This window comes from Serratia sp. CY44782 (assembly GCF_052168715.1).
Lineage (GTDB): Bacteria > Pseudomonadota > Gammaproteobacteria > Enterobacterales > Enterobacteriaceae > Serratia > Serratia nevei.
This window is the reverse complement of sequence record NZ_JBJNME010000016.1, coordinates 1-41,911: the sequence shown is the minus strand read 5'-3', so window position 1 is coordinate 41,911 and position 41,911 is coordinate 1. Positions and strand designations below refer to the sequence as shown.

Below are 41,911 nucleotides of genomic sequence, written 5' to 3'. Positions count from 1 at the left end.
GCAACCATTGCAGCAGCGGCGCGTCCACCCATGCCGCCAGCTGCGCGACGTAATCTTCCAGCGCCTCGCGGAACACCGGATCCGCCGCGTACAGCGCGGCGCCGGCGCCGGACTGCAGCACCCCCTGACCGGTAAACAGCCAGGCATCCTGGCGTGCGCGCGCCTTGCCTGACGGCTGGTCGTAGGATTCCAGCACCACGTGCGCATTGGTGCCGCCATAACCAAATGAAGAAACCCCCACCCGGACGGCCTCCTTCCGATCGTGGCTACCGATACGGGTAGGTTTGACCGGCACCACCGCCGCAAAACCGCTCAAATTAATTTTTGGATTAAGGGTTTGGAAATGAAGGTTCGCCGGCGCTTCACGATGGCGCAAGACCTCCAGAGCCTTAATCAACCCAGTAATGCCGGCCGCGCCTTCCAGATGACCGATATTGGTCTTCACCGATCCCAGCACCACAGGTTTTTTGCGATCGACGGCCAACACATTCTTCAACGCTTCTATCTCGATCGGATCGCCCAACGGCGTGCCGGTGCCGTGGCACTCGACATAGTCCAAGTCGGCACCCTGCCATCCCGCCTCCTGCAATGCCTGTCGGATCACGGCCTCTTGCGCCAGGCCGTTAGGCGCAGTAAGTGAAGCGCTGCGCCCATCCTGATTCACGGCACAACCTTTGATAACGCCCAGGATCGGATCGCCGTCGGCTTCCGCATCGCACAAACGTTTCAGTACCACCGCGCCGACGCCTTCGCCGCGGGCAATGCCGTTGGCCTGAGCATCGAAAGTTGCACACCGTCCGTCGACGCTCAGCATCTTCGCCTGACAGGTAAAAACGTAAGGTTCTGGCGAAAGGATTAAGTTGACGCCGCCGGCGATCGCCATCCTGCAGGCGCCGCTGCGCAACTTGGCCACCGCAGCGTCGACCGCCACCAACGAGGACGAACAGGCTGAATCAATGGTCATGCTGGGGCCGGCCAGATCGAGCAGGTAAGAGATGCGGTTAGAGGTGATGGACGGTGCGGCGCCGGTTCCCGCGTACTCTTTCGTATGACCGAAATCCATCATCCAGTCGTAGTTCATCTGGCCGATGAGCACACCCGTTGAAGAGCCTGAAAGTTTTTCCCTGTCATAACCTGCCGCCAGACACGCCTCGTAGGCCACCTCCAGCATAATGCGCTGTTGAGGATCCATCGTTCTTGCCTCCGCCTGAGGCAAGTCAAACCAGGCATAGTCGAAGCTCTCGGCGCGTTCGATGAAAGCGCCGCGACGGGTATAGGCCGCTCCTAGTGTGTCGGGATTCGTGTCATAGATTGGGCTGATATCAAAACGAGAAGCGGGGATGTCGGACATGCAATCGGTAGCGGACGACAGCATATGCCAGAATTCATCGGGAGAGCCGACATTGCCGGGCAGACGGCATGCTCGCGCGATAATCGCAATCGGCTCTGCATGATAATTGGGTGTCGGACGCGTTGCCGCCGACGCGGTACCATGCGGGTTGCTCAGTTGGCCCCGATGGAATGCCGCCAGCTTCACCGCGCTCGGGTAATTAAAGATCAGGGTATAAGAGAGAGGCGTATTCCAGGCTTTTTTCAACATGTTAATCAGTTGAACCGCATACAGTGAGGTCAGCCCCTGTTCGATTAAGCTGCGGCTCGCCGAAAGCGTGCCAACCGGCACATCCAGTACCTGTGCGGCGAGTTGCAGCACCAGAGCGGCCTCGCTGGACGTTTCCACGCCGGTGTCGCTTTCCTCCCCCTCCGCCGGCAAGGTTTGCGCGATGCTGCGCAACTTTTTCATATCCACTTTATTGTTAGCCGTTAACGGGATCGCATCCAACACAATCCACACCTGGGGTGCCATATAATCAGGCAACAGCTGTTCAACATGGATACGGAGTTTTTCCTCCAGGCCCGTCTTCGCCTCATCGGCATTAGCGGTCGCAAAGCCGACCACGCGGGCACCGGCACCAGGAATATGTACCGCAACAGCGCGTTGAACTTCGCTGAGTTGCTGCGCGCAATTTTCGATTTCCGCCAACTCGACACGGTGCCCGCCCACTTTCACCTGCGAATCTTTGCGCCCGACAATCTCTATTTCTCCATTCGGCAGATATCGGCCAAGATCGCCGGTTTCATACAGCCGCCCATAGCGTTCGGTGTGAACAAATTTCTCGCCGGTTAATGTCGGATCGCGGAAGTACCCTTCCGCCACCCCTTTGCCACCGATGTAAATATCGCCGACCACTCCCGTCGGTCGATATTGCAGATCCGCATCCAGTACGTGCATCGTTTGATTGGATAAAGGCCGCCCGTACGGTACCAGCTCCGTGCCAAGCAAGTGAGAATCGGCCGTCACGACATGATAGTTCGACCATATCGACGCTTCGGTCGCGCCGCCGAGAGCAATAATTTGAAGCTGTGGATAACGTGCCATCGCATTGTCAACCATGGCCATACTGATGGCATCGCCGCTGAGCATCACCCTTTTCAGCGGCATGACATACTCCGGTTGGCTGGCCGCAATCAGCATTTCGAAGGACGTAGGCACGGTATTCCAGACCGTCACATGATGTTGTTGGATCTGCTGCCACCAGTAGTCCGGATCGCGCGTGCCATCCGGCTTGCAAACAACCAGCGTACCGCCGGTGGCTAATGTGCCGAAGATATCCCATACGGATAGATCGAAACTGAGGGAGGAAATGCCAAACGTCACCGTCTCCTGGCCAAGAGCAAAGCGTTGGTTAATGTCCAGGCAAGTATTCAACGCCGCATGGTGCGCAATCTCAACCCCTTTGGGCACGCCGGTCGAACCGGAAGTAAAGATGATATAGGCCAATGAATGAGGATCGATGGCAACCGACGCTGCTTCTCTATTTTCAATCTCTCGGGCCAAATCGACATGCACGTTGATTGTCGTCGGTGATTGCCCGTCGCCGCCGACATACCAATCACGCTCCGGCGACAATGTCCTGTCATGGACTAAAGCGACCTGGCAACCTGCCAGCTGCATGATGCTGCGGAGGCGATCGTCGGGATTGCTGGGGTTTAAAGGCAGGTAACAGGCCCCCGTCATTAATATCCCTAACGTCCCCGCGACTTGCTCCCATCCTTTCTCGAGCACGACTGCAACAGAATGCCCAGGCCCGATGCCGATATCCTGGAGTTTTACCGCTATTGCATTCGCCACGGAAATTAATGAACGATAAGTGAGGCTCACCGACTGATCGATAACGGCGATTTTATCCGGAAAAGCTTTCGCCGCCTTTATTACCGGTTGATGCAGTAACCCCTTCTCCAATTCATCAAATTCGCAACCCGTGTCATTCATTTCTTCACGTAATTGCATGAGCTCCGGCGGTAATACCACAGATTGCGACTGGTTAAGCGCGACATTCTCCAATACACAATGGAAACACCGGAGCATTTCAGCGATCTGTTCGCCCTGATGCACTCGTCCATCGTAGTCCCAATTAATCTGCAGGCCGTTATCCGTTTCGTAAACCTGATGGTCCAAAGAAATTTGCGGCGTTTGTGTCTGCTGATAATTAAGTTTCGTGTTACAGCCGGTTAATTCTAAACCTGGCTTGATAATGCCGATGAAAGACGTAAATACTATAGGGAAAGTCAGGTGCGGATCATTGTGGTGTTTACGCAACATCCGAATCACATCCAACCCATTAATATCGCTGTGCTCCAGCCCAGCCGACAGCGTCTGGTGGAAGCTTACCGCCTGCTCAACAATGCCCCTGCCGGCGGCCGATGTGACCGGGCACAACAAGACGTTGGTGAACTCGCCGACAACGCCGGAATAATCGTTATTTATCGCAACCGGGCGTTCAGACATCGTCACGGTAATCGTGAATTCAGGGTTTTCAGAATACAGACGCAGCACTTCCGCAAATGCCGATAATAAAATTGAATTAGGCGTAATCTGCAAATGCCCGGCGATACCCTTTATCCTCTCCCAATCATCGCCGTTTAGCGTAGCGGCACATCGATCAAAATTTGCATTCTGACTAACTTCATATTTAACTCGAGGGATCTGCGGCGGGCCGGGAATCGTTTTCACCTTTTCTTCCCAGTATGATAATGACGCCTGTGATACGTCTCCATTAACTCCAGCTCGGCAGTAATCAAAAAATCTTAATGGTGGAAGCTCTTGCGCGGTAAATTCAATGCCATCAATCGACGCGTTATACCTTTCAATCACTCGCTGACATAATATCATTGCGCTGGTCGCATCAATGAACAGCATATCCAGCATAATGTGGATACGAGTCATCTTGGCGCTTATTCGCGTCAATTGGATCCCCCAGAAAACCTCGTCGGTATGCTTCACAGCACTAATGCATTCTGAGCGGCGCAAATCTAAATCGGTGACATTGTCGACAGGAAATGAGAACTCATGACGTTTTGCATAGCGGTCAATTAATTTTTGCTGATTACCATTAACAATAACGGCATGTAACATGGGTTCATCATCAATGACAGACGTTACGGCGCGTTTAAAAGCGTCTACATCAAGACCTTCAACATCAAATTCGCTGTATACCTGGCATGAACAATCTCGTTCGGCTCCCAGAATATAAGATTCCTGCATAGGCGTCAGTGGTGCGATGGAGTCAGAATCGTTGCGCTCTCGGCGCTGGCCAGCAGCGTCGTCATCGGTTGCATAAAAAGATGCGCCAAGTCTTTCAATAACTTGCCCAACAGTCAGACCGTAGAGCTCTTGGTATGAGGGTGCCGGTTTAAGCATGCCGCGCACCCGCGTAGCCGTTAATGAGTCAATGCCAAGCATGCCGAACAGAGTTGATGCCATTTTGACTAATTCAGAAAGGGGGATGTCTAAAACCTGGGCAAGCACGTCGATAGGTGAAATTTTGCTGACTTTTTCCATCGTCTTCATGGGGCTTCCTGGAGGTATGTTAACAATTGAGAGTTACTTATCCTTTTTTATGATTACATTCTGCTAATGTAAATTAAAAGTGAAATCTTATAAAACATTCCAAAACGTAATAAGGGCTGCAAATCTCTGAAACCATCGCCATTCCAGAAAGCAACTGCAGAATCGAACAACACCAAGGCAACATAATGATTTTACTGTGATTTTTACATCAATTGTTTTTTAGGATAATTCTCACTATCACGTAACCGCTTAGTTTAAAAAGGAAAAATCATCACAATGCCTTAACATATGTAGACATACACATTCATATCCCTTATATTGCAATGGGGAAATCTCATAAGCTACATTAATACTATCTAAAGCGATTCAGGATGATGCTTAACTTCAAACAGCGCAGGTTCAAAATCATTCACATTGATATGGACTGTTTCTATGCTCAGGTAGAGATGCGCGACAATCCGGCGCTGAGAGAGCTCCCCATCGCCATCGGCGGCCCAACAAAAACCCAAGGGATCCTTTGCACCAGTAACTATAAAGCCAGAGAGTTTGGCGTTCGGGCCGCTCAGTCAACGTACGAAGCTTTTAAACTCTGCCCTGAACTCGTGTTGATTCATCCAGACTTCGCTAAATATAAGTTGATATCCAATCAGCTCAGCGTTATTTATCGTAAGTATTCAGAGAAAATACAGCTTATTTCGCTTGATGAGGCATATATTGATGTTACCGATAGCCACCTGCATAATGGTTCGGCAACGCTAATTGCACAAAGCATAAAAAATGATATTTTCGAAACATTAAGATTAACGGCCAGTGCCGGTGTGTCGTTTAATAAAATGCTCGCAAAAATAGCCAGTGACTGGAATAAGCCCAACGGACTTTTCGTCATTACGCCGGACATGCGTGATGATTTTATGAAAACCCTGCCGTTGATAAAAATACCCGGCGTGGGGAAAGTCGGTTATGAGAAACTGAAAAAAATTGGATTATCCACTTGCGGCGATGTTGTTGAACGAGACATTACCGAACTCATTAATCTTTTTGGCAAGCGCACCGCATTGAAGCTCTTAGAGGCGTGTCACGGCGTGTCCAATGCCGTCGTTAAGGAAAAAAGCCAGCGAAAATCATTTGGAATAGAAAAGACATTCTACGACCCCATTTACGATAATGAAGAAATCACCAAAGAAATCGATGGATTAGTATCAAACTACAACCTAAGGCTGGCAGAGCTGGATGACTTCCATTTTTGGCAGCGCAGAATATCACATGTATCAGTGAAGATAAGATTTAACGACTTTGAGACCCTTACCCGAGCCATTGGGATCCCCCCCCATGAATCTGACACGCTCATAACCAACAGGCTCATTAACAAAGAAACCGCTGAAATACTCAAAGCGCAACTGCTCTCCATGCATCATGATGTCAAAAAACCGATACGGCTCATCGGCATTGGCATCAAGTTTGAAGAGAGCATTGATAGTCAATTAGAACTTTTTTCGACGCAATAGGCAACATATTAATCAACCGCAAATAGGATTGTTATGATTAGGGAAACGCAACATCATGAGAAAATAAAGCTCTCCTGTGGGATATCTATCAACGTGACATCTTGGGGGGAACAGGAGGCGCCGGCGTGCCTGTTGATCCACGGATTAGATAACAACGCGCGTATTTGGGACAATATAGCAACAGAACTTAGTGAAAAATATCGAGTCTACGCCATCGATATTAGGGGACACGGAGATTCTGATTGGAGCGACAGCAACAGTTACACATTGCAAACCTTCCTCAAGGATATAGAACAAGTTAGAGCTTACTTATCGCTCTCAGACTTTATAATGGTCGGTCACTCTCTGGGGGGAAGAATAGCTACCTATTACACGGCCGAATACCAGCAGCACGTCAAAAAATTAATTATCATAGACATGGCTCCTGAGATTGGGAAAAATATCATTGAAAAACTGCAATCAGACAACAGAGGCCAGCCGGCAAACTTCCCAAGCATCCAAAGTTGTTATGCCTACATGCAGGCCATCTACCCCCTGTCCCATCAAGCGTTACTCTATGATTTCTGCCTGCATAGCTTCTCGCAACAGAATGGCTATTACACCAATAAAACAGATCCCGCATTCAAGCATAAAATGTTTCAGCCATCAGATCGGGATGGATATATCAACCCTTTGCAGGACGAAAAAATATGGGACGCCCTGCCGCAGATCAATATACCGACGCTAATTATTCGCGGTGGATTTTCGGCGGTATTGTCCAGCCAGGTTGCAGACAATATGGCGAAAAAACTGCCAAATGCCAATATAAGCATTATCGAGCGAGCGGGACATGCGGTCATGCTCGATAACCCGCAACAGACTACCAATGCGATCATAAACTTCATCTAATCAATATACCGCAGATCCTGGGGCGAAAAAAAACAGGCGGAGCGTCGCCGCTTCGCCTGTTTGATATGCGCGTACCCTGATCGGGATTATTTCAGCGCTACGCGGATCACGTCGTCCGGCGCGGTGGCTTCTTTCTCGCGGCTGGAGGCCTGCTTGACGCTGACGTACAGCGTCTGGCCGTCCGGCGACAACGCCAGGCTGTTCGGATGGGTCGGCGTCTTGATGGTGTTCAGCACCTTGTAGCTCTTGGCGTCGATTACGCTCACTTCGCCCGCCTGGCGATGGGTGACGTAAACTTCATTGCGCGCCGGGTTGAACAGCACCGCCAGCGATTCCGGCACGTCGATCTTGCTCAGAACGTTGCCGTTGCGGGTATCCACCACCAGCACCTGCGGCTGCTTGGAATCGGTGATGAACGCGCGATGGGTAGCGGTATCCAGGCTGATGTTCAGGAAGAAGTGCTCTTTGGACTCATCCAGCTTCTTGCGCGACAGCACCTTGTTGGATTGGGTGTCGATGGTCACCAGCTCGCCGTCGGCGTTGGTGACGTACAGGCGCTTGGCGGCGGCGTCCAGCGCCAGGCCGGTGCCGTATTTGCCGGTGTCGGTCACGGTGGCGCGCAGGGTCAGATCCTTGCCGTCCACCACCCACACCACGCTGGATTCACCCAGCCCGGTGATGTACAGGGTATCGCTGTCGGCATCCGCCACCAGTTCGCGCGGCGCCAGCGGCTTGACGGTCTCGGAGCGCTTGCGCGCGTCCAGCACCAGGCGGCCTTTCACGTCGCCGGTCTTGGCGTCGATGGCGGTCACCGAGTTATTGACGGTGTTGCCGAAGAACAGCGTGCCGGTCTTGGCGTTAACGGCGGCGCCGAACGGTTTGATGTCGTTATGGATAATTTGGGTCACGTCCAGCGTGGTCGGATCCAGACGGTAAACGATGCCGCCCTTGTCCAGCTTACGGCTCTGCGACGTCGCCAGGTAGAGCGCGTTCTCGCTCGGGCTGTAGGCCATTTCATAGGCGCCCTTGCCAACCGGCTTGCGCAGCACTTCCGGCGCGGTCTGCGCCAGCAGCGTATTGGAGAACAGCAGCGTGGACAGCAGCATCAGCGGGAATGCCGCACGTTTTCCCTTGGTGATCAAAGTATTCATCGAAATCTCCTTATAGAGCCAACGGGGCGGCCGCTCGGCCGCCCTCTCTCGTTATTAAAATCAGGCTTTCTCTTCGGAAAGCAGCGCCCACCAGCTGTCGATGGTCGGGTTGCGCGCCAGCGCGATAAAGTCGATGTCGCCGCGGATCTTGCGCCAGCGGGTCGCCAGCTCCATGATGCGCACCGAATCCAGACCGTAATCGATCAGGTTTTCATCGTTGCCCATGTCTTCGCTATCCTCGTCCAACAGCGGCAGGATCTGCTGACGCAGCGCATCGATGCTGGCGATACCGGCAGCCGGCAACAGAGACGCGGTGGTCACCACCCGGCCGCAACGGCCGGCGGTGTAACGCAGCGCCATCAGGTGTTCGTCGCGCGAGAAGTCCGCCAGGCCGTCGGCCACCATGAACGGCTGGATGTTGCGCATGAAGGCGTCGATGGCGGTGGTCAGGCAGCCGATGTGCGCATACACGCCGCAGATAATCAGCTGATCGCGGCCGGACTCCTGCAGGATCTCCTGCAGCGGCGAGCGGTGGAAGGCGCTGTAGCGCCATTTCACCAGCACCGTGTCGTCTTCGTCCGGCGCCAGCGCGGCGGTCACCGCCTGCTGCTCAGGGTGTTTGTTCAGGCCCGGCCCCCACATGTCGTTCAACAGCGCGCGATCTTCATCGCTCTGCTGGTTCGGCTGCGCGGTATAGAACACCGGAATACCCTGCTGTTTGCAGTAGCGGCGCAGGTTGGCGATGTTCTCCACCACCTGTTTAATCAGCGCGCTGTCTTCGCCCCAGAAATTGAGGAAATACTGCTGCATGTCGTGGATCAGCAGCGCGGCGCGCTGCGGTTCTACCTGCCAGGTGACTTTATTCTGCGGCAGTTCGTCCGCCGTCGGCAGCGCGTAATCATTAAGTTTTGGAATGGCCATCGATTAATCTCCCTGAGCCTGAGTCTGTAGTTGCGCGTCGAGCTGCTGGCGCAGCCGTTTTTTGTCCACTTTGCCGACCGGGGTCAGCGGCAGGCTGTCCACCTGAATAAAGCGATCCGGCAGTTTGAAGTCCGCCACGCCCTGCTCGCGCAGGTGGCGACGCAGCACCACCGGCTTCAGCGGCGCGTTGGCGATGATATAGGCGCAGCTCTTCTCCCCCATCAGCGCGTCCGGCATCGACACCAGCGCGGCGTTGATCACGTCCGGATGACGCAGCAGCAGGTTCTCGATCTCCTCGGCGGCGATCTTCTCTCCGCCGCGGTTGATCTGATCTTTCTGCCGCCCCTGCACGGTGATGTAGCCGTCTTCGCTGATGCTGATCAGATCGCCGGAGCAGTAGAAACCGTCGGCATCGAAGGCGTCGGCGTTGTGCGCCGGGCTCTGGTAGTAACCGCGGAAGGTATAAGGCCCGCGCGTCATCAACCGCCCGACCTCGCCCGCCAGCAACGGATTGCCATCGTCATCCGCCACCCACACTTCGTCGTCCGGCGACATCGGCCGCCCTTGCGTCGTCAGGATGTGGCGTTCGTCGTCGTCCAGCCGGGTGTAGTTCACCAGCCCTTCCGCCATGCCGAACACCTGCTGCAGTTGGCAGCCGATTTCGTTCTGAATGCGCGCCGCCAGCGTCTCGCCCAGCTTGGCGCCGCCCACCTGCAGCAGTTTCAGGCTGGCGAGCTGGGCATTGCCGCCCCACTCTTCGATCGCCTGCAGCCACAGCGTGACCGCCGGCGGTACCAGCGCCGTCACGTTGATTTGGTGCTGTTCGATCAGGCGGAAGCACTGCCCGGCGTCCGGATCGGCGGCGAACACCACCAGCCCGGCGCCATAAAACACGCCCAGTACGCCCGGCGAACTCATCGGGTAGTTGTGCGCCACCGGCAGCGCGCACAGATAACGGGTCTGCGCGTCGAAACGGCAGATCTCCACGCTGCGGCGAATGCTGTAGTAGTAATCATTGTGGGTGCGCGGGATCAGCTTCGGCGTACCGGTGCTGCCGCCGGAAAGCTGGAAGAACGCCACCTGATCGGCCGCGGAAGGCTGCGCGACGAAACCGTCGCTCGCTTCGTCCAGCCAGGCGGCCAGCGCCAGCTCGCCCTCGGGCTGGCTACGCAACGCCACAACCCGCAGCGAAGGATGCGCATCGCGGAAGGCGTTCAGAAATTGATCGTCGGCAAACAGCGCATGCTGGCGATCGGCGATCAGCAGCGCCGGTTTGATCTGCTCGGCATAGGCGTTCAGCTCGCTGCGCTGATGGCTGAACAGCGCGTTGACCGGCGCCACGCCAATTTTCAGCAGCGCGAAGAACACGATATAGAACTCCGCCACGTTGCCCAACTGGACCAACGCGGTGTCGCCGGATTTCACGCCGCGGCGCAGCAGAGCGGCCGCCAGGCGATCGGCGCGCTGCTGCAGCTCGCGGTAGGTCAGGCTGCCCTGGGCGTCGATAATCGCCGGGGCGTCGTTGTTGGCCTGGCGGTCGAGGATCTCGGTCAGCGGCTTGTCAGTCCAGTAGCCGCGTTCGCGATAGCGGCTGGCGAACTCCGCCGGCCAGGGGGTAAAGGCAATGCTCATCTTGTCGTTATCCTTGATTCATACCAAAGGCACGCAGAATGGTGCTGAGTTTGGTGCCTGTTTCATGCCATTCAGATTCGGGTGAAGAGTCTTCCACGATGCCGGCGCCGGCGAACAGCCGCACCCGGTTGCCGTCAACGGTGCCGCAGCGGATAGTCACTACCCACTCGCCGTTACCTTCGTCGTCGCACCAGCCGACGATGCCGCCGAACAGGCCGCGATCGAACGGCTCCAGCTTGCCGATCAGGGCGTGCGCCTGGGCCGTCGGCATGCCGCACAGTGCCGGCGTCGGGTGCAACAGGCAGGCCAGCGACAGGGCATTTTCGTCGGGAGATGCCGCCTCGCCATCGATCGGCGTGGAGAGATGCCACAGCGTGGTGGTGGTCAATAATTCAGGGGTGTGCGGCACGTTCAGGTAGCGGCAGCGGCCGGCCAGCACGTCACGCATGCTTTCGGTGACGATGCGATGCTCGTGACGATCCTTCGCCGAGGCCATCAGCCGCTCTCCCACTTCGCGATCGCGCTGCGGGTCGGCCTCGCGCCGGGCGGAACCGGCCAGCGGGTTAGAATAGAAACGGCCGTTGTCTTGGCGCAGCAGCAGCTCTGGGCTGGCGCCCAACAGCGCACCCTGCTCCAGTGGCACATGGAAATGGAAACCGTGCGGGTTCTGGGCAATCACGCGCGCCATCAGCGCATGGCGATCCACCGGCTGGCGCGTTTCGATCTCCAGCAGGCGCGACAAGACCACTTTATCCAGCTCACCGGCCTTCATCGCGTCGACGGCGTCGCTGACCATCTTCATAAACGGCTGCTGCGGCGGCAGCTCCGTCACGCCGGCCAGTTCAGGGCCGTTCGCCGGCGGCCGAACGCCGGCCATAAAGGCGGCGCGATCGAACCAGCGGCTCTGCTGCGGAATAAACAGCGCCGAAGGCTGCCGGGTATCGAACGGGATGGCGCCGCACAGCAGCGGTTTTTTGATACCAGCCTGACGGGCCTCGGCAAACGCCTGCCGCACGCTGCGCTGGAACTCGCCGTTCAGGTCGGCGCCGTCTGCGGCCGGCAGGCGAATGCGGCTGAAACAACCGGTGGTGGTCAAGCTGCGGAAAGGAGAGGTAAAGAAGAAGCCCGACGCCGGAGAAAAATCAGCGGCGAACCGGTGTTCTTCGCGCTCCTGCATTTCCTTTCGATTGATGTCGTTCACGGCAGTATCCATCGCTTCGCCCTCAAGGATTTGAAGTGATAACCAATATAATAATGATTATCATTTGAGTTAATTCCGCGCTAAATTACTCGCCGATATTTGCTATGTCAATAAACGTAAGCACTTCTTTCATTTCGAAATCATGACATAAACGCTGTGGGTTTTACGCATGCCGATGATAAGCATTGCTATTTGATCCCACAGCGTTGTCTTAACGCGTTCGACTACTTTTCTGTGGCGGGCTGCGGCTCCGGTTTGTGCAGCGTCACCTGGCGCAAACCGGTCATGGCGAACAGCAACAGGATGCCGAGCACCGCCGCGCCGAAGCCGAAACCGCTGGCGCTCATCGCCGGCAGCATGAAGGCGCCCATCGCCCCCAGCAGCAGTGCGCCCAGCGCATCGCCCACCACGTTCTGCGCCGTCCACAGGCCGTTGATGCGGCCGAGGAAGTTGTCCGGCGTCAGGCTCTGGATCAGGCCGTATTGCAGCAGCGAGTTCAGCGCGCTCAGGTAGCCGAACGCCACCAGGCACAGCAACGCCAGGCTGTACCACGGCATCAGGCCGAACAGGCCAATGGCGGCGAACGCCGCGATCGCCGTCAGCAGCATCACCCAGCCGGGGCGCGCCACGTGCGCCACGCGCCCGCTGGTGAACGCACCGATGGCCGCGCCGAGCGGCACGGCGGCGTACATATAGCCGAGGTGGGCAGCGTCGATGTGCCAGCTCTCCGCCATCGCCGGGTACAGCACGCGCACCGCGCTGGCCATGGTCAGCAGCGCGCCGATCAGCGCCACCATGCCGATCACCTTGTTCTGGAACAGGAAGGCGAAGCCGCCCGCCAACGCGCGCAGCGGGTGTTCACGCGGCTGCGGCGGCGGCATCAGCTGCGGCAGGCTCAGCAGCGGCAGCAGCGTCAACAGGGTGCCAAACGCCGCCAGGCCGTAGTTCCAGGCAATGCCCATATGGGCAATCACCAGGCCGCCAATCGCCGGGGAAAGAATCGAGCCGAAGCGCACCGTCAGCATGCTGATGGCGCCCGCCTGCACGATGTTTTCGCGGCCCACCAGCGCCGGCGTGGCCGCCAGCAGCGCCGTCACCCCCACCGCGCCGAAGAAGCCGTCCCACACCGCCAGCAGATAAATGGCCGCCAGCGAAGGCGACGGCAACAGGGCGTTGAGGCACAGGCCGACGAAGCCGACGCCGCAGGTGGAGCGTGCGAACAGGATCAGCCGGCGCCGCTCATAGCGATCGGCCAATACGCCTCCCATCAGCAGCCCGGCGAACATGCCGCCGCCGGCCAGCGTCACCGCCAGCCCGACCTGCAGGGTGGAACCGGTCAGCGCCTGGATCTGCACCGGGATGGCGATCGCCATCAGCCCCAGCGCCACAATGGAGATAAAGCGCGCGCAGAATACCGCGCGGAAAGCCCGGTTGGTTTTCAGCAGGCTAAAATCAAGCAGGATGGAGGGTTTGCTACTCATCGGTTGTTCACCACATCTTTAAACGGGGATTCTGCAGTTGCGGGGCGCTATGCTAGCACAGATGGCGAAATCAATAATGATAATAAAACTCATTGATATTCAACTGTGAGCAACCGCAAGAAACGCCGCCACACGCGGGGTAATCCCCGTGCCTGGCGGCGAGATGACCGGCGCGATTACAGCGTGCGCAAGATCCGGTTCAGCAGCGGCCCCAGCACTTTGAACGACGCCGGCGAAACGATATCGACATGCGCGCAGTCCAGCTCGTGCGCCTGCAGCGCATCGACGTACTGCGACCAGGTCTGCTGCACGTCCATCCCTTCCTGCAACGTGCGTTTGGCGACGAACAGCGTCGCCTGGCCGCGGAAGCGGGCGGTACGCGTGTGCGACAGCAACCGCACCGAATCGGCGTAGTTGGCTTCGATGTTGTCGAACATCGCGGTGCGCGTCTCGCCCAGCGCCGGATCGAGCGTATCCTGCGACACCGCCAGGAACTGCTCGCGCTCGCGCTGCACTTCCTTCAACACGTTGTCGTCCAGCATCACGTCCCAGTTTTGGGTCTCCGGCGGATAGGTATCCAGCAGGCCGAGGAACGCCACCTGCTCACCGCGCGCCTGCAGCCGGGCGGCGATGCCCTGCGCCAGCGTGCCGCCCAGCGAGTAGCCGATGAAGTGGTACGGCCCGTGCGGCTGTACCTGCAACACCGTCTGCAGGTGGGCATCCACCACCTGATCCATATCTTCGCTCAGCGCCAGCGGGCCGTCCGGCCGCGGCGACTGGATACCGACCAGCGACCAGTGCTGATCGAGATAGCGCGGCAATACGCTGAACTGCCACGAGAAACCGGACGCCGGGTGCAGACAGAACAGCGTCGGCCCCTCGGTGACGCGCAGCGGCAATACGCTGTCGAAGCCGCTGCGATCGGCCTCTTCCTGCGTGCGATCTTCCGCCAGCAAGGCGGCCAGCTGCTCAACGCGCGACGCCACCATCACCTGGCCGACGGACACCGCCTTGCCCAGATCGCGGCGCAGCTCTGCCGCCAGACGCATCGCCAGCAGCGAATGGCCGCCGAGCGCGAAGAAATCGTCGTCGGCGAACACCTGGTCGCGCTGCAGCAAGCGGGCGAACACCGCCGCGATCTCGCTTTCCAGCCCGGCCTGCGGCGGCCGTCCTGCCTTGCGTTCACCGCCCTGCGGTTGCGGCAAGGCCTTGCGATCCAGCTTGCCGTTGGCGCTCAGCGGCAAATCGCTCATTTCCACCAGCGCCACCGGCACCATGTGCGGCGGCAGACGGTCGGCCAGCGCCGCGCGCAGGGCTTCCGCATCCCAGTTCGCGCCAGGCTGCATCACCAGATAGCCTACCAGCTGGCGCGCATCGCCGCCGGCGTCCACCGGTGTGCCCTGCAGCACCAGCGCGTGCGTCACCGCCTGGCGCACGCCCGGCAGCGACAGCAAGGCGTGGTCGATTTCGCTCAGCTCGATACGCTGCCCGCGGATCTTCAGCTGATCGTCGCTGCGGCCCAAATATTCCACCGCGCCGTCCGGCAGCCAGCGCGCCACGTCGCCGGTGCGGTACATGCGCCCGCCCTCGCCGAACGGATCGGCGACAAAGCGGCTGGCGGTCAGATCCGGCCGGCCAAGGTAGCCGTGCGCCAGCTGCACGCCGGTCAGATACAGATCGCCCGCCACGCCCGGCGGCACCGGCCGCAGGCGCGCGTCAAGAATGCGCAGCCCGGTGTTCCACACCGGCAGGCCGATCGGCACGTTGGCGCCGGTCACCTTCGCCAGCGCGTCGCTGTAGGCCGGATGCCAGGTCACATCCACCGCCGCTTCGGTCGGGCCGTAGAGGTTGTGCAACGGCACCGCCGTGCGGCTTTGCCACAGGCGGCACAGCTCCGCCGGCAGCGCTTCGCCGCTGCAGAACACCTGGCGCAGCGCGGCGCAGCTCGCCACCGCCGCGTCGTCGTCCAGGGCGGCCACGAAAGCCGCCAGCATCGACGGCACGAAGTGCAGCGTGGTAATGCGGTGTTGCGCGATCAGCTGTTGCAGCTGCTGCGGGTCGCGATGCGCCTCCGGCGGCGCCATCACCAGCCGGGCGCCGACCATCAGCGGCCAGAAGAATTCCCACACCGAGACGTCGAAACTGCACGGCGTTTTCTGCAGCACCGCGTCGTCCGCCCCCAGCGGGTACTGGTGTTGCATCCACAGCAAGCGGTTGACGATCGCCTGATGGCCGACCAGCACGCCTTTCGGACGCCCGGTGGAGCCGGAGGTAAAGATGATATAGGCCGCATGGTCCGGCGTCGGGCCCGCGATCGCCACCCCGGCGGCGTGATCGGCCGCCAGCGGCGCGTCATACAGCAAGATTTCGCCCTTGTCGGCGAAACGCGCCTGCTGCGCCGGGTTGGTGATGACCAGCCGCGGCGCGGCGTCTTCCAGCATCATCGCCAGCCGTTCGTCCGGATAACCGGTGTCCAGCGGCAGATAGGCGGCGCCCGCTTCCACGATCGCCATCAACGCCAGCGACAGGAACACCGAACGCGGCAACGCCACTGCCACGATGTCGCCCGGCCGCACGCCCTGCGCCACCAGCTCGCGCGCCAGCGCCGTGACCTGCTCGCGCGTTTCGCGGTAGGTAAAGCTGAAATGCGCATCCGCCAGCGCCGGAGCCTCCGGCGTGGTTTGCGCCTGCTGCGCCAGCAGCTGGCTCAGCGTGGTCGCCGGCACCGGGTGCGCGGTGTCGTTGACCCGCGCCAGCAGCGCGTGATCGTCGGCGGTCAGCATATCGGCTTCGCCGATCGGCAACGTTGCCTGCGCGGCGAACTGCGCCAGCAGCAGCGGCAGCCGCTGCAGGTGCGCCTGCAGTTCCTGGCGGCTGTATCGCTCGGCGTTGGCCAGCAGTTCAACCTTCAGCTGATTGTGCTCGTCGATAAACAGCGCAATCTCCAGATCGCGCACCGGCCCGGAGGCCAGATCGTGGGTGATGCCTTCGATACCGGCGAAGTCCAGCTGGTAATCGAACATTTTGAAGTTGAAGACCGTGCCGTACAGCGGTTCGCCGTCGCCGATGCGCCCCAGATCGCGCTGCACCTGTTCGGCGTCGTAGCGCTGATGGCGGCGCACCGTTTTCAGCTCGCGGCTGATGCGGGCGGCGGCCTCATACAGCGTGGCCTGCGGCTCGAGGTGCATCTCCATCGGCAGCACGTTGATCACCGGGCCGGCGGCGCACAGGGCGGCCGATCCGGTACGGCGCATGAAGATAAAACCGGCGCTGAAGCTCGGTTGGCCGCTCAGGCGCGATACCCACAGCGCCACCAGCGCCACCGCCATATCGGCGGCGTTCAGCTTCTGCTGCGCGCCGCACTGCACCAGTTCGGCGAAGGCCTGCGGATCGCAGCGCTGTTCCAGCCGGTGGATGCGCGGCGTGGGGGTTTGCCCAGCCAGCGGCTGCGGGCAGAGCGTGGCCGGCGGCGGCAGCTGCCGCGCTTTTTCGAGCCAGAAATCGGCGTCGCGTTGCCAGGCCGGCGCCTCCCGGTAAGCCTGGTATTCCGCCACCACGTCGCTGAACGCCGTGAAAGGCGTCGGTTCCAGCGCGTCGCCGCGGCAAAGATGGGTGTAAATCGCCGCCACGCGGCGAGCGATGGCGGTGAAGCTGAAACCGTCCACCAGCAGATGGTGATAGCGCTGATACCAGAACCAGCGGTCATCCGCGAGGCGCATCACCACATGGCGATACAGCGGCGCGCCGCTGCCGGCGCGCAGATCGCTCGCCAGATCGATATCCATCAGCGCGCGCGCGGCGGCTTCGGGGTCCGGCGACGCCGTCAGATCGACGAGTTCCGGCTCGTGCACCGCCAGCGTGTTATCCCACCATTGCACCGGCACGCCGTCGCGTTCCGCAAAACGCAGGCGCAGCATGTCCACCTCGCCCAAGCCCTGGGTAATGGCCTGCAGCAGAGGCTCTACGGCAATGGGGCCGTTGAGTTCGATGGCGTGGGCCACCGCGTAGGCATTGGGATGCGGGGAAATTTGATCGGCGACCCAGATGCCGGGTTGCGCCGCGACCAGCGGCCATTCGCCCGCAAGCGCCGGGCCGCTGAGAGAGTTAGGGGTGTGTGACACTGCTTATTGCTCCCGTGATTACCTGGCGCCGGTCACGCCTCGCGTGCTGCGACCGGCAGAATGTCTTGCCAATGCTGTTCCAGCCATTCGGCGCACTCAGTGCGCGCCGCCGGGCCGAAGACGATCGTCCACTCGGACGGAATGGCGCGGAAATCCGGCCACAAACTGTATTGTTGTTGTACGTTGCGCAGCACCAGGCTGCGCTGCTGTTGATCATCGAACGGATTCAGGCTTTCCATCATGTGTTCCTCGTGCCGTCGCCGATGCCGGATAAGCGGTGGAGAAAGCGGAAGCCCAGACCGCCTGCAGCCCGTCGGTCAGGCCGCTGCGCCAGCACAGCGCATCGTGCCCGCCTTCCACCACCCGGTAGTGCACCCGATGGCCGGCGTCGCTCAGGCGCGCCGCCATTTCGCCGCTGACCCGGTGCACCAGCTTTTCCTGCGAACCGGCTTCCATAAATACCTTCAGCGCGCCGTGGTTGCCCAGGCCGTGCCGTTCCACCTGCTGCATCAGCCAGCAGGCATCGTCGGGAATGCTCGGCAGCTGCAGCATGTCGCGCCGCGGCCACCAGTAGGAACCGGACTGAGTGATCACCGCGCCGAAGCGCTGCGGCCAGCGCAGCCCGGCATACAGGGAAGCCAGGCCGCCAAAGCTTTGCCCCGCCACCACCGTATCGGCCGGTTTGTCGCTGTGCGGCGCCCAGTCGGCCAGCTGCGGCATCAGTTCTTCCTGCACCGCCAGCCAGAAGTCGTCCTTGCAGGTCAGTTCGCGCGACCGATGCGGCAGATCGATGATGTCGATCAGCACATACACCGCTTCCGGCAATGCCCCTTCGCGGGTCAGTTGCATCAGCGGTTCCCAAACCGGCATCTGCTTCGCCCAGAACTGGCCGTCGAGCAGAATAGCCAACGGACGCTCGGCCGGCTTGCTGTCACCGGTGGTGTAGATCCAGACGTCGCGGCTGTTGCCCAGGCGCTCGCTTTGCCAGGTATGGCGCTGCAAACGCGCCGGCAGCGGTGGCGTACAGCGCCCGCTGGCGATCTCGTACTCGTCGAACGAGCGCCATACCGGCTGCGGCGGCGCATCCGGCATGTGCAGGCCGGAGACGCTGTGGCCGCTGGCGCTTTGCCAGGAGCGATACGGGTTGAGCAGATCGGGGGTGGCGCTGGCGAACACCTGGTGCCACCAGTGGCGCAGGTTGTGCATGTTGGCGTGCGCATCGTCGCCGCTGAACGCCGGCGGCCGCTCGTCAAAGCAGGGGATAAAGCAGTAGCTGCCGCGCCAGGCGCCGCTCAGCTCGGTCTGCCAGTACCACACGTCGGTGCCGGCCAAACGCTGCAGGCTTTGCGGCGGATTCGGCTGATGATGGTCGGTCAGGCAGTTGATGTTGATCCACACGCGACGGTAGGCGGAGGTCAATTCGCATCCCTGAGGATCGCGCCAGAAAAAGGTGGTTCGCCACCGGCCGTTACCCGCCGGTTCTACCCATGGCGTACCGCGTCGTGCCACCGTCAACCACCACCCTGGACTGCCCGCATTGCTGCTGGCCAATAATCTGCTGCTTTCTGACTGTAGTTCTGTATTCACAACGCCTACCCATTTTGTAGTTGGCGGCACCGGGAACGTCGACTTTTCCCTATCGCCGGCCACCGCCCGAACGCACTGTACGCCAAATACTATTGATAATAATTTGCATTTGCAATAGTGTGTAAGGCTTGGAGATCGTGCTGGTATTGCGCGCAACGGACAGGGATCGGGGATACATCAATGGCATCCCTTGCCGCAGCCGATTTTCTATTTCCGACTACACAAAAACTACAACCGCCCTTCCCCCCGTTCGGCGAGGGATGGCAGCAAGGTAGGACACTCAGATGAAAAGCAAGCTATCACGTTATTCTTTAGCCACTCTTATCGGCTTGGGATTGGGCGCGTCCGCGTTCGCCAACGCCGCGCAGCAGACCGACACCACCACCACGGAAGAAAACAGCGGCACCACGGATAAAAAGCCGCGCGGCGAAGACACTATCGTCGTGACCGCCGCCCGGCAAAACCTGCAGGCGCCGGGGGTGTCCACCATCACCGCCGACGAGATCAAAAAACGCCCGCCGGCGCGCGACATCAGCGAACTGATCCGCACCATGCCCGGGGTTAACCTGACCGGTAACTCCACCAGCGGCCAGCGCGGCAACAATCGCCAGATCGATATCCGCGGCATGGGCCCGGAAAACACCCTGATTCTGATCGACGGCAAACCGGCCTCCAGCCGCAACTCGGTGCGTCAGGGCTGGCGCGGCGAGCGCGACTCGCGCGGCGATACCGCCTGGGTGCCGCCGGAAATGATCGAACGCATCGAAGTGCTGCGCGGCCCAGCCGCAGCGCGCTACGGCAACGGCGCTGCAGGCGGCGTGGTCAACATCATCACCAAGAAGGCCGGTGATGCCCTGCACGGCTCGCTGAACGGCTACTTCAACGTACCGCAGCACAAGCAGGAGGGCGCCACCAAGCGTACCGACTTCAGCCTGTCCGGCCCGCTGAGCGACACCCTGAGCTTCCGCCTGTTCGGCGGCTACAGCAAAACGCAGGCCGACGCCTGGGACATTAACGAATCACACAAGTCCGAACGCGTAGGCGCCTACGCCAACAGCCTGCCCGCCGGGCGCGAAGGGGTGGTCGATAAAAATATCGACGCCTTGCTGCACTGGGACTTCGCCCATCTGCAGTCATTGGAGTTCGAGTATGCCTATGGCCGTCAGGGCAACCTGTATTCCGGCGATACCCAGAACACCAACACCAATGCCCTGGTGCAGAGCAACTACGGCAAAGAGACCAACCGCATCTACCGTGAAACCTTCGGCCTGACCCACCGCGGCGCCTGGGACAACGGCGTGAGCACCAACAACTACGTGCAGTTCGAGCGCACCCGCAATACCCGCCTGAACGAAGGCCTGGCCGGCGGCACCGAAGGCATCTTCGACACCAAAAATACCGGTTTCGGCACCACCAAGCTGGACGACTTCCTGGCGCACAGCGAAGTCAGCGTGCCGTTTGAGCTGGGCGTTTCACAGACCGCCACCCTGGGTACCGAGTGGACCCAACAGCGGATGAAAGACGGCACCTCCACCAGCCAAACGCTGATGGGCGGCACTATTCCCGGCATAGGCAACGGCACGCGCAGCCCTTACGCTTCCGCGCATATCTTCTCGCTGTTCGCCGAAGACAACATTGAGCTGACCGACACCACCATGCTGACGCCGGGTCTGCGTTACGATCTGCATTCAGAATCCGGCAACAACTGGAGCCCGGCGCTGAACCTGTCGCAGGAACTGGGCGACTACTTCACGCTGAAAATGGGCATCGCCCGTTCTTACAAGGCACCGACCCTGTACCAGACCAACGGCAACTACCTGCTGTACAGCAAAGGCCAAGGGTGTGCGGGCAGCGATGTCAGAAACGGCTGCTACCTGCTGGGTAACGACGATCTGAAGGCGGAGACCAGCGTCAACAAAGAGATCGGGCTGGAGTTCCATAACGAAGGCTGGCTGGCCGGCGTAACCTACTTCCGCAACGATTACCACAACAAGATTGAAGCGGGTAACTCGCGCATCGCCACCAGCAGCACCGGTACGGCGGTCTATCAGTGGGAGAACGTACCGAAAGCGGTGGTGCAGGGGCTGGAAGGCTCGCTGAACGTGCCGGTCAGCGAGACCGTCACCTGGAGCAACAACGCCACCTACATGATCGAGAACAAGAACAAGACCACCGGCGATTACCTGTCGGTGATCCCGAAGTTCACCGTCAACTCGACCCTCAGCTGGCAGGCTACGCAGGATCTGTCGATGCAGTCCACCCTGACCTGGTACGGCCGTCAGAAGCCGAAGAAGTACAACTACCAGGGTAAACCGGCCACCGGCGGCGAAACCCGCGAGGTCAGCCCTTATGCCGTCGTCGGCGCCAGCGCGACCTATGACCTGACCAAAAACGTCAGCGTCACCGCCGGCATCGACAACCTGTTCGACAAACGCCAGTTCCGCGCCGGTAACGCGCAGAACGTGGGCGACCCGATTACCGGCGCGATCAACATCGCCGGCGCGGGCGCGGCCACCTACAACGAACCGGGCCGTACCTACTACATGAGCATCAACACCCACTTCTGATGACATGACCCAACGACAAAGGGCGCCGAGGCGCCCTTTTTTATATTTATATTCAGTTAGTTGGTATGCAGCTGAATGCGCACCACGCTTTCCGGCTTGCCGGCCTTGGTGGAAGCGCCGTCGTTTTTCACCGTCACGAACAGCGCGTCGCCTTTCGGATCCAACGCCAGGCTGTTAGGGTGCGGCGGCAGGTCTACGGTTTGCAGGCGCTTGAGCGTCTTGGCGTCGAACACCGTCAGCGTCCCGGCGCCATGATCCACGCGCACGCCTTTGCGGTTGGCGACATACAGCCGCTGACTGCGCTCGTCGAGCAGCAGGCCGATCGGCACCTCATCCGTCAGCTCGCTGGCCAGCACCTTGCCGCTGTCCGCATCCAGCGCAAACACCCGGTGGCCGCTGCTGCGCTTCACGTAGTCGTGCCCCAGATGATGGTTGCGGTAGTCGTCGCGATCGATGCCCTGATCGACGCCCAACAGGCGATTGCTTGCCGGGTCATACACCAGGTTCAGCAGCTGATCGGCCTGCACTTCATGCGTGGCGGTGATCGCCAGCGTGTCGGCGTTCAAGGTGATCACCTGCCCCTGCATGTTGGAGACGAACACCCGGCGGCCCTTCTCATCCAGCGTGATACCCACCGCGTTGTAGCCGAAGCCCGGGATCACTTTCTCCAGCTTGCCGGCTTTGGTATCGACCACGTACAGCACGCTGTCGACGCCGAAGCCCAGGCCCGGCAGGAACAGGCGGCCGCTTTGCGCGTCATACTTGAGCTCGCGGAGGCGGTACAGGTAGTCCTCGGTGATTTTAAACTTCTTCAGCTCCGCCAACAGGAAATCCAGACGCTTGCCGCTGATGCCCGCCTGCTTGTAAGCCTGCTCCAGCACCGCTTTGTCCAGCAGCTTGATGCTGCCTAGCGCGTGGTTGGTGGTGGTGTCCACCACCCCAACTTCGCCGTTGAAAGCCTGCGTCAGGTACAGGCGATTGCCCGCATCGTTCAGCGCCACGCCGAAGCCTTTCACCTGCAGCGGGATCTCTGCCTTGATCGCCAGGGTGTTGGGATCCAGCCGCAGCACGCGGGAGCGCGCCTCTTCCTTCCAGTCCGGCGCGCTGACGAACAGCGCCTGTTGCGAGGTGCTGTAGGCCATCTCCACCACCGTCGATGACAGCGCCTCGCGCTTGATGTCCTGCGGTTTGATGCCGACATCGTCCGCCTGCGCGGCGCCGGCGACCACCAGAGAGGCCGCCACCAGCAGCGACAGTAACGCGCGCGGGGTTGCTAGGGTTCCAGACATCCTTTTATCTCCTTGAAAATCATGCTTTCGGTTAGAGTGAAACAACGTCATGCCTGCGGCCCGGGCGGCAGCGCCGCCAGAGCGATATCGCCAGCGATGTGCTGCGCAAACTGGGTAAAGACGTGCTGAACGCCGTCGGCGATCAGATTGGCCTGCTCCCGGCTGTAGTGGTCCTGGCGGTAGGTCATCATCACCCGCAGGGATTTCTTCCCGGCCAGATCGTCTTCCATCACCTCAAACTGCAGGCCGAGCAGCGATTCGGCTTTCTCCGGCTCCACCTGACGGTAGGCGATCGCGCTGCCGTCCTGCAGCCGGAACTCGCCGTTCAGCTTGATGCGGCTGTGGATCTGGATAAACACTTCAAACATGTGGTTCTTGCGGTCGGCGTCCACGCCGAACAGCCCTTCCTCCACCAGATCGATCGGAATATCGGTGTACGGCAGCGAGCCATTGATGGTGTTTTTCACCTGGCTGACCAACCCGGCCACCGTCAGCCCCTCGTCGAAGCGCACGCGGTGCACCACTACGGTGGTGAAGTAGCCGACGGTATCGAAGAACTCGGCGTCGTTACGGCCGGAGGTCGAGGTGCCCACCAGCAGATCCGCCGGGCCGCCGAGCAGGCGCAGCGCCGAGGTAATCCCGGCATACACCACGTTGAACAGCGAAGCGTTGTTGCGGCGGGCAAGCTGATACAGGCCTTCCGCCACGGCAGGATCGACCTCGAACTCCAGCCAGCCGCCGTTGACGTCCGCCGGTGCCGGCACCGCCGGATGGGTGGACGGCTCTTGCCGGAAGATCGGCTGGCCGACCGGCGCGCCGCGCAGCGCGTCGAGCCAGTAGTCCAGATGTTGCTGCTGCACCCCGGAGGCCCGCTGCTGCCGGGCGAAAGTGTGGAACTGCGGCGGTTGCCCGCTCCACTGCGGCGCCTGGCCGACGACGCGATGGCGATAGGCGACGCCCAGCTCATCCATCATCAGGTTGAGCGACCATTCATCCAGCACCACATGGTGGAACAGCAGCGACAGCAGCTGTTGGCCGTTGTCCGCATCGCGCAGCAGCGTGACGCGCAGCGGCAGCTCGGCGGCCAGATCGAACCGGTGCTGGCCGGCATCGGCCAACAGGGCGGCGGCGTTGCCCGCCGGCGTCTCGTGGGAGAAGCGGAACCACGAGTAGTCCGCGAGTTCGGCGGCCGGCACCACCACCTGCACCACCTCACCCTGCTGCTCGACGAAGCGTGAACGCAGCACGGTATGGCGAGTCATGACGTCGATAAACGCCTGACGCAGCGCCGTTTCATCCACCGCATCGAAGAAGCGCAGAGAGAACGGCAGATTGAAAATCTCGTCATGGCCGAAGGCTTCATACACCTTCCACAGCGATTCCTGCGCCAGCGACAGCGGCGCCTGCGCGCGATCATGGTCGTCGGCGGTGGCCACCGCGGCATTCGGCTGCGCGACGTTCAGGCGTTTGGCGTAGCCCGCCAACCCGCGCGCCGTCGGGTGACTGAACAGATCGTTAATGTTGATTTCGATCTGATGCAGGCTCAGCAAGCGACCGATCACCCGGGTAGCGACCAGCGAATGGCCGCCGCGATCGAAGAAGTCTTCATCCAGGGTCATTTCCGGCGCCACCAGCGCCTCACGGAACTCCTGCAAAATCAGCGGTGCAACGCTTTCGTCCGCGTCGCCGTTCGCCGCCGGCGCGGCCATCGCCGGAGAAGCGGCCTCAGCCGCCGGCAAGGCGACGGCAATCCGCTGCCCGGCCAGGAACGCGCTGAACTGCTCCAGCAGGAAAGGCGCCACATGGGGAGACAAGCGCGGGTCGGTGACCAGCTCCAGCGTCAGCGTTTCTGCCTCCGGCAAGCCCAGCAGCAGCGCCAGTTCAAACGGCGTATGCAGCGGCGGCAGCAACAGGCGTTCGGCGTAAACGCCTTCCAGCCGCCACTCTGCGGCCAGATCGTCGCGCCAGGCCACCAGCAGCTGCGCCCGTTGCGAGTCCGGCTGTTCAGCCACGGCCTGCGCCAGCAGCCGCTGCCCGACGTCGCCCTCGCCATGCTGCACGGTCAGGCGCATCAGCGGCGCCGCCGTCAGGCCAAGCTCCAGGCCGACGAACTCCGCCGTTTCTGCGGCCGGCACGCACAGCTGCACCGCTTGGCCGCCGGCCTGCGCGGCGGCGAACTCGGCAAACCGTGCCGCCACCGCCGCCAGCAAGGCCCGCGGCGTGTCGTTGGCGGGCAACAGCGAGCGATCAATGCGCGTGACCACGCGCGAGCCCACCGGCGGCAACGCTTCAGCGCGCTGCGCCGGGCTGCGGTAATCCTGCAGCGAGACGGCCTGGCGCACCCACGGCAGCTGCGGCTCCGGGGTTTCCGCCAGCTCGACCGGCGCCACCGCGAAAGGCAGAGGCATCATATCCCCGTTATAACGGGCGGACAGCATCGCCGGCAGGTGGCGCCACGGCAGCGTTTCCGCCAGGATGTCATGCAAGACCACGCCCAAAATCACGTCATCGCCCGGCATGAGCAACAGCAGGCAGCGCAGCGGCGCTTCGTTTTCCAGTTCAAACGGCACCGCCTGCGCCTGCAGCAGGCAACCCATGGCGTGTTGTTCGTCCGCCACCTGACGAAGGCTCACCGGCAACGGCGCCGAGCCGGCGGGGCGTTTCACCAGACCGTTTTCGTCATCAAAAACGTAGCGCACGTCCACGCCAGGCGTTTCCCGCACCAGCGCCTGCAGCGCCGCCGTCAGCCGGGCGATATCCACGTCCCCCGTCAGGCGCCAGGCCAGCGCCCGCTGCCCGCGTGCGTCACCCTGCTGCAGATGGGCGAACCACGCCCGCTCTTCGGCTTCGCTTACCGGCCGTTCGCCGTCCGCCGACGCCGCGCCCAGCGCCTGAAACGCGCTCTCCAGCCGCTGGGCCTCTTCATCGCTCAGAATGCTGTCAAAATCACCGATCACTGCGTTATCTCCTTTGCCCGGCCGTGCCGGGATAGCGCATAAAAAGGGGGACATTCGTCCCCCGTCATCGCGATAGCGTTAGAAATTCAGCTCAACTGCTGCGCCGACCAAGCGGCCTCGCTGAAGAGTCGCCGTGTAGATGTCGTTGCTTCTGACCATCTCGCGGCGGTCTGAATCAAACAGGTTTTTCGCATACAGCGTGGCGCGACCGTAGTCGAAGGTGTAAGCCAGCTGGGCGTTGGCCGTCCAATAGGAGCCGATGCGCCCGCGCGAGTCGTTGTCGTATTGCGAATAGTAGGAGTCGGTAAATGCCACGTTGCTACTCAGCTCCCACCCTTTCAGGAACTGATATTTAGCACCCATGTTGGCGGTGTAAGCCGGTGCGCGCGCCAGCTCATGCCCTTCCACGCCGCTGCCCGAGAACTTCTTGATGTCGGTTTTCAGCAGGCCGAGGTTGCCGAACAGCTCGAAGTCCCAACGCGGCTGCCAGGTGGCACCGATTTCCGCGCCGTAGGTTTCCACCTTGTCGGCGTTACGGATCACACTGGAGTTCTCACCCAACGAATAAGGCAGCTGCATATCCTTGTAATCGTTGTAGAAGATGTTACCCGTCAGCACCACGTTGGCGTCTTTCAGGTGATGGCGGGTGTACAGCTCGTAGTTCCACACATACTCGGAACCATAGGTATAGCTGACCACCGGCGTACCGATCGTGATGCCGCCGCCGCCGGCGTTATAGCCGCGGGCGATCTTGGCGCCGTAGGTTTGGGTATCCGTCGGTTTCCAGGCCACGTCCAGCTTCGGCAAGAACACCGTGTAGGTTTCGTCGAAGTCGATGCGCACCGCCTGGCTGCCGCCGTCGCGGCGACGGTGTTCGCGTTCCAGACGGCTGGCGGCGGTCACGTCCACCTGCGGCGTCAGCGCATAGGTCAGCTCGGCGAACGCCGAATGGGTATCGGTTTTATCTTTGAAGGTCGATCCGCCGAAGATGTTGACGAACTCATCCTGCGTGCCGTGGAAATAACGCAGCCCCGCCAGCCCGTGCAGGCGGCTGTCCGCGCCGCCGAAGCGCACTACCGGTTCTACGTGAACTTCCTGGCCGTCGATCTCGGCGTATTGGATGTTGTAAGCGGTCGGCCGATTGATATTGAAATCGGTATAGATAACGCGGTTTTCAAACGTCAGCGCATCGGAGGCCTCCCAGGCCAGATCCCAGATGGTGCTGTTCATGTTGCTTTTGAACACAGCGCGGCGCGGATCGTGACGCGGATTGGTCGGGTGCGGCTGCGGGTTGAGGCTTTCGTTCTGTGGCGCGGTGCTGCCAAAGTGGTTAAAGGTCAGCTTGGTGGTCAGATCGCGCAGGCCGGCCGGATTGAACAACAGCTTGGCACGGGCAGTGGTGGCTTCCACTTCGCGCGGGTCGCCCACTGGCGCATAGGCCGGCAGATCGGCCTCGCTGCGGCGGCGCTGGCGATCGACGCTGACGCGAAACGCCAGTTGATCTTCCACCAGCGGGCCAGACGCCATGGCCGCCAGCTGTGAAGAGTGCTGGTTACCGGCCCCACCCTTGAAGGCGCTTTCCCACTCGAAGGTCGGATCTTTACTGGCCATGACGATGGCGCCGGCGATGGCGTTGCGCCCCTGGATGTAGCTTTGCGGGCCGAGGAACACTTCGACGCGATCCAGATCCCACAGCGACTGCGGGCCGAACGCCTGTTCGTTATAGGTCAGCGAACGGCCGTCCAACGACAGATTGAGGCGCGGGCGGGTGCCGCTGAGGAAGGCGTTGGCGCCGACGTTCGGGCCGGAGCCGTCGATGCCGCGCACGGTCGGCAGTTCGTTGCCGATGCCCAGATCCACCACGTTGGGGGTCATGCGCAGCAGATCGGGGATCTGCACCGCGTCGGGCATCGAGGCGATGCGGTTGCTGTCGAACACCTGCACGCTGGAACCGGTGTCGAAAATGGAACGTTTGATCTTCTCACCGGTGACCAGCAGCGTTTCCGCGTCCTGGTAGGTTTCGTTGCTCTTGGTTTCCGCCGCGTTGACGTTACCGATCGCCAGTGAACATACCCCTAAAAATACGGAGGAAAACGCCCCAATGGCTTTCAACCCCGCTTTTTCCCCGTTTCCTACGCTTTCATGCCGTTGAGCCGCAAAATGCTTGCCCATAGATGTCTTCTCCTTTCATCCCAGAGGTGCACAAAATTTGATTTTTTTTACACAACCTACATCGACACTCACACAGACCATGACGCTCCGGCCTTCCCGACCTTTCTGTTGCTTATCCCTGCGGCAAACCCATGCCTTGCGCGGCCGAACGGGCGCGGCCCCGTCCACGGCCAAGCCGCCGGCGGAGCGGCCGGCGGCTTGTATAAAAACGTAAAATAATGTTAAGAATGATAATATTTTGCATTTTCTAATGCAAATCATTATCAACAAAGGTGTGAGGAAAGCCGCGATAACAGACAGAAAACCTTATACTTTAGCAGGTAAAACAGGCGCTGCAATAACAAGCAATCATTACAATGCTAAGAATAATATAGATAAATTATTCACACCCAACGATACGCCCGTCCGCCCTCGCTAAAACCCCTTATAGATAGCACCCTCGCGTCAAATGGATTAAATAATAATAATTTTCATTCCTATTAACATTTGGATATATTCTTGCAGTCTCGTTGGCTGAATCAAAATGGATACCCGATGAAAGCTTTGACCACGATGCAGGCCGCCTATTGGGTAGGCCGACAGTCCGCTCCTCCCCTCGGCGGCATGGCCGCCCACCTGTATGCGGAATTCGACGGCGGCGAGCTGGATCTCGCCCGACTGCGCCAGGCCGTCGATGCGCTGTACCTGCGTCATCCGCTGTTACGCCTGCGCATTACCGATGATGGCCGGCAGACGATCGCGCCTCCCGGCCCCCGGCACACCTTGCATCTCGACGACTGGCGGCACGCCGATACAACGACGCTGGCAGCCGCGCTCGCCGCCAAACGCCAGGCAAAAAGTACCCAGCTGCTGCCGCTGGAACAGGGCGTGCCCTGCGATATCAGCCTGAGCCTGTTGCCGGAAGGGCGTAGCCGCCTGCATGTCGATCTCGATATGATCGCCGGCGATGCCATGAGCTTTCGCCTGTTGATGGAAGATCTGACGGCGTTTTATCACCAGTGCCCACCGGTGCCCTCCCATGACGCGCCGCCGGCCTACTTCGATCACCTCGCACAACGCGACGCCGACGAGGCGCTGCGCCAGCGGCGCGAACGCGGCCAGCGTTGGTGGCGTGAGCGCCTGGCGCAGGTGCCACCGGCGCCGCGCCTGCTGCGCACACCGGACCGCTGCCGCAGCGATCGCCTGGCCATACAGCTGGACGCAGAGGAAAGCCGCGCGCTGGAGAACGTCGCCAAACGGCACCACACCTCACTCTCGACGCTGTTTTTAGCGCTGTTCGCCCTGGCCGTCGGCCAGGGTTGGAACATGACGCGCTTTCGGCTCAACGTGCCGCTGTTCCACCGCGAGAGCGAACGGGAGGACGCGCATCGCCTCATCGGCGATTTCTCTAACCTGGTGCTGCTCGGCGTGGAACTCAATCCGACGGAAAATCTGAGCGCCTTCTGCCGGCGCCTGATGACGCAGCTGGCGGAGCTGATCGAGCATGCGGATTACCCCGGCGTGAGCGTGATGCGCGATCTGTCGCGCCTGCACGGCAGCCTGCAGCCTTCGCCGGTGGTGTTTACCGCCGGTTTCGGCATCCGCGGCAAGACGCTGTTTTCCGAACGGGTCACCAACACCTTCGGCCGTCTCGGCTGGGTCATCTCTCAGGGGCCGCAGGTGGCGCTGGATGCGCAGGTCGCCCACGTCGACGACGGCATTCTGATCAACTGGGACGTGCGGCTGGACGCGTTCCCCGAGCAGGTGCTGCCACGCCTGCTGGCCTGTTACCGGGCGCTGCTGCACCTGGCCGCGCGGCAAACGGAGGCGTTCGATCGCCCGCTGTCGCAGCTGCTGGCGCAATGCACGCCCGACGCGCTGGCGCAGCAGGTGCCGGTGCGTCAGGTGCTGCATCGGCTGCTGGCGCGGGTGGCCCCCGAGGCCGGCTTGCGCGACCACGACGATATCCGCCGGTTAGCCTTGCCGGATGCCGGGGTGAACGCGCTGCTGACGGTGCTCAACAAGTATCTGGCGGCGGGGCTGACGGCGCAGGATCTGGCGGCGCATTCCTCCCCTGCGGCGCTGGCGGCGCTGATCTGCCAACGCTCGTCCGAGGCAGGAAGGCATGCGAAAACGCTGCTCGCCGCGCTGGCGCCGCAGCACTGAGATCGGCTTCCGGGCGCATGGTGCCCGGCTCGTTTTAATCGGTTAGCGACTATAGGGAAGTACCATGGAGACAGCTTTAACCGCACTGCAGCAGGCCTATCTTCTGGGCCGCAGCGATCGATGGCCGCTCGGCGGCGTGGCGATGCACGACTTTCGCGAATACCGCGCCCGGCAGCTGGACGTACCGCGCCTTGAAGCGCGCCTGACCGAGCTGGTACAGCATTACCCGGCGTTGCGCACCTGCATCGATGTGCAACGCGGCACGCAGCACGTACGCCCGGAGGTGACGCTGCATCTGGATCGCCACGATTTGCGCTCCCTTGATGGTGAAACGGCGCAGCGCCAGGTTGAACAGCTGCGCGCGCGTTACTCCCACCAGCGCCACGATCCAAGCCAACCGCTGTGGCGCATCGCCGTGATCCAACTAGCCGAACAGCAGGATCCGACGGGATCGCCGTACGATACGCTGATCTTTACCAGCTTCGATGCGTTGATCCTCGACGGCCAGGGGATCTCCACCGTGATCGCGCGCCTGTTTGACGATCGCCCTCTGGCGCCGACCGTCGCTGCGCTGCCGCCCCCCGCCGCGTCGGTGGCGCAGCGCCAGGCCGATGCCGCCTACTGGCGCAACAAGCTGCAGGATGTCACCACCCCGTCAGCGTTACCGTGGCGCGCCCCGCTCGCCAATCTCACCTCATCGCGCTATCGCCGCGCCACCCTGACGCTGCCGCGCGATGCGATAAAACAGCTCGGCCGCCTGGGATCGCCACATGCGCTGCTGCGCAACAGCCTGCTGTCGGCGCTGATCCTCGATACGCTGGCCCACTGGACCACCGACGGCGAGCTGTGCGTCGGCGTGCCGGTGGCATTCCCCGCCGCCGACGGTGCCCTGGGCAACGCCTCCAGCTTCGTGGCGGTGCGCTATTCGCGCCACGGCGAAGATTTTATCCAGCGCGCGCAAGCCCTGCAGGACGACGTGCTCGGCGCGCTCGACCACCTGACGTTTTCCGGCGTCGATCTGGCGCGGCAGTTGCTCGGCCAAAGCCAGGGCGGCCCGGCGCTGCCGGTGATCCTGACCAACTGCCTGGGCTGGGAAACGCTGCCGGCCGAGGCGCCGGTGCGCTTCCACGACGGCCTGACCCAAACGCCGCAGGTCGCCATCGACATTCGCCTGACGCTGGACAGCGAAAAGAACCTGCAGCTGTGCGTGGACTACGCCGAGCAGGCGCTGCACGGCGAACAGGTAGAAGCCATGCTGGCGGCGTTGCAGCGACGCATCCTGCACAGTTGCCAACGGGCCGACCTGGCGATCGCGCCGCGAGACTTCATCGACCTGGCGCATTACCGCCACAACGACAGCGAAGCGAATTACGCACCTTATCCTTATCTGGCGCAGTTGGCCGAGCGGCTGTTCGGCGCGCAAGACGGCGGCAACGCGCTGATCTGCGGCGAACAGACGCTGACCTACCGCGAGCTGGGCCAGCGGATCGCCACGGCGATCGCCAACCTGCAGAACCACGGCGTGCAGCCGGGCAACGTGGTCGCGCTGTATCTGCCGCGCAGCCCGGAACAGATCATCCTCAGCCTCGCCTGCGCCCTGCAGGGCGTGATCTGGGTGCCTGTCGATATCAACTCGCCACCGGAACGCACCGCCTACCTGCTGGAAAACTGCCGGCCAACGCTGGTGGTACACAGCGGCGATCTGGAGACGCCGAACGGCGTGACGCCGGCGACCCTGCTGGCGCCGACGGAACGCGCGCCTGCGCTGCCGGATGAGCAGACGCTGGTTGAACGCAGCGCCAGCCAGGCCGCGAGCTACTACCTGTATACCTCCGGCACCACCGGTAAGCCCAAATGCGTGGTGCTCAATAACCGCGCCACCGCCAACGTCGTCCACCAGACCCAGCAGCGCTGGGCGGTCACCGCCGACGACGTCTTCATTTCCGTCACGCCGCCGCACCATGACATGTCGATGTTCGATCTGTTCGGTTCGCTGTGCGCCGGCGCCACGCTGGTGCTGCCGGCGCCGCATCAGGAAAAGGACGCCATCAGCTGGAACCAACTGGTGGAAAAGCATCGGGTCACCCTGTGGTGTTCAGTGCCCGCCATTCTGGAGATGCTGCTCACCTGCAAAACGGCCGACAGCCTGCGCTCGCTGCGCCTGGTGGCGCAAGGCGGCGACTACATCAAGCCGGCGACGGTACAAACCCTGCGTACCCTGTGCCCGGATCTCGCGCTGTTCTCGCTCGGCGGGCCAACCGAAACCACCATCTGGAGCATCTGGCACCCGATCGCCCCGCTGGAGAACGGCACCGTGCCTTACGGCCGCCCGCTGCCGGCCAACCGCTATTTCATCTGCCATGACGACGGCAGCCACTGCCCAGCCGGCGTGGTCGGCCGCATCCATACCGCCGGGGTCAACCTGGCGTTGGGCTACCTGGAACAGGGGGAGCTGAAGCAGCACGATTTCGTTACCCTCGAAGGGCCGGATGGGCAACCGCTGCGCGCTTTTCGCACCGGCGATCAGGGCTATTACCGGGCGGACGGCAACATTATGTTCGCCACCCGGGTGAACGGCTATGTGAAGATCCGCGGCGTGCGCGTCTCGTTGCCGGAAATCGAAGACGTGCTGCGCCGCCATCCGGCGATCCAGGACATGGTGGTGGTGGATTACCCCAGCGGAGAGAACAACGAGGCGGCGCTCGGTGCCCTGTATCTGACCCGCGACGGCAAACCGCTGCCGCTGTCCGAGATCCGCGCCTTCGCCACCGGCTATCTGCCCTGTACCCATATTCCGACACGCTTTATCCATGCCGAGGCGCTGCCGCTGTCCGCCAACGGTAAAACCGACCGCCATCGCATCCGTGCCGACCTTAGCCACCAGCAAACCGCGCCGGCGCTGAACGCCTGTGCGGCCCCGCCGCCGAACGCGCCTTTGGCGCGCAGCGCAGAGATCCTGACCATTTACTGGCAGGCGATCGGTGTGGCACCGCGCCCGGAATGGGGAGAAGAGACGGCGTTTATCGCCATGGGGCTGAAGCTGCCGCATATCAAACAGGTGGCGGAGCGCCTCAATGACGCTTTCGGCACCCGTCTGGTAAGCAGTTCGCTCCTGCCGTGCAAGAACGCGCGCGAAGTGGCGGCATTACTGGCCAGTTGAAGCCATACCACTCGGGCGGGGACATTCCCCGCCCGCATCTTATCAAGCGGGCAACGCCGTCAGGGCCGCCAGCGGCTGCTCCCAGGCTTCCCGCTGCAGCGCGCGCAACAGGAATTCCTGCAGCGCCTCGCCATAGTCCAGCGCATCCTCCGTCGGGAACTGCTCCAGATAGATATCGATATCCACCTGCAGATCGCGGGCGTCGGTGCGGCCGCGATAAGTCAGGTTAAAACCGTCGCCCGAGCCGCCGGCCAATACGCGGCGAGTGCCGCTACAGCCGGTAAAGCGGGGTGCATCGAAGGGTTGCACGTTGATGAAGGGGGAAATAAAGAAGCGCGAACCTGGCTCCACGCCGCGATCGGCGGCCAGTTGGCGCAGACGGTAGCCGGCGTGGCTGCGCAGCTCGCGCAGCTGCTGCGTCAGAGTGGTGAGAAAGCCCCCCAGCGTCTCCGCTTGCGGCGGTGGCACCAGCAGCGGCAGCGTATTGACCGCCAACGAAGGCACGTTGGTGGCAGCCTGCCCGCGGCGATTCATCGCTGGCATCCACATCGGCAACGCCTCGCCCTGCCGGATGTCGCGGGGCATCACCTGAAACAGCCAGGCCGCCGACAGCGCCACCAGCAAGTCGGGCCAATTGATGCCGCTGCGCTCCGCCAGCTGCGCCAGTCGTTGCGATACCGCCGCCGGTAGCCGGTGGTGGGTGCTCAGACGCCGCACGCCATAGGCCTCACCGCCCTTGCGCACCGTCGGCAGCGCCTGCGACGGCGGCAGATAGCTCTGCCAAAAGCGCCGATCGCGCTCGCATCGCTCAGAGCCCGCGTAAGCCAGCTCAGCCTGTTGAAAGGCGTCGAAGGTGCCCAGAGGCATGCCCGCGCTGCCTTCACCCAGATAGTGTGCATACAACGCGGCGCAGCGGTGTTCAATTAGCGCCATACCGAAACCATCAACCAGAATATGGTGCGCACGTACGTACCAGAGGTAGCGCTCCGGCCCCAGCTTGAGCAGCCAGGCGGCGGCTAACGGCTCGCAGTGCAGCGCCCGGCGCTGCGCGATATCTTCGCGCATCAGGTTTTGCGCCGCCTGCCAGGGATCGCCGTGCGTTTGCAGATCGATGCGTTGCAATGGCGGTATACGCTGTGGATCGTGCCGTAACGGCGGAGGAGAGTCGCCATGCCGCTCGCCAAAGCGCAGGGCAAACGCCTGCGTCTCGGCGAGGGTGGCGGCGATCGCCCGGCAGAGCGTCTCTTCCTCTACCGCGCCGCACAGTTCGGTGCAGTGTGCGACGGTGGACAGGGTCTGCCCGGGGTGCAAGGTGTGTTCTTCCCAGAAATCAAGCTGCGCTGGCGCCAGCGGCAACCATTCAGAGGCCAAAGCGGTGTCCGACATGTTACCTACCTTTGATAAGCCCGAATAAAGACGCCGAACGGGCGTAACCCGCCGTTCAACGGCTTTTGCGTGTCTCCATACATCATCAAATGAAAATGATAATAACATCTATTATCATTTCTATTAATTTGGTAACACTTTAGATTCTGTTAAGCGGGGATGCAAGTCGCGCAGTGGGGACGGAGAAAAGAAAGTGGCGGAGAGAAGACGGCTAAAAACAAAACGCCCCGGCACAGCTGCCCGGGGCGTTTTTAACGTCGGCGACGCTCGGTGATTAGGCCTGATTGGCCGGCTTCACCTTCTGCGCCAGAAACTCCGTTTCGTAGGCCAGCGCCTTCTTGCGATCGAACTGGTGCTCCCACTTGGCAATCACCAGCACCGCCAGTGCGTTACCCACGACATTCAGCGCGGTGCGCGCCATATCCAGGATACGGTCCACGCCGGCGATGAACGCCAGGCCTTCCAACGGAATGCCGACGCTGCCCAGCGTGGCCAGCAGCACCACGAACGAGACGCCCGGCACGCCGGCGATCCCTTTCGAGGTGACCATCAGCGTCAGCACCAGCACGATCTCCTGCCCCAACGACAGCTCGATGCCGTACAGCTGGGCGATAAAGATAGCGGCAATGCTCTGGTACAGCGTCGAGCCATCCAGGTTAAAGGAGTAGCCGGTCGGTACCACGAAGCTGGTGATCGACTTGGGCGCGCCGTAGGCCTCCATCTTTTCGATGATGCGCGGCAGCACCGTTTCCGAGCTGGCGGTGGAATAAGCCAGGATCAGTTCGTCTTTCAGGATACGGATCAACGTCCAGATGCGCAGGTTGCACAGCCGGGCGACCGCCCCCAGCACCACCAGGGCGAAGAACGCGATGGCGAAGTACACCAGCACCACCAGCTTGGCCAGCGGCAGCAGCGAGGCGAAACCGAAGTTGGCTACCGTGACCGCAATCAGGCCAAACACCCCGATCGGCGCATAGCGCATGATCATGTGGGTGACTTTGAACATGCTCTCGGACACCGCCTTGAACACCTTCAGCAGCGGCTCTTTGGTCTCTTTCGGCAACGACGACAGCCCCAGACCGAACAGCACCGAGAAGAAGATAATCGGCAGCATGTCGCCCTTGGCCATCGACGAGAAGACGTTCGACGGGATCAGCGACAGAATGGTCGCCACCAGACTGTGCGAACCGCTTTGCACCTGTTCGGTGGTTTTCTCATACTGCGAAATGTCCACCGTGGTCAGCGTCGACATATCGATGCCGTGGCCGGGTTGGAATACGTTGGCCAGCGTCAACCCCACCACGATGGCAACGGTGGTGATCACTTCGAAGTAAATAATGGTTTTCAATCCGATGCGGCCCAGCTTTTTCGCATCGCCCACGCCGGCAATACCGACGATCAGCGTGGAAATAACGATCGGTACCACAATCATCTTGATCAGGCGAATAAAGATATCACCCGCCGGGCTGAGAATATTGCTGACCAGCCACTCACGAGATTCTGTCTGGTTGTGCAATACCGCGCCAACAATAATACCCAGTACCAACGCGATCAGGATTTGCCAAGCCAGGCTAATTTTTACACTTTTCATACCCAAAAAGTCCTCAAAGACTCTTTTCGCCGTACAAAGTCGCAACACGGAGAAAAGAATACTTAATCATTTATTACAGGCTTATGTTAATTCAGTGGAAGCGTTCACCTGCCCTGGGTGCAACGCAGTATAAATCTGTATCATCCGGGCGGCATGCTCTGCAAGCCTTGATTTGTCAGGGTTGAGCGCTGAATCGAATCACAAAAAATTCGCGTTACTATTTCAAATGGCATAATTGCTTGTTATTAAAAACATAATTTTTCATACAATGAAGCACATAACCGCGCCGACGACGCTTTTTTGAACGCGATTAAAATGCGTTATTTTTCGTCCATTTTGCATATTTAGTCCGCATTAAATGTTTATATTTTGTTACTTAAAAGTCAAAGAAATGAGAATTGACCGAGTGACACCCTTCACCATAAATGCAGCACCGCTTTATATTTAGCTTAAAAATCGAACGATGGCGCAGAATGAATACCCCAGGGTATCACCCGGCCTTTCATCAGGAATTAAAGGTTAATAAAACGTTATTTCACGATATGCCGTCCATCGTTATATCGCGTTAATACCAACTTCGAATATTAATAGCGAAAAATAATCCAAAAAGATTTATAGCGTGAAATAACGCAGGCCTTTCCCACGCGATTAATCACGAGGCAAACAGTCTCGTCTTTTTTTATTCTTTTTTGTTCTTTAGATAAGTGTTTTTGGCTAAAAACGCGGGTTTATGATGAATTAAACGCCAAAGAGATAGATACGTCCTGCAAATGCGACAGAACTATTACAAATCAATATCTTTGTTGCGTGATCTGCCGCGCAAAAAAGAAACAAAGAATCGTAGCAAACTATACTTAACCTTCAGTTGACATATCATTAACAACTTCAAGGAGAAAAGCTATGAGCCAACTGCATAAACACGCTATTCCTTCTGCAATTGCAGAGCGCGCCCTGATTAATCCGGCACAATACCAACAGTATTATCAACAGTCGGTTCAAGACCCAGAGGCTTTCTGGGGTGAGCATGGCAAAATCCTGGACTGGATCAAACCCTATACCAAAGTTAAAAACACGTCGTTCGATCCCGGCCACGTCAGCATTCGTTGGTTTGAAGACGGTACGCTGAACCTGTCTGCCAACTGTCTGGACCGCCATCTGGCTGAGCGTGGCGACCAGACCGCCATTATCTGGGAAGGCGATGACCCGACCCAATCCAAAAAGGTGACTTACAAACAGCTGCACCATGACGTCTGCCAGTTCGCCAACGTGCTGAAAAAGCTCGGCGTGAAAAAAGGCGACGTGGTGGCCATCTATATGCCGATGGTGCCGGAAGCGGCGGTCGCGATGCTGGCCTGCGCGCGTATCGGCGCCGTACATTCGGTGATCTTCGGCGGCTTCTCGCCGGAAGCGGTCGCCGGACGCATTATCGACTCCAATGCCAGGTTAGTGATCACAGCCGATGAAGGCCTGCGCGCCGGCCGCGCCGTGCCGCTGAAAAAGAACGTCGATGATGCGCTGAAAAATCCCGGCGTGGTCAGCGTGGCTAACGTTGTGGTGTTCCAACGCACCGGGAAACCGGGTTACTGGCAGGAAGGGCGCGATCTGTGGTGGCATGAGCTGACCCAGGGCGTCTCCGCCGACTGCCCGCCGGAAGAGGTGAACGCCGAGGACCCGCTGTTTATCCTGTATACCTCCGGCTCGACCGGCAAGCCGAAAGGTGTGCTGCACACCACCGGCGGCTACCTGGTTTACGCTGCGATGACCTTTAAGTATGTGTTCGACTACCACGACGGCGACATTTATTGGTGCACCGCCGACGTGGGCTGGGTCACCGGCCACAGCTATCTGCTGTACGGCCCGCTGGCCTGCGGCGCCACCACGCTGATGTTCGAAGGCGTGCCTAACTATCCGGGCGTCAATCGCCTGTCGCAGGTGATCGACAAGCACCAGGTCAACATTCTGTATACCGCGCCGACCGCCATTCGCGCCCTGATGGCCGAAGGCGACAAGGCTATCGAGGGCACCCGACGCGATTCGCTGCGCATCATGGGCTCGGTCGGCGAGCCGATCAACCCGGAAGCCTGGGAGTGGTATTACAACAAGATAGGCAACGCAAAGTGCCCGATCGTCGATACCTGGTGGCAAACCGAAACCGGCGGCTTCATGATTACCCCGCTGCCGGGCGCCACCGAGCTGAAGGCCGGTTCCGCCACGCGGCCTTTCTTCGGCGTACAGCCGGCGCTGGTCGATAACGTCGGCACACCGCAGGAAGGCGCCTGCGAAGGCAACCTGGTGATCGTCGACTCCTGGCCGGGCCAGGCGCGTACCCTGTTTGGCGATCATGACCGCTTCGAGCAAACCTACTTCTCGACCTTCAAAGGCATGTACTTCAGCGGTGACGGCGCCCGCCGCGACGAGGACGGTTACTACTGGATCACCGGCCGCGTCGACGACGTGCTGAACGTCTCCGGCCACCGTCTGGGCACCGCCGAGATCGAGTCTGCGCTGGTATCGCACCCGAAAATCGCCGAAGCGGCGGTGGTCGGCATTCCTCACAACATCAAAGGCCAGGCGATCTACGCCTACATCACGCTGAATCACGGCGAAGAACCGACGCCGGAGCTCTATACCGAAGTGCGCAACTGGGTGCGTAAAGAGATAGGGCCGATCGCCACGCCGGACGTGCTGCACTGGACAGATTCGCTGCCCAAAACGCGCTCCGGCAAGATCATGCGGCGTATCCTGCGCAAAATTGCCGCCGGCGACACCAGCAACCTGGGGGATACCTCCACGCTGGCGGATCCGGCCGTAGTCGACAAGCTGTTGGAAGAAAAACAATCAATGAAAGTGCCGTCATAATTTACGCCGCTTCAGGCCGCTCATTCGGATAACGCGCCGTTGAGCGGCCCTGGCGCGGCGTACTCTATCAATACCTACTGGAGACACTCTGATGAATGACACCATTTATCAAGGGATTGAAGAAAACCCGCGCTTTAAAGAGCTGGTGAGAAAACGCGGCCGGTTCGCCTGGCTGCTTTCGCTGATTACGCTGGCGCTGTACGTCGGCTTTATTCTGTTGATCGCCTTCGATCCGCAATGGCTCGGCACGCCGATCGCCGCCGGATCGACCATCACCCGCGGGATCCCGGTCGGCGTCGGGCTGATCGTGATCTCTTTCGTCTTGACCGGGATCTACGTGTTTCGCGCCAACGGCGAGTTCGATCGCCTCACCGCAGAAATCCTGCGTGAGGTGAAACAATGAAGCGTTTATGCTCCGCCCTTTCCGCCGCCGCGTTGCTGTTGCTGCCCGGTCTGGCTCATGCCGACGCCATCGGCGGCGAAGTGCATCGTCAACCGCTGAACATCCAGGCGATCGTGATGTTTATCCTGTTTGTCGGCGCCACCCTGTACATCACCTACTGGGCGTCCAAACGCACCCGTTCCCGCCAGGACTACTACACCGCGGGTGGGCGCATCACCGGCCTGCAAAACGGCCTGGCGATCGCCGGCGACTTCATGTCCGCCGCCTCGTTCCTCGGCATCTCCGCCCTGGTTTACACCTCGGGTTATGATGGCCTGATCTATTCCATCGGCTTCCTCATCGGCTGGCCGATCATTCTGTTCCTGATCGCGGAGCGCCTGCGCAACCTCGGCCGTTATACCTTTGCCGATGTCGCCTCTTACCGTCTGCAGCAGAAACCGATCCGCACCCTGTCGGCCTGCGGCTCATTGGTGGTAGTCGCGCTGTATCTGATCGCGCAGATGGTCGGCGCCGGCAAGCTGATCCAGCTGCTGTTCGGGCTCAACTACCACGTGGCGGTGATCCTGGTCGGTATCCTGATGGTGTTGTACGTGCTGTTCGGCGGCATGCTGGCCACCACCTGGGTGCAAATCATCAAGGCGGTGCTGCTGCTGGCCGGCGCCAGCTTTATGGCGCTGATGGTGATGAAGTCGGTCAACTTCGACTTCAATACCCTGTTCGCCGAAGCGGTGAAGGTGCATCCGAAAGGCATCGCCATCATGAGCCCCGGCGGCCTGGTCTCCGATCCGATTTCCGCGCTGTCGCTCGGCCTGGCGCTGATGTTCGGCACCGCCGGTCTGCCGCACATCCTGATGCGCTTCTTCACCGTGAGTGACGCCAAAGAAGCGCGCAAGAGCGTGTTCTACGCCACCGGTTTTATCGGTTACTTCTATATCCTGACCTTTATCATCGGCTTCGGCGCCATCTTGCTGGTCAGCGCCAATCCGGCGTTCAAAGACGCCACCGGCGCGCTGCTGGGCGGCACCAACATGGCGGCGGTGCACCTGGCCAATGCCGTTGGCGGCAACTTCTTCCTCGGCTTTATCTCGGCGGTGGCCTTCGCCACCATTCTGGCGGTCGTTGCAGGCCTGACGCTGGCCGGCGCCTCGGCCGTTTCCCACGACCTGTACGCCAGCGTGATGAAAAACGGCAAGGCGACCGAGCGCGATGAGCTGAAGGTCTCCAAGATCACCGTCGTGGTGCTCGGCCTGGTCGCTATCGCGCTGGGGATTTTGTTCGAGAAGCAGAACATCGCCTTTATGGTCGGATTGGCGTTCTCGATCGCCGCCAGCTGTAACTTCCCTATCATCATCCTGTCGATGTACTGGTCGCGTTTGACCACTCGCGGCGCAATGATTGGCGGCTGGCTGGGCCTACTGACGGCGGTGATTCTGATGATCCTCGGCCCGACGATCTGGGTGCAGATCCTCGGCCATGAAAAGCCGATTTACCCGTATGAATATCCGGCGCTGTTCTCGATGGTCGTGGCCTTTGTCGGTACCTGGCTATTCTCGATCACCGACGGCTCGCTGGCCGGGCAGCAGGAGCGGGAACGCTTCCGGGCTCAGTTTGTCCGTTCGCAAACCGGGCTGGGCATCTCTCAAGGCAGCTCGCATTAACCGAATAATAAGTGAAAAAAGCAAACACACCCTAATCAAAGGCCCTTCGGGGCCTTTTCTCTGGCTGTTTATCGGAGAGAAGCTGGGGAAAGCAGCGCAGCGTAGCTGCGCTTTTTTGCGTTTTACGCATAGCAAAAAGCCCTGAACGTCAGTTCAGGGCTTTCGGCTTTATTTGATGCCTGGCAGTTTATGGCGGGCGTCCTGCCCGCCCCCCTTCGGGCCGTTGCTTCGCAACGTTCAAATCCGCTCCCGGCGGATTTGTCCTACACAATTCGTCTCATCCTGAGACTCTCCCCTCCGGGGCCGCCGCACGCGGCGTTAAGGCCCG

Annotated in this window: 22 protein-coding genes; 8 read left to right on the top strand and 14 right to left on the bottom strand. The window is 60.4% G+C overall.

Features of this window, described 5'->3' with window-relative positions; translation table 11 throughout:
* Positions 1 to 4,909: hybrid non-ribosomal peptide synthetase/type I polyketide synthase (locus tag ACJ8HT_RS23480; protein ID WP_442520136.1), on the bottom strand; the 4,909-nt coding region annotated here is incomplete at its 3' end.
* A 371-nt stretch (positions 4,910 to 5,280) separates the two neighbouring features.
* Here ACJ8HT_RS23480 and dinB point away from each other — a divergent pair.
* Together dinB and ACJ8HT_RS23470 are read left to right on the top strand one after the other, a co-directional pair.
* Complete coding sequence (gene dinB / locus ACJ8HT_RS23475) at positions 5,281 to 6,414, top strand: DNA polymerase IV (protein WP_197653526.1); 1,134 nt, start codon at positions 5,281 to 5,283, stop codon at positions 6,412 to 6,414.
* A 33-nt stretch (positions 6,415 to 6,447) separates the two neighbouring features.
* Positions 6,448 to 7,302 carry an alpha/beta fold hydrolase gene (locus tag ACJ8HT_RS23470; RefSeq protein WP_074027460.1) on the top strand — a complete coding sequence of 285 codons (855 nt, stop codon included), beginning with the start codon at positions 6,448 to 6,450 and terminating at the stop codon, positions 7,300 to 7,302.
* 86 nt (positions 7,303 to 7,388) lie between these two features.
* Here the strand turns inward: ACJ8HT_RS23470 and yncE are convergent, their stop codons facing one another.
* The 8 genes from yncE to fes all read right to left on the bottom strand — a co-directional run bounded on the left by yncE (position 7,389) and on the right by fes (position 19,396).
* A complete protein-coding gene (gene yncE / locus ACJ8HT_RS23465; RefSeq protein ID WP_371935057.1) occupies positions 7,389 to 8,408 on the bottom strand; it encodes a 7-bladed beta-propeller protein YncE in 1,020 nt (339 codons plus the stop codon).
* 105 nt (positions 8,409 to 8,513) lie between these two features.
* Positions 8,514 to 9,374, bottom strand: a complete 861-nt coding sequence (locus tag ACJ8HT_RS23460) for an isochorismatase (RefSeq protein ID WP_004930014.1) — start codon at positions 9,372 to 9,374, stop codon at positions 8,514 to 8,516.
* Positions 9,375 to 9,377: 3 nt separating this feature from the next.
* Positions 9,378 to 11,006: a (2,3-dihydroxybenzoyl)adenylate synthase gene (locus ACJ8HT_RS23455; protein ID WP_197653528.1), complete on the bottom strand. Its 1,629-nt coding sequence runs from the start codon at positions 11,004 to 11,006 to the stop codon at positions 9,378 to 9,380.
* A 7-nt stretch (positions 11,007 to 11,013) separates the two neighbouring features.
* Positions 11,014 to 12,219 (bottom strand): isochorismate synthase, encoded by a 1,206-nt coding sequence (locus tag ACJ8HT_RS23450; RefSeq protein WP_197653530.1) that lies wholly within the window; start codon positions 12,217 to 12,219, stop codon positions 11,014 to 11,016.
* A 212-nt stretch (positions 12,220 to 12,431) separates the two neighbouring features.
* Positions 12,432 to 13,688: an enterobactin transporter EntS gene (entS, locus tag ACJ8HT_RS23445; protein WP_047729313.1), complete on the bottom strand. Its 1,257-nt coding sequence runs from the start codon at positions 13,686 to 13,688 to the stop codon at positions 12,432 to 12,434.
* A 176-nt stretch (positions 13,689 to 13,864) separates the two neighbouring features.
* Complete coding sequence (locus ACJ8HT_RS23440) at positions 13,865 to 17,809, bottom strand: non-ribosomal peptide synthetase (protein WP_197653531.1); 3,945 nt, start codon at positions 17,807 to 17,809, stop codon at positions 13,865 to 13,867.
* Positions 17,810 to 17,841: 32 nt separating this feature from the next.
* Entirely contained in the window at positions 17,842 to 18,048 is a 207-nt protein-coding gene (locus ACJ8HT_RS23435) for an MbtH family protein (RefSeq protein ID WP_194572401.1), read from the bottom strand.
* Positions 18,023 to 19,396 carry an enterochelin esterase gene (gene fes / locus ACJ8HT_RS23430; protein WP_110157200.1) on the bottom strand — a complete coding sequence of 458 codons (1,374 nt, stop codon included), beginning with the start codon at positions 19,394 to 19,396 and terminating at the stop codon, positions 18,023 to 18,025. The genes ACJ8HT_RS23435 and fes overlap by 26 nt, the downstream gene beginning before the upstream one ends.
* A gap of 284 nt (positions 19,397 to 19,680) precedes the next feature.
* Here fes and ACJ8HT_RS23425 point away from each other — a divergent pair, with 284 nt between their 5' ends.
* Positions 19,681 to 21,963 carry a TonB-dependent siderophore receptor gene (locus ACJ8HT_RS23425; protein ID WP_197653533.1) on the top strand — a complete coding sequence of 761 codons (2,283 nt, stop codon included), beginning with the start codon at positions 19,681 to 19,683 and terminating at the stop codon, positions 21,961 to 21,963.
* Positions 21,964 to 22,019: 56 nt separating this feature from the next.
* Here the strand turns inward: ACJ8HT_RS23425 and ACJ8HT_RS23420 are convergent, their stop codons facing one another.
* From ACJ8HT_RS23420 to ACJ8HT_RS23410, 3 genes are all read right to left on the bottom strand, one after another.
* Entirely contained in the window at positions 22,020 to 23,252 is a 1,233-nt protein-coding gene (locus ACJ8HT_RS23420) for a YncE family protein (RefSeq protein ID WP_197653535.1), read from the bottom strand.
* Positions 23,253 to 23,299: 47 nt separating this feature from the next.
* Positions 23,300 to 26,209: a condensation domain-containing protein gene (locus ACJ8HT_RS23415; RefSeq protein WP_197653536.1), complete on the bottom strand. Its 2,910-nt coding sequence runs from the start codon at positions 26,207 to 26,209 to the stop codon at positions 23,300 to 23,302.
* Between the two features lie 78 nt (positions 26,210 to 26,287).
* Positions 26,288 to 28,381 carry a TonB-dependent receptor gene (locus ACJ8HT_RS23410; RefSeq protein WP_025304960.1) on the bottom strand — a complete coding sequence of 698 codons (2,094 nt, stop codon included), beginning with the start codon at positions 28,379 to 28,381 and terminating at the stop codon, positions 26,288 to 26,290.
* Positions 28,382 to 28,915: 534 nt separating this feature from the next.
* On the opposite strand from ACJ8HT_RS23410, the gene ACJ8HT_RS23405 reads away from it, so the two are divergent.
* Positions 28,916 to 30,526 (top strand): condensation domain-containing protein, encoded by a 1,611-nt coding sequence (locus tag ACJ8HT_RS23405; RefSeq protein ID WP_197653538.1) that lies wholly within the window; start codon positions 28,916 to 28,918, stop codon positions 30,524 to 30,526.
* 64 nt (positions 30,527 to 30,590) lie between these two features.
* A complete protein-coding gene (locus ACJ8HT_RS23400) occupies positions 30,591 to 33,686 on the top strand; it encodes an amino acid adenylation domain-containing protein (protein WP_197653539.1) in 3,096 nt (1,031 codons plus the stop codon).
* 42 nt (positions 33,687 to 33,728) lie between these two features.
* Here ACJ8HT_RS23400 and ACJ8HT_RS23395 read toward each other — a convergent pair whose 3' ends face one another.
* Together ACJ8HT_RS23395 and gltP are read right to left on the bottom strand one after the other, a co-directional pair.
* Positions 33,729 to 35,072 (bottom strand): condensation domain-containing protein, encoded by a 1,344-nt coding sequence (locus tag ACJ8HT_RS23395; RefSeq protein WP_197653541.1) that lies wholly within the window; start codon positions 35,070 to 35,072, stop codon positions 33,729 to 33,731.
* A gap of 274 nt (positions 35,073 to 35,346) precedes the next feature.
* Complete coding sequence (gltP, locus tag ACJ8HT_RS23390) at positions 35,347 to 36,663, bottom strand: glutamate/aspartate:proton symporter GltP (RefSeq protein ID WP_015376334.1); 1,317 nt, start codon at positions 36,661 to 36,663, stop codon at positions 35,347 to 35,349.
* Between the two features lie 900 nt (positions 36,664 to 37,563).
* Here gltP and acs point away from each other — a divergent pair.
* The 3 genes from acs to actP all read left to right on the top strand — a co-directional run bounded on the left by acs (position 37,564) and on the right by actP (position 41,583).
* On the top strand, positions 37,564 to 39,522 hold the full coding sequence (acs, locus tag ACJ8HT_RS23385; RefSeq protein WP_049198848.1) for an acetate--CoA ligase: 1,959 nt from the start codon (positions 37,564 to 37,566) through the stop codon (positions 39,520 to 39,522).
* Between the two features lie 91 nt (positions 39,523 to 39,613).
* Positions 39,614 to 39,925: a DUF485 domain-containing protein gene (locus ACJ8HT_RS23380; protein WP_004930047.1), complete on the top strand. Its 312-nt coding sequence runs from the start codon at positions 39,614 to 39,616 to the stop codon at positions 39,923 to 39,925.
* On the top strand, positions 39,922 to 41,583 hold the full coding sequence (gene actP, locus ACJ8HT_RS23375) for a cation/acetate symporter ActP (RefSeq protein ID WP_197653542.1): 1,662 nt from the start codon (positions 39,922 to 39,924) through the stop codon (positions 41,581 to 41,583). The genes ACJ8HT_RS23380 and actP overlap by 4 nt, the downstream gene beginning before the upstream one ends.
* Positions 41,584 to 41,911: the final 328 nt, after the last annotated feature.

Excerpts from the sequence above, each read along its gene's own strand:
- acs (WP_049198848.1), top strand. The coding sequence starts at position 37,564 with ATGAGCCAACTGCATAAACACGCTATTCCTTCTGCAATTGCAGAGCGC.
- ACJ8HT_RS23450 (WP_197653530.1), bottom strand. The coding sequence starts at position 12,219 with ATGGATACTGCCGTGAACGACATCAATCGAAAGGAAATGCAGGAGCGC.
- ACJ8HT_RS23470 (WP_074027460.1), top strand. The coding sequence starts at position 6,448 with ATGATTAGGGAAACGCAACATCATGAGAAAATAAAGCTCTCCTGTGGG.
- actP (WP_197653542.1), top strand. The coding sequence starts at position 39,922 with ATGAAGCGTTTATGCTCCGCCCTTTCCGCCGCCGCGTTGCTGTTGCTG.
- ACJ8HT_RS23405 (WP_197653538.1), top strand. The coding sequence starts at position 28,916 with ATGAAAGCTTTGACCACGATGCAGGCCGCCTATTGGGTAGGCCGACAG.
- ACJ8HT_RS23425 (WP_197653533.1), top strand. The coding sequence starts at position 19,681 with ATGAAAAGCAAGCTATCACGTTATTCTTTAGCCACTCTTATCGGCTTG.
- ACJ8HT_RS23380 (WP_004930047.1), top strand. The coding sequence starts at position 39,614 with ATGAATGACACCATTTATCAAGGGATTGAAGAAAACCCGCGCTTTAAA.
- ACJ8HT_RS23410 (WP_025304960.1), bottom strand. The coding sequence starts at position 28,381 with ATGGGCAAGCATTTTGCGGCTCAACGGCATGAAAGCGTAGGAAACGGG.
- dinB (WP_197653526.1), top strand. The coding sequence starts at position 5,281 with ATGATGCTTAACTTCAAACAGCGCAGGTTCAAAATCATTCACATTGAT.
- entS (WP_047729313.1), bottom strand. The coding sequence starts at position 13,688 with ATGAGTAGCAAACCCTCCATCCTGCTTGATTTTAGCCTGCTGAAAACC.
- ACJ8HT_RS23420 (WP_197653535.1), bottom strand. The coding sequence starts at position 23,252 with ATGTCTGGAACCCTAGCAACCCCGCGCGCGTTACTGTCGCTGCTGGTG.
- ACJ8HT_RS23435 (WP_194572401.1), bottom strand. The coding sequence starts at position 18,048 with ATGGAAAGCCTGAATCCGTTCGATGATCAACAGCAGCGCAGCCTGGTG.
- gltP (WP_015376334.1), bottom strand. The coding sequence starts at position 36,663 with ATGAAAAGTGTAAAAATTAGCCTGGCTTGGCAAATCCTGATCGCGTTG.
- ACJ8HT_RS23400 (WP_197653539.1), top strand. The coding sequence starts at position 30,591 with ATGGAGACAGCTTTAACCGCACTGCAGCAGGCCTATCTTCTGGGCCGC.
- yncE (WP_371935057.1), bottom strand. The coding sequence starts at position 8,408 with ATGCTGCTGTCCACGCTGCTGTTCTCCAATACGCTGCTGGCGCAGACC.
- ACJ8HT_RS23455 (WP_197653528.1), bottom strand. The coding sequence starts at position 11,006 with ATGAGCATTGCCTTTACCCCCTGGCCGGCGGAGTTCGCCAGCCGCTAT.
- ACJ8HT_RS23395 (WP_197653541.1), bottom strand. The coding sequence starts at position 35,072 with ATGTCGGACACCGCTTTGGCCTCTGAATGGTTGCCGCTGGCGCCAGCG.
- ACJ8HT_RS23460 (WP_004930014.1), bottom strand. The coding sequence starts at position 9,374 with ATGGCCATTCCAAAACTTAATGATTACGCGCTGCCGACGGCGGACGAA.